Here is a 56,609-nt window from a genome sequence, read left to right on the forward strand (position 1 = left end):
CGGCTTCACGCCGCGCGAGGGCGACAAGGTTGAAGTACGGGCGCTGGTGACGCTTTACGCGCAGCGGGGCGATTACCAGCTCAATGTGGAAGCCATCCGCCGGGCCGGCGTCGGCAATCTGTATGAAGCCTTCCTGCAGCTGCGCGACCGGCTCAATGCCGAGGGGTTGTTCGACCCGGCACGCAAGCGGCCGCTCCCGGTTTTCGCCCGCACCATCGGCATCGTCACCAGCCCGCAGGCGGCCGCCCTGCGCGACATTCTCACCACCCTGCGCCGGCGCGCGCCACACGTGCGGGTGATCCTCTACCCCACCCCCGTGCAGGGCGAAGGAGCGGCGGACAAGGTGGCGCGCAGCATTGCCTTCGCTTCCGGTCGGGCTGAATGCGATGTGCTGCTGGTCTGCCGCGGCGGGGGCAGCATCGAGGATCTCTGGTCCTTCAACGACGAAGCGGTGGCGCGTGCCATCGTCGCCTGCGCGATGCCGGTGATCGTCGGCGTCGGCCATGAAACCGACTTCACCATCGCGGACTTTGCCGCCGACCTGCGGGCGCCGACGCCCACTGCGGCGGCGGAGATGGCGGCCACGCCCTTGGCCGATTGGCTTGCCACGCTCCACTCCCATGGCTATCTGCTGCGCCGGGGGATGGAGCGGCGCCTGTCGGATGCCAACCAGAGTCTGGACTGGCTGTCGCGGCGACTGGTCAGCCCCCGCGCCTACATCGCCCGCGAGCGGCTGCGGCTGCGCGAACTGCAGCACCGCCTCGGCCATGCCACCTGCATGCCGCTGGCGGAGGCACGGCATCTGTTGCAGCGGCTCAACGGCCGTCTGACTTGCCAGAAGCCGAACCTGGAACCGCACAAGACCCGGCTGGAATCGCTCGGACGGCGCATGGCCACCGAGGCCGGCCATCAGGCCAGCCTGCGGCGGCAGGCGCTGGACGGGCTGACGGCGCAGCTGGAACTGCTGAATCCGCAGCGCACGGTGGAACGCGGCTACGCGATCATCACCGACGCCAAGGGCAGGCTGGTGCGGGCACCGAAACAGCTCAAGCCGCGCGGCACCGTGACCGTGCGCTTGGCCGGCGGCAGCGCCGACGTTGGCATCGCCAGCGTGCAGGACAAGCTCGATTAGCGCAGATCAAGCCGCGCTGCACGCATCCCGTAGACGTCTTACAATGATGCTCCTTTAAAAAGAACATCCGATAACACCCGCCCTACAGAAAGGAAAGCCATGGAACATACCCTTCCGCCCCTGCCGTACCCGATGGACGCGCTGCAGCCGCACATCTCCAAGGAGACGCTCGAGTTCCATTACGGTAAGCATCATCAGGCTTACGTCACCAACCTGAACAATCTGATCAAGGGCACCGAATACGAAAACGCTTCCCTGGAAGACATCATCCGCAAGTCTTCCGGCGGCGTGTTCAACAACTCCGCCCAGGTGTGGAACCACACCTTCTTCTGGAACTGCATGAAGCCGAACGGCGGCGGCGCTCCAGCCGGCGCGCTGGCCGATGCCATCAACGCCAAGTGGGGTTCCTTCGACAAGTTCAAGGAAGAGTTCACCAAGTCCTGCGTCGGCAACTTCGGTTCCGGCTGGACCTGGCTGGTGAAGAAGGGCGACGGCTCGGTCGACATCGTCAACACGTCCAACGCCGGCACCCCGCTGACCAGCGCCGACAAGCCGCTGCTGACCTGCGACGTGTGGGAGCACGCCTACTACATCGACTACCGCAACGCCCGTCCGAAGTTCGTCGAAGCCTTCTGGAACGTGGTGAACTGGGACTTCGTGGCCAAGAACTTCGCCTGATCTTCCTGCATTGCCGGCACCAAGCAAAACGCCTCGCTCAGCGAGGCGTTTTTCATTGGGAAGTCCTAAACGATGCTTGGGCTCGGAGCAGCTTCAGGCTTATTGTTTTCCTGTTTGCGGCCACGCGGGCGGCCGCTTCTCGATGAAAGCTTGCACGCCTTCCAGCGCGGCCTCGTCCATCATGTTGCAGGCCATGGTCTGGCCGGCCAGCTGATAGGCAGCGGCCATGCCCATTTCCAGCTGCTGATAGAACACCGCCTTGCCCATCGCCACCGCAACCGCCGGCTTGGCACGTATGCTGTCGCATAGCTTGCCCACTTCCGCATCCAGCCTGTCGGCCGGCACCACGCGATTGACGAGGCCGCGCTCGCGCGCCACCTCGGCGTCGATGAAATCGCCGGTCAGCAGCATTTCCAGCGCCTGCTTGCGCGGCACATTGCGTGACAAGCCCACGGCTGGCGTCGAGCAGAACAGCCCGACATTGATGCCGGACACCGCGAACCGGGCATCCTGCGCAGCCACCGCCAGATCGCACATCGACACCAGCTGGCAGCCGGCGGCGGTGGCGATACCCTGAACGCGGGCAATCACCGGCTGCGGCAATTTCTGAATCGCCAGCATCAGCTTGCTGCACTGGTCGAACAGGCGCTTGTAGTACTGCTGCGAAGGCTGGGCCCGCATCTGCTTGAGGTCGTGGCCGGCGCAGAAAGCCTTGCCCTGCGCGGCCAGCACCACCACCCGCACCGACTCGTCTGCGGCGATGGCGCGCAGATGCGCCGCCAGCGCCGCCATCATTTCCTCGGACAGGGGGTTGAAGCGCTCCGGCCGATTCAGCGTCAGCGTGGCCACGCCGTCGTCATCGCTGCGCAGCACGCAGGGAGACCCGCTCCCTTCGGCGTCATTGCTCATCTTCCTCCTCGCTTTCCTCGATGGCCTCGGCTTGCGCCCTGGCGCGTTCATCGGCCAGCATCCGCTCCCGGCTCTGCGGTGTCTCCAGGCTGATGCGCCCCAGCGCGCCGCTGCGAAAATCCTGCAGCAGGGTGTGGGCCGCCTTCTCGAAATCCACGTCGCCGCCCTTCAGGCGATAGCCGCGCCGCTTGGCGACTTCCTCAATGACGCCGACCGGATCCAGCCCTTCGGTGACGAAACCATAGCGCGCCTTGAGCAGCGGCGCATAGCGCTGCAGCAGGATATCGGCGAGGAAAGCGGCGATCTCCTCCTCCACCAGCGCATTCACGCCAACCGCATGACCGACAGCGAGCATCATGCCGTCGCTCTCATGCTCGATCTTCGGCCACAGCATGCCGGGGGTATCGATCAGCACCATGTTGTTGTTGAGGTAGAGGCGCTGCTGGGTCTTGGTCACCGCCGGTTCGTCGCCGACCGCCGCCACCCGCTTCTTCAGCAGGGCATTCATCAGCGTTGACTTGCCGACGTTGGGGATGCCCATGATCATCATCCGCAACGGCTTCAGGGCCGTGCCGCGATGCGGCGCCAGCTTCAGGCACAAGCTGGGAACCTTGGCCACGTCGGCCGGCTTCTTGCAACTGAGGGCGACCGCCTGCACGTCCTTCTGCCGGTTGTAATACGCCAGCCAGGCCTGGGTGGCTGCCGGGTCGGCCAGGTCGGCCTTGTTCAGGATTTTCAGGCAGGGCCGCTGGCGCTGGCGGCGCAGGCCCTCGATCATGGGATTGCGGCTGGCTTCAGGCAGGCGGGCGTCGAGAACCTCGATCACGAGGTCGGTCTTTTCCATGGATTCCGCCGCTTTCTTGCGGGCGGCGTTCATGTGACCGGGGAACCATTGAATGGACATGCTGGGATTACACTGGCGGCGACAGGCATGCCGGCGCCAGTGAACAAGAGGTGAAAGGAATGCCGCTATTGTACCCGCACCGGGTGTTTACCCGGTCGCACGGCAGGCAATGCGGCAGCGCCTCACTCCAGATCGGCCAGCACCTTCAGATGGGCGACGACGCTGCGGCCGAGCGCCGAGAGGTTGTAGCCGCCTTCCAGGCAGCTGACGATGCGGCCCTGCGCATGCTGCTTCGCCACGTCCTTCAGCTGCTGGGTGATCCAGGCATAGTCCGCTTCAACCAGGCCCATTTGCCCAAGCTCATCCTCGCGGTGGGCATCGAAGCCGGCCGAGACGAAGATCAGCTGCGGCCGGTGTGCATGCAGCGCCGGCAGCCATCTTTCGGTCACCAGACGGCGCACTTCGTCACCCTTGGTGTAGGCGGGCACCGGCACGTTCAGCATGTTGCTCGCCATCGGCGGCTCGCCGCTGTATGGGTAGAAAGGATGCTGGAAGAAACTGACCATGAGGATGCGTGCGTCGCCGGCCAGGGCTTCCTCGGTGCCGTTGCCGTGATGTACGTCGAAGTCCACCACCGCCACTCTTTCCAGCCCATGCACCTCGATCGCATGCCGCGCCGCGATGGCGACATTGCTGAACAGGCAGAAGCCCATGGCCGTCGATGGCCGGGCATGGTGCCCGGGAGGACGGATGGCGCAGAACGCGTTTTCCAGTTCGCCCGCGATCACCGCATCGGTCGCCGCGATCGCCGCGCCGGCGGCGCGTAGCGCGGCGTTCCAGCTGTGGCGGTTGAGCAAGGTGTCGGGATCCAGCGGGAAGTAGGGATCGCTGCTTTCCTCCGTCGGCACGCTGGCGCGGATCGCCTCGATCATCCGCATGTCATGCACGCGGGCGATGTCGGTCAGGCTGGCTTCCGGCGCCTCGCGCCGCTCCAGCAGGCCGTCGATGCGGCTGGCGATGAGCTGGTCTTCGATGGCTTGCAGGCGCTCGGGACATTCCGGATGCCAAGACCCCATTTCATGACGCTTGCAGTCGGGGTGGCTGAAAATGGCAGTGGTCATTTGGCGACGCCTGTTGTGGTTTCTTGACTGGAATCATTGTAGTCCAGTGGGGGAATGGACGCGAGGGTGGCATACTGACACCCGGCTGAATCCCTCATCAACGCGCTTCCCCAACTGATCCCGCTCATGTTCGACAAACTTCATGCCGTCGCCCGCCAGGTTGGACACGTCATCGTCGGCAAGGACTTGCAGATACGCCAGGCGCTGGCCTGCCTGCTGGCCGGCGGCCACCTGCTGATCGAGGATGTGCCCGGCGTCGGCAAGACCACGCTGGCGCATGCGCTGGCGATTTCGCTCGGCCTGAAATTCAACCGCCTGCAATTCACCAGCGACCTTCTGCCGGCGGATGTGATCGGCATCTCCATCTTCAACCGGGAAAAGAACGATTTCGTGTTCCATCCCGGCCCCGTCTTCACCCAGGTGCTGCTGGCGGACGAGATCAACCGCGCCACGCCCAAGACCCAGTCGGCCCTGCTGGAGGCGATGGAGGAGCGTCAGGTGACGGTGGAAGGCGTGACCCGCGACCTGCCGCAACCCTACTTCGTCATCGCCACCCAAAACCCGGCCAACCAGATCGGCACCTTCCAGCTGCCCGAGTCGCAACTCGACCGCTTCATGATGTGCGTGGCCATCGGCTACCCGGACGCCGCCGCCGAACGCGCGCTGCTGATGGGCGAAGACAGGCGCGCCATGTTGAGAAGCCTGCCGGTGGCGATGCACCCCGAGCAGCTGCTGCAGGCGCAGCAGGCGCTGCGCGAGATTCACGTCTCGGCGCCGCTGGTGAATTATGTGCAGGCGCTGGCCCAGGCCACGCGCCAAGGCGGTCTGTTCGCCGAAGGCATGAGCCCGCGCGCCGCCATCGCCCTGCTGCAGGCTGCACGTGCGTGGGCCGCGCTGGAAGGACGCAACCATGTGATTCCGGAAGATGTGCAGGACGTGCTGGTGCCGACCGTCGCCCACCGGCTGCGGCCGCTGAAATCGACCGGTTCTTCGGCGCTGGCCAGCCGCGACCTGGTGCAGCAGATCCTGAAGTCGGTGCCGGTGTAGGACACGCCATGCTGGGGCGCATCGAGCACAGGCTGCGCAGGTTTGCCAACCGCTGGCTGCAACGCTCGCGCGCGCCCGAGCCGGGCGAAGTGTTCCTGCACCAGCGCCGGGTCTACATCGTGCCGACCCATCCCGGGCTGTTCTTCAGCGTGGTGCTGATCGCCCTGTTCATCGGTTCCATGAACTACAACCTCAGCCTGGGCTTCGCCTTCACGTTTCTGGTCGCCGCCTGCGCGCTGATCGACATGCATCTCACCTTCCGCAACCTGGCGCATCTGCATCTTGCCGCCGGTCGTGCCGGCGACGTCTTCGCCGGCGAGGAAGCCCGCTTCGAACTGCATCTGATCAACCGGCGGCGGCATATGCGCTATGCCATCTGGATCGACTTCGTCGGCGAAGGCATGGAAACCGTGGCGCAGGTCGCCAATGTGCCGGGCAAGGGCAGCAGCAGCGTGATCCTGAGCGCGCCGGCGCGGGAGCGCGGCTGGATGCAGTCGCCGCGGGTGCGCCTGCAAACCCGTTTTCCGCTCGGCCTGCTGCGCGCCTGGAGCTATTGGCAGCCGGACGTGAGAGCCCTGGTTTATCCGCGGCCGGAAGAGCAGGCGCCGCCCCTGCCGCTGGCAGCCAGTCGCGATGGCGACGGCATGGCGCAGGCCGGCAGCGACGACTTCGCCGGCATCCGCAACTACCAGGCCGGCGACTCGCTGCGCCGCCTTGCCTGGCGCCAGATCGCCCGCCTCGATGCCGACCTGGGCGGTGAATTGGTGACCAAGCATTTCGAGGGCACGGCCGCGGCAGAAGTGATGCTCGACCTGCAGACCCTGCCCGCCGGCATGGATCTGGAAGCGCGCTTGTCGCGCCTGACGCGCTGGGTGCTGGATGCCGAAGCGGCCGGGCTGCCCTATGCGCTGCGCCTCGGGCCGGTCTGCTTCGATGCCGCATTCGGACCGGGCCACCAGCAGTCCTGCCTGCAGGCGCTCGCCCTGTACGGCAAGGGGGAGGCATGAAACGCCTGTTCGCTACCTTGAAGGATTCGGCCGGCATGGCGGGTCGGCCGCTGTCCGACGACAAGACCAATACCTTGCTGCTCATGCTGAGCTGCCTGCTGGTGCTGGCGCCGCATGCCAGCCATCAGCCCGGATGGATCATCGGCACCTGCAGCTTCATCCTGCTGTGGCGAGGCTGGATCGTGGTGCGCGGCAATCGGCTGCCGCCGCCCTGGCTGGTGTTCCCGATCTGCCTGCTCGCCATGGCGGGCGTATACCTCACCTACCGCACCTTCCTCGGCCGCGACGCCGGCGTCTCCATGCTGGTGCTGCTGCTGACCCTGAAGCTGCTGGAAATGCGCGCCCGGCGCGATCTGTTCGTCGTCATCTTCCTTTGCTTCTTCCTGCTGCTTACCGGCTTTTTCTACTCCCAGACCCTGGCCACTGCACTGGCAGTCATAGCCGCTGTCGCCGCCATTCTCACCACCCAGGTCTCCTTTCAGTATGCCGGGCTGATGCCGACACTGAGGGAAAGGCTGCGCCTGGGCACCAGCATCCTGCTGCTAGCCGCGCCGTTGACGGTGGTGCTGTTCCTGCTGTTCCCGCGCATCCAGGGGCCGCTCTGGGGCATGCCGGTGGACACGCCGGGCGGGCGCACCGGCATGTCCGATTTCATGAGCCCGGGCAATATTGCCAACCTGGCGCTTTCTGAAGCCGTCGCCTTCCGCGTGAAGTTTGACGGACCGCCACCGCCGAACGCTGCCCTTTACTGGCGCGGCCCGGTGCTATCCGCCTTCGACGGCCGCACCTGGACACCCCTGCCCGCTGCCTCGACGCGGCGCGCGCCTTCATTGCAGCTGCAGGGCAAGCCGGTGCGCTATCAGCTGACGCTCGAGCCGCATGGCGGCCATTGGCTGTTCGCGCTCGACATGCCGGACAAGCCGCCGCTCCTCGTCGACAGCGCCACGCGCTTCGGCCCGGAGATGGAAGTGCAGTCGCTGGCGCCGGTCACCAACCGGCTGCGCTACGATCAATCGTCCTACCTGCGCTACAGCCTGCAGCCCCATGCCGACCCGATGTCGCTGGAGCCTTGGCTGGAACTGCCCCAGCGCGTCAATCCGCGCACGCATGCGTTGGCGCAGGAAATCCATGGCCGCTGGACCAGCGATGCGCAGCGGGTGAATGCGGTGCTGCGCCATTTCCGCGAACAGCCGTTCCGCTATACCTTGCAGCCGCCGACGCTTGGGCACCACAGCGTCGATGAATTCCTTTTCGACACCCGGGCCGGATTCTGCGAGCACTATTCGAGCGCCTTCGTGGTGCTGATGCGCGGCATGGGCATCCCGGCGCGCGTGGTTACCGGTTATCAGGGCGGAGAAATCAATCCGGCCGATGGCTACATGACGATTCGTCAATCGGATGCGCATGCCTGGGCCGAAGTGTGGCTCAATGGTCGCGGCTGGGTGCGTGTCGACCCCACGGCGGCAGTGGCGCCGGAACGCGTGGAGCGCAATCTCTCCAGCATCCTGCCGCGACCGGTGCTGGGCGGCCTGTTCATGCTGGAGCCGGGCAAGGGCAGCATGCTGGAGCGCCTGCGCGCGATGCGCCAAACGCTGGACGCCATGAGCAATGCCTGGAATCAGTGGGTATTGAACTACACGCCGGAAAAGCAGAAAAATTTCATCGAGTCGCTTGGCTTTGCCGACGCGGATTGGCGTACATTAACGCTTCTGCTGCTGGCCGCCGGCAGTGTCGCGCTCGGCATTGTCGTTGTGCCATTGCTGATGACCCGGCCCCGGCTCGATCCGCTGGAAGCGCTCTACGCCCGGTTCTGCCGGCGCTTGGCGCGCCAGGGTTTCTCCCGGCTGCCGCATGAAGGACCGCGCGCATTTGCGCAACGTCTGGCAGCAGAATCGCCTTATGCGCCCGAGAAAAAGGCTGCGCTGGCCCGTTTCCTGGCATGCTATGAAGCTGCCCGCTACGGTCCGCCCAGCGCCGTTCCGGGCGCGGCGTCGCAACTCAAGTCCCTGCTTCTGGAATGCCGATGATCCCTGCCAAGCTTCACCGTACCGCCCTGCTGCTGCTCCCTCTGCTTCTCTCCCTGCCCGCCGGCGCCGCGCCCAAAAACGCCGGCCTGCGCAAGGTAGCCATGGAAGACCCCAGCGAATTCGCCAATTTCGTGCAATGGAAGGAAGTCAGCGACTTCATCGACCAGATGGTCAGCCGCCACGGCTTCACCCGCAGCGAACTCGAAGCCACCTTCGGCAAGATCCGCTATATCGACAGCGCCATCCAGCTGATGAAGCCGGCGCCTCCCGGCAAGCCGAAGAACTGGCGCGCGTATCGCGCCCGTTTCGTCGAGCCGGTGCGCATCAACGCCGGCGTCGCCTTCTGGGATACGCATGCCGAGGCGCTGGCGCGCGCCGAGCAGACCTACGGCGTGCCGGCGGAGATCATCGTCGGCATCATCGGCGTGGAAACGGTCTACGGCCGCAACACCGGCAATTTCCGGGTGCTCGACGCCATCACGACGCTGGCCTTCGATTATCCCAATACCCCGACGCGCGCGGCGCGCATGAGTTTCTTCCGCGGCGAACTCGAAAACACCCTGCTGCTGTCGCGGGATACCGGCATCGATCCTTTCAGTCTGCTCGGCTCCTACGCCGGCGCCATTGGCTGGCCGCAGTTCATGCCTGGCAGCGTGCGCAAGTTCGCGGTGGACTTCGACGGCGACGGCAAGGTGGATCTGCGCGGCTCGCCGGTCGACGCCATCGGCAGCGTCGCCAACTTCCTCGCCGAGCATGGATGGAAACGCGGCCAGCCGGTCGCCTTTCCGACGACGCTGAACGAGACGCCGGGGTCGCGCAATTGGGAAATGTTCATTGCCCAGGGACTCGAAGCCAAATTCACCCTGGCGGAACTGCGGGCGGCCGGCGTCAATCCAAGCATGCCGGTGCCGGAAGACCTGCCCTACGGCTTGGTGGACCTGCAGAACGGCGGCGAGCAGACCGACTACTGGCTGGCGACCGACAATTTCTTTGCCATCACCCAGTACAATCGCAGCTTTTTCTACGCCATGTCGGTGCTTGAGCTGGGACGCGCGGTGCGCACTGCACGCAATCGCTGACACGCGCAAGCGCTAAGGATTTCATCATGCAGCAGCCGGCCGACGCCAGCGAAGATGCCATCATTGCCGCCACTCGGAATTGGCTGGAAAAAGCGGTCATCGGCTTGAACCTGTGTCCCTTCGCCAAGGCGGTACATGTCAAGGACCAGATACGCTATCGGGTAACCCACGCGCAGGATCTACAGCAGCTGTCGCGGGACTTGCAGGAAGAACTGTCCCTCCTCGCTCAGAGCGACCCTGCCAAAATCGAGACGACGCTGCTCATCCATCCGGCCGTGCTGAACGACTTCCTGGATTTCAACGACTTTCTGGACGAGGCGGATGCCATGCTGGACGCGCTCGGCTTGAGCGGGGAAATCCAGGTTGCCAGCTTTCACCCCGACTACCAGTTCGCCGGCACCGCGAGAGACGACATCAGCAACTACACCAACCGCTCGCCCTACCCCACGCTCCATTTGCTGCGTGAAGCCAGCATCGACCGGGCAGTCGATGCCTATCCGGAAGCCTCGGCCATCTTCGAGCGAAATATGGATGTTCTGGAAAGCTTGGGCAAAGCCGGTTGGGATGCGCTTTTCGGACACAAGTAAAGTCCTTTCAAATCACCTTGCCGACGCGGTCATGGTGATTCCCTCATCGGTGACCCGCTCGGCTCCCCCGCGCTCTCGCCGCCTGACTCATTTCAGCCCGCTAGGTTGAACTGTCTTCCGTTCGCAACGCGCGGCTTCAAATTGTTACCTATACAAAACAAGTTCAAGAGTACACTTGCGTTATAGCAATTGAAGTGTGTGCAAACATCTTTCTTGAAAGCCAAATTTATTTCCTGCGCACAAATCGTTGCTCCTGTGACACGGCTTTTTGTCAAATTTGGCAATCCTGCATTTATTGATAGCAAGACAATGGAATGCGATTTATTTTGTCATTCAGATAGTATTTTTTCTGTACAATAATCTTGCAATATGGAATTATTAATACTATGACCACTCAGCCAGATAACGCCATGACCGGTACCCGACTTGCGGATCAAGTCAACTATGATCCGAATAACCTGCTCGATGCGCTTATCGAGAAGCTCAATCTCAAGAACGATGCCGCGCTGTCGCGCGCACTTGAGGTCGCACCGCCGGTGATCAGCAAGATTCGCCACCGCCGTCTGCCGGTCGGCGCTTCACTGCTGATTCGCATGCATGAAGTCAGCGATCTCAGCATCAAGGAACTGCGCACCTTGATGGGAGACCGCCGTGACAAGTTCCGGATCAGCGATAAGCAGTTCAAGCCGAAAGAGACCGGCATCACCGAAGAAGCGTGATCCGAATCGGCGTCAGGCCGGGAAGACTCCTGTCGACAGATAGCGGTCGCCCCGGTCGCAGACGATAAAGACGATCGTCGCATTTTCGACCTGGCGTGAAATCCGCAACGCCACTTCGCAGGCGCCCGCCGCGGAAATACCGCAAAAGATCCCCTCCTCCATCGCCATGCGGCGCGCCATCTGCTCCGCTGCAGCCTGGCTCACCGACTCCGTCTGATCCACCGTCGTTTTATCGAAAATCTTCGGCAGGTAGGCTTCCGGCCACTTGCGGATGCCCGGAATCTGGGACCCTTCCTCCGGCTGAGCACCGACGATGCGAATTTCCGGATTTTGCTCCTTGAGATAGCGCGACACGCCAACGATGGTGCCGGTTGTGCCCATGGCGCTGACAAAATGGGTGATGCGTCCTTCGGTATCGCGCCAAATTTCCGGTCCAGTAGTTTCGTAGTGGGCGCGCGGATTGTCGGGGTTGGCGAACTGGTCGAGGATGATGCCCTTGCCTTCCTTCTGCATCTGCTCGGCGAGATCGCGCGCATATTCCATGCCGCCGCTCTTGGGCGTCAGCACGATCTTGGCGCCATAAGCAGCCATGCTCTGGCGGCGTTCCTCGCTCAAGTTTTCCGGCATCAGCAACACCATCTTGTAGCCGCGCATGGCGGCAGCCATTGCCAGTGCAATGCCGGTATTGCCGCTGGTGGCCTCGATCAGCGTATCGCCCGGCTTGATATCGCCACGCTCCTCGGCATGCCGGATCATGGACAAGGCGGGGCGGTCCTTCACGGACCCGGCCGGATTATTGCCTTCAAGCTTGCCCAGAATGACGTTATTGCGACGCTGCGCATCCTCTCCGGGAATCCGCTTCAATTGCACGAGAGGAGTATTGCCGATGGTGTCTTCGATGGTTAGGTAAGGCATGATGGCTTTCAAAGAACTGCGAATGAAAACAGCATTTTAATCGCAGTCGCTGCTAGACGCCTTGAACGCTCAATCAGCCTCGGCCTGAAATGAAAAAGCCCCGTCAGCATGGACGAGGCTTTCACTACGCTTACTTCTTGGCGTCGCCTTTTTTGGCTTCCTTGGCATCCGCGGAAGCAGGTTTCATATCCTTGGCATCGACCGTCTTGCCGTCTTGCGCTGCCATGTCTGCCGACTTGCTCCGCTTGCCTTCACCCTTGGCCGATTTCTTGTGCTCCTTCGCCGAGGCGGAGGCGCCCGACTTGGCTTGCCCGTTTACGTTCAGGCCGGCGGCGGACAGCTTGGCTGCGTTCTTTTCGCCGATCCCTTTTACGCGAGTCTGCAGGTCATCCCAGTCCTTGAAGTCGCCGCCCTTCTTGCGTTCGTCGAGGATGCGCTTCGACATGGCAGGGCCGATGCCCCTGATGCCGTCCAACGCGGCTTGGTCCGCCTTGTTGACATCCACCTGCGCGAAGGCGAAGGACATGGTCGCGATGAAGGTAGCCAAGGTCAGCAGCAGTTTTTTGATCATAGTGCTCTCTCAATGTGAAGTTCATCAAAGGTCGGGACGTGCAGAAGCAAGCCCCGCGCCCCTTAACGAAACGACAAGAGCGTGGTTGACCTTACTGCCATGACAAATTCATATGGCTTTTTGCTCAGGGAAGAGCTCATCGATGGTGACGGTAGCGGTACCCAACTTGCCGACCACGATGCCGCCTGCCTGATTGGCGATGCTGACCGCCTCTTCGAGAGGCAATCCCGCGCCCAGCATGACCGCGACGGTGGCAATCACGGTATCGCCGGCGCCGGAAACGTCGTAGACCTCGCGCGCCATCGCCGGGAAATGCGCCACCTTGCCTTCGGTGTAGAGGCTCATTCCCTCTTCCGAGCGCGTCAGCAGCAAGGCGTCGAGGTCGAGTTCCTGGCGCATGCGCTGCGCCTTGCCGGTCAGCTCTTCCTCATCCTTCCAACCGCCGATGACCTGCTTCAATTCCGATTTGTTTGGAGTGATCATGGTGGCGCCGCGATAGCGGGTGAAGTCGTCTCCCTTGGGATCGACGAGCACCGGCTTGCCGGCCTGTCGGGCTGCGGCGATCATGGTGGCCACGTTTACCAGGCTGCCCTTGGCATAATCGGAAAGAATGACGACGTCGAAATTCGGCATCATCGCGTTGAACTGGCTGAGCTTGTTGCGCAGCACCGTGTCGGCCGGCGGGCTTTCGAAGTCGATGCGCAGCAGCTGCTGCTGCCGACCGATCACGCGCAGCTTGATGATGGTGGGATTGCCGGGATCGCGATTGAGATGGCTGTCGATGCGCAGCTCGGTCAGCAGGCGCTGCACGGCATCGCCCGCTTCATCTTGTCCGACCACGCCGAGCAGGCCGGCTCGGGCGCCGAGCGAGACGGCATTGCGCGCGACGTTGGCCGCGCCGCCGAGCCGCTCCTCGCATCGTTCGATACGCACCACCGGCACTGGCGCCTCCGGCGAGATGCGGCTGACATCCCCGAACCAGTAGCGATCGAGCATGACATCGCCGACCACCAGCAGGCGCGGCATGGCTGAGGCGGGAGGACGGACGCTCATTCCTGACGCGCCTTCACGGAACGGCCGATGCCGTAATACTCGAAGCCGGCGTCGGCCATGATCTCGGGCTCGAACAGGTTTCGGCCATCAAACACCACCGGCTGGCGCAGCATCGACTTCAGACGATCGAAGTCCGGGCTGCGGAACGTCTTCCATTCCGTCACGATGGCCAGCGCATCGGCTGCTTCCAGTGCATTGACCGGCGTATCGACGAAGCGGATCCGCTGCAGCAGTTCCGGCCGGCTTTCGAAATCCAGCGTCAGCACCCGCCTGGCTTCCTCCATGGCTACCGGGTCGTACACGGCCACGGTGGCGCCCCGGCTGACCAGCTGCTCGATCAGCACCCGCGACGGCGCTTCTCGCATGTCGTCGGTATTGGGCTTGAATGCCAGGCCCCAGATGGCGAAATGGCGACCGGACAAATCCTGGCCGAAGCGCTCGATGATCTTGGCGCCGAGGATGCGCTTCTGACGGTCGTTGACTGCCTCCACCGCCTGCAGGACGAGCAGGTTCTGGTCATACTCGCGTGCGGTGCGCTCCAGCGCCTGCACGTCCTTGGGGAAGCAGGAACCGCCGTAGCCGCAGCCGGCATACAGGAAGTTGTAGCCGATGCGCGGGTCGGAGCCGATGCCGTGGCGTACCGCCTCGATGTCGGCGCCAACCTTGTCCGCCAGGTTGGCGAGCTCGTTCATGAAGGAGATGCGGGTGGCGAGCATGGCGTTGGCCGCATACTTGGTAAACTCGGCCGAGCGCACGTCCATCCAGAAGGTGCGTTCATGGTTGCGGTTGAACGGCAGGTAGAGCTTCTTCATCAGCGCATGGGCGCGCTGGCCGTCCGGCGTATGCTCGTCGATGCCGATGACGATGCGGTCGGGCCGCATGAAGTCCTCGACCGCGGCGCCCTCCTTCAGGAACTCGGGATTGGAAACGACCGCGAAGCCGGAATTATGGTCGCGCTTCTTGAGTTCTTCCGCGATGGCGGCACGCACCTTGTCAGCGGTGCCGACCGGGACGGTGGACTTGTCGACAATGACGCGGAAGCCGTTCATGTGGCGTCCGATGTTGCGGGCGGCGGCCAGCACATACTGCAGATCGGCGGAGCCGTCCTCGTCCGGCGGCGTGCCGACAGCGATGAACTGCACTTCGCCGTGCGCCACGCTGGCGGCGACGTCGGTGCTGAACTTGAGTCGGCCGGCGGCGATATTGCGGGCGACGATATCGCTCAAGCCCGGCTCGTGGATCGGGATGCCGCCGCTGTTCAGGATATCGATCTTGCGCTGATCGACATCGAGACAGAAGACGTCGTTGCCTACTTCCGCCAGACAGGCGCCGGTGACCAGACCGACATAGCCGGTACCGATGATGGTTATCTTCATCAGGATTTCCTCTAAAGTGAGAGCAGGCGCCCGAGGCGCGCCGGCATCAGGACATTACGTTCAATTCTTCGGTGCGTCGCGGCGGGTAGGACTCCCACTGGCTGCAGCCAGGGCACTGCCAGTAGAACTGGCGCGCCTTGAAGCCGCAATGGCTGCACTGGTAGCGCGACAGCTTTTGAGTGTAGCCATGCACCAGGTTTTTCACCATTGACAGTTCTTCCCAGATTTCAGGCGGCGCATCCATCATCCGCGCTTCAAGCAGCTTGTCGAGGCCGAGCAGCGTGGGCGTGCGCTTGAGCTCATCGACGATGAGCTGCTTGGCCGCATCGACGCCGTCGAGTTCAAGCACCGCCTTGAACACGACATCGAGCAATTCGATGGACGAGGCTTCGTTCAGATAATTCTTGAGCAGGTTGACCCCTTCCTGCTGCCGGCCGACGGCACGGTAGCCATCCATCAACCGCTGCGCCACCAGGGCCACGTGCGGCACGCTCTGCTGCTCGACCCGGCGCCACGCCAGCAGCGCCTGCTCCACCTCGCCCTTGGCAAGATGGGCATCGCCGATCAGCATGGTGGCGCGCACGTTCTTCCGGTCCGCCGCCAGCGCCTGCTCCAGCAGCGCCAACGCCGCGTCCGGATGGGTATGCACCAGTTCATCCTGAGCCAGTTCGCAGTAGAACTGCGCGATCTCGCGCTGACGCGCGCCGGCGCCCGCCTCCTGCAGCGCTTTCGCGGCTTCGATGGCGCGCGGCCACTCTTTCTCCCGCTGGTAGATTTCGAGAAGCGCCCGGCGCGCCTGGCCGCTGAACTGGGTATCGACCAGCTGGTTGAAGGTTTCCTCGGCGCGGTCGAGCAAGCCGGCCTTCAGGTAATCCTGGCCGAGTTCGTACTGCGACTGCACGCGGGTGTCCAGCGGCAGATCAGGGCGGGCCAGCAGATTCTGGTGCACGCGGATCGCGCGCTCGATTTCGCCGCGGCGGCGGAACAGGTTGCCGAGAGCGAAATGCAGGTCGATGGTTTCCGGATCGAGCTTGACGATCTCGATGAAGGCATCGATGGCCTTGTCCGGCTGTTCATTGAGGAGAAAATTCAAGCCCTTGAAATAGCCGCGCGGCAGGCTGCGGGATTCGGAGACGAGGTGCTTGATGTCGACGCGGGCGGCGATCCAGCCAAGTCCAAAAAATATCGGGATGCCGAGCAGCCACCAGGTTTCAAATTCCATGCGGGTTGTTCTTGTGTTGTTATGTCAGAGGTTGGTTACGCTGTCCGGCTGCGGCGGCTGGGTGCGCGCCTGCTTCAGCGCTTCCTGCTCCTTTTGCATCACATCGATGGTCTTCTTGTGGCGGGTGATCTCGCGCCGGTGGCGCAGCACCGACGGCAGCATGGCGAACACGCCCAGTACCGCGCCGGCAGCGAAGAAGCCGAGCAGGATCAGGACCAACGGTCCGTAGATCCGGTAATCAAAGAAGAATTGCAAGGCCACTTCCTGCGTATTCTTCAAGGCGAAACCAAAGAAAACGATGAAGAGGAGCACCGCGACAATGCGATTGACGATTTTCATGACGCAGCTTTCTCGAGCACGGATTTTTGATCGCGGGAAATAATTTTGGTTTCCGTAAAGAGGCTTTTCGGAAAGGTGAAATTGTACGTGAAAAAAAACGGCATCCTGGGATGCCGTTTTTGATTTCCTTGCGAATAACTAGTCTTCCTTGATCGGTTGCCCGACCATGGCGTCCACCCGTTCCCGCAGCTCCTTGCCCGGCTTGAAGTGAGGCACCCGCTTCTCGGGCACCATCACCTTGTCGCCGGATTTGGGATTGCGGCCGATACGCGGCGGCCGGCTGTTCAGCGCGAAGCTGCCGAAACCGCGTATCTCGATGCGCTGGCCGCTCGCCAAGGCGTCGGCCATGGCATCGAGAATGGTTTTGACGGCGTAGTCCGCATCCTTTGCAACCAGCTGCGGATAACGCTCAGCCAGACGTGCGATCAATTCCGACTTTGTCATCTAGCAATTCAACCTGTAGTCAAACGATTACTGCTTGTTGTCCAGCTTGGCCTTGAGCAGCGCGCCCAGGCTGGTGGTGCCGGAAGCGGCGCTCGAGTCGGCAGACATCTTCTGCATGGCTTCCTGGGTCTCGGCGTTTTCCTTCGCCTTGATCGACAGCTGGATGCCGCGCGACTTGCGATCGATGTTGATGATCATCGTCTCGACCTTGTCGCCCACTTTCAGGTGGGTGCCGGCGTCTTCCACGCGATCGCGGGAGATCTCGGAAGCGCGCAGATAGCCTTCGACTTCCTCGTTCAGCTGAATCACGGCGCCCTTAGGCTCGACCGACTTGACGGTACCGTAGACGATTGCACCCTTGTCGTTCATGGCAACGAAGTTGTTGAACGGGTCGCCCTCGAGCTGCTTGACGCCGAGGGAAACGCGCTCGCGCTCCACGTCGATGGCCAGCACCACGGCTTCCAGCTCGTCGCCCTTCTTGAACTTGCGCACGGCTTCTTCGCCGGCTTCGGTCCAGGACAGGTCGGACAGGTGAACCAGACCGTCGATGTTGCCAGGCAGGCCGATAAACACGCCGAAGTCGGTGATCGACTTGATGGCGCCGCGGACCTTGTCGCCCTTCTTGTGGCTCATCGCGAAATCTTCCCACGGATTCGGCTTGCACTGCTTCATGCCGAGGGAGATGCGGCGACGCTCTTCGTCGATCTCGAGAACCATGACTTCGACTTCGTCGCCCAGCTGAACGACCTTGCTCGGCGCCACGTTCTTGTTGGTCCAGTCCATTTCGGAGACGTGCACCAGGCCTTCGATGCCCTGCTCGACTTCAACGAACGCGCCGTAGTCGGTCAGGTTGGTGACCTTGCCGAACAGGCGGGTGCCCGGCGGGTAGCGACGGGACAGGCCGGTCCAGGGGTCGTCGCCCAGCTGCTTGACGCCCAGCGAGACGCGGTTCTTTTCCTGATCGTACTTGAGGACCTTGGCGGTGATTTCCTGGCCGACGGACAGGACTTCCGACGGGTGACGCACGCGGCGCCATGCCAGGTCGGTGATGTGCAGCAGGCCGTCGATGCCGCCGAGGTCGACGAACGCGCCGTAGTCGGTGATGTTCTTGACGATACCGGTGACGATGGTGCCTTCCTTCAGGGTTTCCATCAGCTTGGCGCGCTCTTCGCCCATCGATGCTTCGATGACGGCGCGGCGGGACAGCACGACGTTATTGCGCTTGCGGTCCAGCTTGATGACCTTGAATTCCAGGGTCTTGCCTTCGTACGGGGTGGTGTCCTTGACCGGACGGGTGTCGACCAGCGAACCCGGCAGGAAGGCGCGGATGCCGTTGGTCAAAACGGTCAGGCCGCCCTTGACCTTGCCGTTGACGGTGCCGGTGACCAGCTCGCCGGATTCCATCGCCTTTTCCAGGGCCAGCCAGGAAGCCAGGCGCTTGGCCTTGTCGCGCGACAGGATGGTGTCGCCGAAGCCGTTTTCCAGCGATTCGATGGCGACGGTGATGAAGTCGCCTACCTGAACGTCAACTTCGCCGTTGTCGTTCTTGAATTCTTCGATGGGGATGAAGGCTTCGGATTTCAGGCCGGCGTTGACGATCACGAAATTGTGGTCGATGCGCACGACTTCCGCCGAGATCACCTCACCGGAGCGCATGTCCTGACGCGACAGCGATTCTTCGAACAGGGCGGCAAAGCTTTCGGCGCCGGAGGATGCGGGGGAATTGGAAACAGTAGACATAAAGTTTGAGAGTTGGCCAGCAGCGATTGCTTGTCTTGGATGCAGTCGATACTGGGTTAAGTTAATCAACGTCCGCCAGGGCCTTGCGCCGTGACGGACACCAATCGGTTACTAGAGTGCTGCGATTATTGCGCCAGTTTCCCGGCTTCGGCATACCAGCCGAGGACCTGTTCGACCGCCCGATCGGCGGTCATTTCAGAGGTATCCAGGAGATATGCACCCTCTGCCGGCTTCAAAGGCGCAACCGCGCGATTGGAATCGCGCGCATCCCGTTCTTTCAAATCCTTCAGAAGATCGTCCATACTAGCAGAAATACCCTTGTCAATCAATTGCTTATATCGACGCTGGGCACGCGCCTCGACGCTGGCGGTGAGAAACACTTTCAGGTCGGCGTCGGGGAAGATCACCGTGCCCATGTCGCGGCCGTCGGCCACCAGGCCGGGCGCCTGCCGAAAGCTCAACTGCAGGCCGACCAGCGCCCGCCGCAGCGCCGGCAGCACCGCGATGCGCGAGGCGGCATTGCCTACCTGCTCGGCCCGGATCGCTTCGCTCACATCCCGCCCCGCCAGCAGCACCGATTGCGCCTGGAAGCGGCAGGGCAGCCCGCGCGCCAGTTCTGCCAGGGCATGTTCATCGTCGAGTGCGATGCCCTGCTCGAGGGCGGCCAAAGCCGTCAGCCGGTACAGGGCGCCGGAATCGAGATAATGGAAGGAAAGACGGTCGGCCACGCGGTGCGCGACCGTGCCCTTGCCGGACGCGGTGGGACCGTCGATGGTGATCACCGGAATGGGTTTGGCAGTCATTGTGCGGAAACCTAGCGTGAAGAGTCAGGACCGGCCGATGATGCCGGCGAAGGCATCGAAATAGTCCGGGAAAGTCTTGGCCACGCATTTCGGATCGTTGATGCGCACCGTGGTTCCGGCGCGGATGGCGCCGTCCAGGCTGGCGAGCGAGAAGCACATCGCCATGCGGTGGTCGTCATAGGTATCGATGGCTGCCGGCTGCAGGCGTTCCGGCGGCGTTACCCGGAGATAGTCGGCGCCCTCTTCCACCGCCGCGCCGAGCTTGCGCAGCTCGGTCGCCATGGCGGCGATGCGGTCGGTCTCCTTCACGCGCCAGCTGCCGATATTGCGCAGGGTACTGGTGCCGTCGGCATACAGGGCGGCGACGGCGACGGTCATGGCCGCGTCCGGGATGTGGTTGAAGTCGGCATCGATGGCCTTGAGCGCGCCGGTCGAGCGCGCCTCGATCCAGTTGTCGCCCAGGCTGATGTCGGCGCCCATCTGGCGCAGGGCATCGACGAAGCGCACGTCGCCCTGGATGCTGTCGCGGCCGACGCCCTCCACCCGCACCGGTCCGCCGGCAATGGCGCCGGCGGCAAGAAAATACGACGCAGACGATGCATCGCCCTCGACATGGATCGCGCCCGGGCTGGCGTAGCGGCTGCCGGCCGGCACCGTGAATGCCGACCAGCCGTCTCGCACCACCTCGACGCCGAAGCGCTGCATCAGATTGAGGGTGATCTCGATGTAAGGCTTGGAAATCAGCTCGCCGATGACTTCGATCGTCACCGCCTGCTCCTTGGCCATCAGCGGCGCCGCCATCAGCAGCGCTGTCAAATACTGGCTGGAAACGTTGCCGCGTACTTTCAGGCGGCGATCGGCGATATGGCCGCGCTGGATGTGCAGGGGCGGGAAGCCCGGCTCGCCGGTATAGTCGATACGGCAGCCGATGCCGTTCAGCGCATCGACCAGGTCGCCGATCGGGCGCTCGTGCATGCGCGCCACGCCATGCAGGGTGTAGTCTCCGCCCATGACCGCCAGCGCCGCCGTCAGCGGCCGGATGGCGGTGCCGGCATTGCCCATGAACAGATCGGCGCTGTGTACCGGCAGCGTGCCGCCGGCGCCATGCACCAGGTAATCCTGGCTTGCGCCCTTCTGCTCCCAGCGCACGCCAAGCTTTTGCAGGGCCATCAGCATCACATGGGTATCGTCGGACGCCAGCAGCTCCCGGATATCGGTATCGCCTTGCGCCAGCGCCGCCAGCAGCAGAGTGCGGTTGGAGATGCTCTTCGAACCTGGAAGGCGTACCGCGCCCTGCACCCGGCGCGCCGGCTGGAGATCAAGATAATGGGGGTATTTTTTCATCAGTCGCCACCTTCGCGGCTTTGCTTTTCCGCGGCTTCAATGGTTTTGATCCAGTCATGACGGGCGCGCTGGGCGTTGGCATAAATCGCTTCCAGGCCGGCGGCGTCACCGGCTGCCAGCAGTTCCCGCATCTCGCTCAATCGCTGCGTGTAAATATCCAGTTCCGTCAACAGCGCCGCCTGGTTGGCCAGGGAGATGTCGCGCCACATCTCCGGCGAGGAGCCGGCGATGCGGGTGAAATCGCGGAAGCCGCTCGCCGCGTATTGGAACAGCAGGTCGGCATGCGGCTTGCGCGCAATGTCGTCCACCAGCGCGAAAGCCAACAGGTGAGGCAGGTGGCTGACCGAGGCGAACACCTTGTCATGTTCTTCGGCGGAGAGACGGTGAATGATGGCGCCACACAGGCGCCAGGCAGCTGCCACCCGGTCAACGTCGGCAGACGCATTCTCCGGCAACGGCGCCAGCACGACTTTCTTGCCGATATAGAGGTCGGGAATGGCCGCATCCGGCCCGTTCTGTTCCCGACCGGCGATCGGATGTCCCGGCACGAACTGGGCAATCTTGCCGCCCAGAGCGCGGCGCGCGGCGGCGACCACGTCGGTCTTGGTGCTGCCGGCATCGGTGACGACCGTACCGCTGCGCAGATGCGGCGCGATGGCGGCCAGGATGGCTTCGGTCTGCGCCACCGGAGCGGCGACCAGGATCAGGTCCGCGCCGGCAACCGCCTGCTCGATTGAGTCGGCGACGGCATCGATGATGCCCAGCTGGCGCGCCCGCTCCAGGGACGTCCGGCTGCGGCCGACGCCGACCACTTCGCCGACCGCGCCCGCCTGCTTCAGGGCGAGCGCAAAGGAACCGCCGATGAGGCCGGCGCCGAAGATGACGACTTTGTTCAGCATGCCGTGCGCTCCCCTGGTGTGCTCAACCCAGCGTGCGCTTGAGCGCCGCCAGGAAGGCTTCGTTCTCTTCCGGCAGGCCGATCGAGATTCGGAGCCATTGCGGCAGGCCGTAGGCGCCGACCGGACGCACGATGATTCCCTGCTTGAGCAGCGCCAGGTTGACGCGGGCGCCGGCGCCGTCATCCTGCCCTACCCTCACCAGCACGAAATTGCCGAAGGACGGCACGTATTCCAGTCCCATTACCTCGAAGGCCCGCGTCAACTGGCGATAGCCGGACCTATTCAGCTCGGCGCTCTTGCGCAGGAAGGCGGTATCGTTCAGGGCGGCGACGGCGGCCGCCTGCGCCAGGGAGTTCACGTTGAAAGGCTGGCGGATGCGGTTCAGCAGATCGGTCAGCTGGGGCTGGGCGATGCCAAAGCCGACGCGCAGGCCGGCCAGGCCATAGGCCTTGGACATGGTGCGCGACACCAGCAGGTTGGGATACTGCCTCACCCAGGCGATGGAGTCGTATTGCAGCGACGGGTCGAGATACTCGTTGTAGGCCTCGTCCAGCACCACCACCACATTCGGCGGCACCTGCTTGAGAAAGGCTTCGAGTTCTGCCGCCGGCAGGAAGGTGCCGGTCGGATTGTTCGGATTGGCGATGAACACCAGGCGCGTGTCCGGCTGGATTGCCTTTGTCATCGCCTGCAGGTCGTGGCCGAAGTCCTTCGCCGGCACCACGATGGCCCGGGCGCCGACCGCCTGGGTAGCGAGCGCATAGACGGCAAACGAATACTCCGCATACACCACCGACTGGTTCGGCTGGACGAAGGCATGGGCGGCGATCTCGAGGATGTCGTTGCTGCCGTTACCCAGCGTGATCCAGTCCTGCGGCACGCCGTATTTTTCGCTGACGGCCGCTTTCAGCTGGAAGCCATTGGCGTCGGGATAGCGGCCGATCTCCTTCATTTCGGCCAGCATCGCTTGCTTGGCCGATTCAGGCATGCCGAGCGGATTCTCGTTGGACGCCAGCTTGACGATGGATGCCTCGTCCAGGCCGAACTCGCGCGCGACTTCGGAGATGGGCTTGCCGGCCTGGTAAGGGGCGATGGCGCGGACATATTCGGGGCCGAATTGGATGGACATGGTGTGGACGCTTTGAAACGGTTGAGAGAATCCCGGCGGACAGGCCGGCCCGGCAAGGGGCCGGGCGCCGCGCCGGTAAGGCAATACTATCGAGGCATGCGGCGCGCTTACAGGGTGAACGGGTAGGAGCCGAGCAGCTTGTAGAAGGCGGCGTTCTCCTTCAGCGCGGCCAGGGCGGGCGCAACTTTGTCATCCAGCGCGTGTCCCTCGATGTCGACGTAGAAGTAGTACTCCCAGGTGCCGAGACGCGCCGGACGGGACTCGAATCGGGTCATCGACACGCCATGCTGGGCCAGCGGCGCCAGCAGGCTATGGACGGCGCCGGCGCGGTTGGGTACCGCCAGGATGAGTGAAGTCTGGTCCTTGCCACTCGGCCCGGGCTGCAGACGGCCGACGACGGCGAAACGGGTGCGGTTGTGCGGATCGTCCTGCACATGGCCCTGCACCACCCGCAGGCCGTAGCGCTGGCCGGCAAATTCGCCGGCAATGGCGGCGACCGATGGATCCTGGCTCGCCATGCGCGCCGCCTCGCCATTGGACGCGACCGCCAGCCGATCTATGTTCGGATAATGCTGGTTGAGCCAGCCCTGGCACTGGGCCAGTGCCTGTGAGTGGGCGCAGATGCGCTGTACGCCATCCATGGCGCCGCTGGCGGTCATCAGGCTGTGATGCACCGGGATCGACAGCTCGCCGCTGATCGAGAGCGTGGTTTGCAGCAGCAGATCGAGCGTGCGGTTGACGGCGCCTTCGTTGGAGTTTTCCATCGGCACCACGCCGAAGTCGGCGCTGCCGGCCTCGGTGGCGCGGAACACTTCATCGATCGAAGCGCAAGCCAAGGCTTCCACCGCATGACCGAATTGCTGGAACACGGCCTGTTCGCTGAAGGTTCCCTGTGGGCCGAGAAACGCGACAGTGACGCGGCGCTCGAGCGCGCGACAGGACGACATCACCTCGCGGAAGATGGTCTGCACATCGGCGGCGAGCAGCGGGCCGGGATTGCGCTCGGCGACGCTGCGCAGCACCTGGGCCTCGCGTTCGGGCCGGAATACCGGCGCGTTGGTTTCCGCCTTCACATGGCCGACTTCCTGCGCGATGCGGGCGCGGCGGTTGAGGAGGTCCAGGATCTGCGCGTCGATGGCATCGATCTGCTCGCGCAGCGGTTTCAGTTTGTCGTCCGTCATTATCGTTATGACGGTTGCAGGCCCCGCGCCGCGCCGCATGCGCCCGGCGCAAGATCCTCAACCGTGCTTCTTTTCAAAGTCTTTGAGATAGTCGATCAGTGCCGTCACGCCTTCGATCGGCATGGCGTTGTAGATCGAGGCGCGCATGCCGCCGACCGACTTGTGGCCCTTCAGCTGCAGCAGGCGGCGTTCCTTGGCACCCGCCAGGAAGGCCTCATTCAAGCTTTCGTCGCGCAGGTAGAACGGCACGTTCATGCGCGAGCGGCAGGAATTGTCGACCCGGTTGATGTAGAACTCGGTCGAATCCAAATAGCCGTAGAGCAGATTGGCTTTCTCGATGTTGCGCTGCTCCATCGCCGCCACGCCGCCATTGCGCTTGAGCCACTGGAACACCAGGCCGGCGATGTAGATGCCGTAAGTAGGCGGCGTGTTGTACATGGAGTCCGCCTCCGCCACCAGCTTCCAGTTGAAGGCCGAGGGGCAGATCGGCAGCGCATGGCCAAGCAGGTCTTCGCGCACGATCACCACCGTCACGCCGGCCGGGCCGATGTTCTTCTGCGCGCCGCCAAAGATCACGCCGTATTTCGAGACATCCACGGCGCGCGACAGGATGTGGGACGACATGTCGGCCACGATGGGAGCGCCGCCGGTATCGGCCGCCACGTCCGGGGCGTCCTGAAATTCAATGCCGTCGATGGTTTCGTTGGTGCAGATGTGGACGTATGCCGCATCCTTCGACAGGCGCCAGCTATCGCGTGCCGGGATGGCGGTGAACTTGCTATCCTCGGCGGTGGCGGCCAGGTTGGCGTTGCAGTACTTCTTCGCTTCCTTGAAGGACTTGCCGGACCAGGAACCGGTAAGAATGAAATCCACCGTGGCCGGCTGCGTCTTCAGGCCGACGAGGTTCATCGGGATGATGGCGTTCTGGCCGATGCCGCCGCCCTGCATGAACAGGATCTTGTAGTTGGCAGGCACCGCCAGCAGTTCGCGCAGGTCGCGCACGGCCGCTTCGTAGATGGAGATGAATTCCTTGCCGCGGTGGCTCATCTCCATCACCGACATGCCGCTGCCGTGCCAGTCGAGCATTTCCTCGGCCGCCTGCTGCAGCACTTCCTTCGGCAGGACCGCCGGACCGGCGGAGAAGTTGTATACCTGGCTCATCACTCCTCCACGCCGCCAGCCTCGTCATCCGCATCGGCATCGGCATCGGTTTCGAGGATGCGCTGCAAGCCCGACAGGCGGGTGCCGTCCTCCACGGCGATCAGCGTCACGCCCTGGGTGGCGCGGCCCATCTCGCGGATTTCGGCCACGCGGGTGCGGATCAGCACGCCTCCGGTGGTGATCATCATGATCTCGTCGTTCGGCTCCACCAGCGTCGCGGCGACGACCTTGCCGTTGCGCTCGCTGGTCTGGATGGCGATCATACCCTTGGTGCCGCGGCCATGGCGGGTGTACTCGGTGATCGGAGTGCGCTTGCCGTAGCCGTTCTCGGTGGCGGTCAGCACCGACTGTTGCTCGTTCTCGGCCACCAGCAGCGCGATCACCTGCTGTCCGTCTTCCAGGTTCATGCCGCGCACGCCGCGGGCGTTGCGACCCATCGGGCGCACATCGTTTTCGTCGAAGCGCACCGCCTTGCCGGAATCGGAGAACAGCATCACGTCATGCTTGCCGTCGGTGAGGGCGGCGCCGATCAGGTAGTCGCCTTCATCGAGGTCGACGGCGATGATGCCGGCCTTGCGCGGATTGCTGAACTCGGTCAGCGGGGTCTTCTTCACGGTGCCGAGCGCGGTCGACATGAAGATGTAGCGATCTTCCGGGAATGTGCGGTTTTCGCCCGACAGCGGCAGCACCACCGTGATCTTCTCGCCATCCTGCAGCGGGAACATGTTGACGATGGGCTTGCCGCGCGAGGCACGCGAGCCCTGCGGCACTTCCCACACCTTCAGCCAGTACATGCGGCCGCGGTTGGAGAAGCAGAGGATGTAATCATGGGTATTGGCGATGAAGAGCTGGTCGATCCAGTCGTCTTCCTTGGTCGCCATCGCCTGCTTGCCGCGTCCGCCGCGCTTCTGCGCGCGGTACTCGGATACCGGCTGCGACTTCATGTAGCCGGAATGCGAGAGCGTGACCACCATGTCTTGCGGCGCGATCAGGTCTTCGGTGCCGAGGTCGGTCGGGTTCAGCTCGATCTGCGAACGGCGCTCGTCCTTGGCGCCGATGCCATAGTCGTTCCTGGCGGAGTTCAGCTCGTCGCTGATGATGGCCGTGACGCGCTCCGGCTTGGCCAGAATGTCGAGCAGATCGGCGATCTGCGCCATCACGTCCTTGTACTCGTTGACGATTTTGTCCTGTTCCAGGCCGGTGAGGCGCTGCAGGCGCATCTGCAGGATTTCCTGCGCCTGGTCGTCGGACAATTTGTACAGGCCATCGGCCTGCATGCCGTAGTGCTTGGGCAGGTTTTCCGGGCGGAAGGCATCGATGCCGCCAATATTCTCACCGGCGGTGCGGGCCAGCATTTCGCGCACCACGGAGGAATCCCAGGCGCGCGCCATCAGCTCGGCCTTCGCGACCGGCGGCGTAGGCGCGGCCTTGATGATGGCGATGAAGTCGTCGATGTTGGCAAGCGCCACGGCCAGGCCTTCCAGCACGTGGCCGCGTTCGCGCGCCTTGCGCAGCTCGAATACGGTGCGGCGGGTGACCACCTCGCGCCGATGCGACAGGAAGCACTCCAGCATCTGCTTCAGGTTCAGCAGCTTCGGCTGGCCGTCGACCAGCGCCACCATGTTCATGCCGAAGGTATCCTGCAGCTGGGTCTGCTTGTAGAGGTTGTTCAGCACCACCTCGGCCACTTCGCCGCGCTTGAGCTCGATCACCACGCGCATGCCGGACTTGTCGGACTCGTCGCGGATGTCGGAGATGCCTTCCAGCTTCTTGTCACGCACCAGCTCGGCGATGCGCTCCAGCAGCGACTTCTTGTTGACCTGGTAAGGCAGCTCATCGACGATGATGGCGGTGCGGCCCTCGCGGCCGAACTCTTCGAAATGGGTCTTGGCCCGCATCACCACCCGACCGCGCCCGGTGCGATAGCCGTCGCGCACGCCGGAAACGCCGTAGATGATGCCGGCGGTCGGGAAGTCGGGTGCAGGAATGATCTCGATCAGTTCATCGACCGTGCAGTCCGGCGTGCCGAGCACATGCAGCGCGCCGTTGATCACTTCGGTGATGTTGTGCGGCGGGATGTTGGTGGCCATGCCGACCGCGATGCCGGAAGAGCCGTTGATCAGCAGGTTCGGGATGCGGGTCGGCAGCACCGACGGCTCCTTCTCCTTGCCGTCGTAGTTGGGCACGAAGTCGACCGTGTCCTTCTCGATATCCGCCAGCAGCTCGCCGGCGATCTTGTCGAGCCGGCACTCGGTGTAGCGCATCGCCGCGGCATTGTCGCCGTCGATGGAGCCGAAGTTGCCCTGGCCATCGACCAGCGTGTAGCGCAGCGAGAAATCCTGCGCCATGCGCACCAAGGTGTCGTAAATGGCCTGGTCGCCGTGCGGGTGATACTTACCCATCACTTCGCCGACGACGCGCGCGCACTTCACATAGGGCCGGTTCCATACATTGTTCGTCTCGTGCATGGCATACAGCACGCGGCGATGCACCGGCTTCAAGCCATCCCGCACATCGGGCAAGGCGCGGCCCACGATTACGCTCATTGCGTAATCGAGGTAACTCTTGCGCATCTCTTCTTCGAGCGAAATCGGGATGGTTTCTTTAGCGAATTGATCCATTACGGGTCGACTTTGATGGGATTTGCGGAAAAACAAAGCTGAGGCCTAAATGCCACACTTTGCCGAACATTGAATTTTAGCATGGGAGCCAGCCAGCGTGCCGGCAGCCCAGCGGAATAAAAGTCTAAATTCCTCCAATAAATCAATAACTACCCGTTAAAACTCATCATTGGCTCTGAAGGTTTGGGCATGAAGATTTGAACTGAGGGATGAAGCTGGCAGTCGAGTCGATTTATTGAAAATGAAACAACAAGGCTCGGCGACAAAACTTTCCCATGATAAACTTTCCGCTACCGATGCTTTGCACGTTGCGGGAATAGGCGCCGTCGCCTAGCTTTTAGTAACTGCCATTTTTTCGGCATTTAGTGCCTAAATAGAATTTCGGAAAAAGCTACTTGTTTTTAATTTTCCGTTGCAAAGTCACAACAGAAGATTAAAAACAGGCTCAGCTCTTGCAGCTCGAATTCGTTCTAAATCAAGGCTATGGCAGAATGGTGTTAGTCAAACATCATTGCATCAGAACAACCTTATTCAAAGATGTTCTAATAGCATGTGGTAGTATCTATTTTTGAAGTTTGTTATTTGTTGCGCAGTTCATCTGCGGATCTCTCCAACCAAGAGGAAAAATATGAATAAATTAGCAAAACTCGTCTTTGCTGCGTCCGCAGTAGTGTCCTTCTCGGCATCGGCGCAACAGGCAGCGGCGAATCAGGACGTCATGGCCCGGACCCCGAACAGCACCTACCTGCAGGACGCTCGCGGCGTGGTAGCTCGTGATCCGTTCGGCCTCTGCTGGAGGACCGGCACCTGGACTCCGGCTGACGCCGTTCCTGGCTGCGACGGCGAGCTGGTTCGCGCCGCTGCTCCGGCCCCGGCTGCTGCTCCGGCACCCGCACCTGCTCCGGCACCCGCACCTGCTCCGGCTCCGGTTTCCGAGAAAGTCACCTTCGCTGCCGACACCTTCTTCGACTTCGATAAGGCCGTTCTGAAAGCCGACGGCAAAGCCAAGCTGGACGACTTGGTCTCCAAGCTGCAGGGCATGAACCTCGAAGTCATCATCGCCGTTGGCCACACCGACTCCGTCGGCACCGACGCCTACAACCAGAAGCTGTCCGTGCGTCGCGCCGAGGCAGTGAAGTCCTACCTGGTTTCCAAGGGCATCGAAGCCAACCGCGTCTACACCGAAGGCAAGGGCGAGAAGCAGCCGGTTGCTGACAACAAGACCGCCGCTGGCCGCGCCAAGAACCGCCGCGTTGAAATCGAAGTCGTCGGTACCCGCAACAAGTAATCGACGCATTCGAAATGAACCCCGCTTCGGCGGGGTTTTTTTTCGCCTGCCGTACCGCTTTTGTCCCAATGCGGCGGGAGCAAAACCCGCACAGACCCGCTATCATTCTGGCCATGAATGCCGATCCCAACGAACTCAAGAAATTCAGTGACCTCGCCCACCGTTGGTGGGACCCCAATTCCGAATTCCGGCCGCTGCATGAAATCAATCCGCTGCGGCTGGAGTGGATCAATGCCCGGGTACCGTTGGCTGGCAAGAAGGTGCTGGACGTGGGCTGCGGCGGCGGCATCCTGGCCGAATCCATGGCGCGCAAGGGTGCAACTGTCACTGGCATCGACCTGTCGGAAAAGGCGTTAAAGGTGGCCGACCTGCACAGCCTGGAGGCCGAGATCCCGATGCGCTATGAACTGGTTTCTGCGGAAGACCTGGCGGCGCGCGAGCCCGGCCAGTACGACGTCGTCACCTGCATGGAAATGCTGGAGCACGTGCCCGATCCGGCCAAGGTGGTCGCCGCCTGCGCCACCCTGGTCAAGCCCGGCGGCCATGTGTTCTTCTCCACCATCAACCGCAATCCCAAGTCCTACCTGCTCGCGGTGATCGGCGCCGAATACGTGCTGCGCCTGCTGCCGCGCGGCACGCACGACTACGCCAAGTTCATCAAGCCGGCCGAACTGGCACAGCATGTGCGCAACGCCGGTCTGGAACTCGCGGCCATCAAGGGCATGACCTACAATCCCCTGACCCGGGTCTATTCCCTGAACCAGGATACCGACGTCAACTACATGATCGCCTGCACCCGGCCCGCCTGACCGGATTGCATCCCGCCCACTCAACGATTGCCCAGCATGTCTTCTCAGCCGCTACCGGCGCCGCGCGCCATTCTGTTCGACCTCGACGGCACCCTGGCCGATACCGCGCCCGACCTCGCCGGCGCCATGAACCGGGTGCGCATCAAGCGCGGCCTGGAGCCGGCGCCGTATGACATCCTGCGCCCGGTGGCATCGGCCGGCGCCCGCGGCCTGATCGGCGCCGCATTCGGGCTGGCGCCCGGGGACGAAGGCTTCGAGGAATTGAAGGTCGACTTCCTCGATACCTATGCCGGTGCCCTGGCGGTGGATACCCGCCTGTTCGACGGCGTGGGCGAACTGCTCGCGGCGCTCGACGGCCATGGCCTGGCCTGGGGCATCGTCACCAACAAGGCATCCCGCTTCACCGATCCGCTGGTGCCGCTGATCGGCCTGCTGCATGCCGGCTGCGTGGTATCGGGCGACACCACGCCGCATTCCAAGCCGCACCCGGAGCCGTTGCTCGAAGCGGCGCGCCGCCTCGGCCTGGCGCCGGAACACTGCTGGTACGTCGGCGACGACCTGCGCGACATCCAGGCCGGCCGCGCCGCCGGCATGCCGACCGTCGCCGCCGCCTGGGGTTATTGCGGCAAGTCGGAGCCGGTGACCTGGGAAGCCGACGCGATCGCGAAAACTCCGCTCGACATCCTTGGTCTGATCAGAAGCAGCCTGTAAATCCATCCAACCGGCGCCGGCCGGAGGCAGGCATGAGAGCCGGCGCCCTCATCGAGAGCGCATGAAAGATCTGATCGTCGCCCGCCGCGAAGGCCTGTATTGCGTGCCAGGGGATTTCTACATCGACCCCTGGCGTCCGGTCGAACGTGCGGTGATCACGCACGCCCATGCCGACCATGCCCGCGTCGGCCACGGCCGCTATCTCGCCTCGGCGGAGGGCGAAGGCGTGCTGCGGGCACGCCTGGGCCACATCCATCTCGACACCCTTCCCTACGGCGAGCGCATCGTGCACAACGGCGTGACCATCTCGCTGCACCCCGCCGGCCATGTGCTGGGCTCGGCCCAGGTGCGGGTCGAGCACCAGGGCGTGGTGTGGGTCGCGTCCGGCGACTACAAGACCGGCCCCGATCCGACCTGCACCGCCTTCGAACCGGTGCGCTGCCATGCCTTCATCAGCGAATCGACCTTCGGCCTGCCGATCTACCGCTGGCAGCCGCAGGAAACGCTGTACACCGACATCAACGACTGGTGGCGCGCCAATGCGGAGGAAGGCCGCGCCAGCGTCATGTTCTGCTACGCGTTCGGCAAGGCCCAGCGTATCCTGGCGGGCGTTGATCCCAGCATCGGCCCCATCCTCTGCCACGGGGCGGTGGAGCCGCTCAACCGCGCCTACCGGGCTTCCGGCGTCGCCTTGCCGCCGACCCGCCTCGTCACTGAAATCAAGGACAAGGCCGAGCTGAAGCGGGCGCTGGTGATCGCCCCGCCCTCGGCCGCCGGATCGCCCTGGATGAAGCGCTTCGGCGACTACAGCGATGCCTTCGCCAGCGGCTGGATGCAGCTGCGCGGCGCGCGCCGGCGTCGTGCGGTGGACCGCGGCTTCGTGCTCTCCGACCATGCCGACTGGCCCGGCCTGATGGCGGCGATCAAAGCCACCGGGGCGGAGCGGGTCGTCGTCACCCATGGCCAGGTCGGCGTGATGGTGCGCTGGCTGTGCCAGAACGGCCTGGATGCCGGCGCCTTCGACACCGAATACGGCGATGAGGACGACGCAGCGCCGGAAGCAGGCGCGGCGCAGGAGACCACGCAGGAAGCCGGAGCGGACGATGCGTGAATTCGCCCGCCTCTACGCCGAGCTGGACGCCACCACCGCCACCAACCGCAAGCTGCAGGCGCTGAAGCGCTATTTCGGCGCGGCGGCGCCGGAGAATGCCGCCTGGGCGGTCTACTTCCTCGCCGGCGGCAAGCCGCGCCAGCTAGTGCCGACCAAGCTGCTGCGCCAGTACGCGATCGAGTTCGCCGCCATCGACGAATGGCTGTTCGACGAATGCTACGACGCCGTCGGCGACTTCGCCGAGACCATTGCCCATATCCTGCCGCCGCCCAGCCACCAGAGCGACATCGGCCTGGCCGAATGGATGGAGCAGCGCATCGCGCCGCTGCGCGGCAGCGCGCCGGAAGCCATCCGCGCCGCCCTCTTCAACTACTGGAACGAGCTGGAACCGCAGGAACGCTACCTCTTCCTCAAGCTGATCAGCGGCGCCTTCCGCGTCGGCGTCTCGCGCCTGTTGGTGACGCGGGCGCTGAGCGAGCTGGCCGGCGTCGATGCCAAGCTGGTGGCGCAGCGGCTGATGGGCTGGACCGACGGCCGGGTGCATCCGACCGGCGAGCGCTATCTCCAGCTGATCGCGCCGCTTTCGCATCAGGAGCAGGCGCAGCGCGGCGGCCAGCCCTATCCTTTCTTCCTGGCCCATGCGCTGCAGGCCGACCCGCAGACGCTGGGCGACATCGCCGGCTGGCAGGCGGAATGGAAGTACGACGGCATTCGCGCCCAATTGGTGCGGCGCGAGGGCGGCACCTGGCTGTGGTCGCGCGGCGAAGACCTGATCACCGAGCGCTTCCCGGAGATCGCCGCCATCCCGGCCGTCGACGGCACGGTGATCGACGGCGAGATCCTGGTCTGGCAGGACGGCATGCCGGCGCCCTTCTCCGCCCTGCAGCAGCGCATCGGCCGCAAGACGCTGTCGGCCAAGCTGCTGGCCGAACTGCCGGCGGTGCTGGTGGCCTACGACCTGCTGGAGCTGGAGGGCGAGGACATCCGCCGCAAGACCCAGGCCGAGCGCCGGCTGCTGCTGGAGGAAGTGGTGGCGGCAATCGATCATCCGGCGCTGAAGCTGTCGCCGCTGGTGCGGACGACGCGTTGGGACGAGCTGGCGCAGCTGCGCGAAAGCTCGCGCTCGCGCTCGGTGGAAGGCTTGATGCTGAAGGCCATGGAGGCGGAATACGGCGTCGGCCGCACCAAGGATGTCGGCACCTGGTGGAAATGGAAGATCGATCCGTATTCGGTGGATGCGGTGCTGATCTACGCGCAGAGCGGCAGCGGCCGCCGCGCCTCGCTCTATACCGACTACACCTTCGCCGTCTGGGACGAGCAGGCCGGCGAGCGCCGGCTGGTGCCCTTCGCCAAGGCGTACTCCGGCCTCACCGACGAGGAAATCCGCCGCATCGATAACTGGATACGCCGCAACACGGTGGAGAAGTTCGGCCCGGTGCGCAGCGTCAAGCCAAGCATGGTGTTCGAGATCGGCTTCGAAGGCATCGCCGCCTCGCCGCGCCACAAGGCCGGCATCGCGGTGCGCTTTCCGCGCATCCTGCGCATCCGCGACGACAAGCCGATCGAGGAAGCCGATACCCTGGACACGCTCAAGGGCATGCTGAACGCATGAGCACGTTGCCGCATTCCGCCACGCCGCATCCGGAAGATCCGGCCGGACTGCTCGTCGCCTGGTTCGCCACGCGCGGCTGGGCGCCCTTTCCCTTCCAGCGCGAGGTCTGGGACGCGGCCCGCGCCGGCCGCTCCGGCCTGCTGCATGCCGGCACCGGCTCCGGGAAGACTTACGCCCTCTGGTTCGCCGCCCTCGCCCGGGCGCTCGACAAGCCGCCCGGCAAGCGCAAGTCGCTGCAGGTGCTGTGGCTCACGCCGATGCGGGCGCTCGCCGCCGATACCGCCCGGGCGCTGCAGGCACCGCTGCCCGACCTGATCCCGGACTGGCGGGTCGGCCAGCGCACCGGCGATACCTCGTCTTCCGAACGGGCGCGCCAGGCGAAGACTCTGCCGCCGGCGCTGGTGACGACGCCGGAGAGCCTGTCATTGATGTTGGCCCGTGCCGACGCCGAGCAGCAGCTGCGCTCGCTCGACATGGTGATCGTCGACGAATGGCATGAGCTGATCGGCAGCAAGCGCGGCGTGCAGGTGCAGCTGGCGCTGGCGCGGCTGCGGCGCTGGAACCCGGAACTGGTGGTGTGGGGACTGTCGGCCACGCTCGGCAACCTGGCATTGGCGCGCAATGCCCTGATCGGCCCGGAAGGCCTGCTGGTGCAGGGCGAAACCCGCAAGGCGATCGAGATCGACACCCTGATCCCGCCGCAGCCTTCGCGCTTCCCCTGGACCGGCCATCTCGGCATGCAGATGCTGCCGCAGGTGATCGCCGAGATCGAGCGCCATGCCAGTACCCTGGTGTTCACCAATACCCGCGCCCAGGCCGAACAGTGGTACCAGAGCCTGCTCGACGCCCGTCCCGACTGGGCCGGCCTGATCGCCCTGCACCATGGCTCGCTCGACCGCGCAGTCCGCAACTGGGTGGAGCAAAACATCGGCAGCGGCGCGCTGAAGGCGGTGGTATGCACCTCCAGCCTCGACCTCGGCGTGGATTTCGCGCCGGTGGAGCGGGTGCTGCAGATCGGCAGCGCCAAGGGCGTGGCGCGACTGCTGCAGCGGGCCGGCCGCAGCGGCCATGCGCCTGGGCAGGTGTCGCGCGTCAGCCTGGTGCCGACCAACAGCCTGGAACTGCTGGAAGCCGCCGCAGCGCGCGATGCCGTCGCCCGGCGCGAGGTGGAGTCGCGCCAGCCGCCGGCCAAGCCGCTGGACGTGCTGGCGCAGCATCTGGTGACGATCGCCCTCGGCGGCGGCTTCCTGGCCGATGCGCTCCATGAGGAAGTGCGCGGCGCCTGGTCCTACCGCGACCTGACTGCGCAGGAGTGGCAATGGGCGCTGGATTTCGTCGCGCGCGGCGGCGCCAGCCTCACCGCCTACCCCGAATACCATCGCGTGCAGCCCGACGAGCAGGGTGTCTGGCGCGTGCCCAATGCGGCCATCGCCCGCCGCCATCGGCTCAACATCGGCACCATCGTCGCCGACGCCTCGATCCAGGTGAAATTTCTCGGCGGGCAGCGGCTCGGCTCGGTGGAGGAATCCTTCATCTCGCGCCTGAAGCCGGGCGACCACTTCCTGTTCGCCGGGCGGGTGCTGGAATTCGTGCGCATCCATGAGATGAGCGCCTACGTCCGGCTCGCCAACCGCTCGACGGCGGCGGTGCCGCGCTGGCAGGGCGGCCGCCTGCCGCTGTCCTCGCAGCTGGCAGAGGCGATGCTGGACAGGCTGCAGCAGGCGGCGCAGGGACGCTTCGACGGCGCCGAGATGCAGGCGGCGCGGCCGCTGCTGGAGCTGCAGTCCAAATGGTCGGCCCTGCCCACGCGCGACACGCTGGTGGCGGAGCTGATGGCCAGCCGCGAAGGCCATCATCTTTTCCTCTATCCCTTCGCCGGCCGCTCGGTGCATGTCGGGCTGGCGGCGCTGATCGCCTGGCGCGTCGCCCGCCTGCAGCCGGCCACCTTCTCCATCGCCGTCAACGACTACGGCCTGGAACTGCTCTGCGCCGAGGACCTGCCCTGGCGCCATCTGCTGGAGGAAGGCGCCCTGCTCTCCGAGGACGATCTGCTGGCGCATGTGCTGGCCAGCCTCAACGCCACCGAACTGGCGCAGCGCCGCTTTCGCGAGATCGCCCGCATCGCCGGCCTGGTCTTCCAGGGCCCGCCCGGCCAGGCCAAGAACGCGCGCCAGCTGCAGGCATCGTCCAGCCTGTTCTTCCAGGTGTTCCGCCAGCACGACGCCGGCAACTTGCTGCTCGACCAGGCGCAGCGCGAGGTGCTGGAGCAGGAACTGGAAATCGGCCGGCTGCGCGACACCCTGCGCGAACTGCGCCGGCGCCGGCTCGACGTGCATGCCATCGCCCGCGCCACGCCCTTCGCCTTTCCGCTGCTGATCGACAGGCTGCGCGAAAAGCTGTCCACCGAGAAGCTGTCGGGCCGGGTGGCGCGCATGCTGCGCGAACTCGAAAAGGCGGCCGAGGTCGGACCCATGAAGCGCGCTGCGAGGACGCGCTGAGAAGGAAGCCGCCATGCCCGCGCCTGCGCTCACGCCCCATGCCGAACTCGCCGTCGCCGGCGAAACGCTGCAGTTGCTGCCGCAGCGGGCGGCTTTATGGCCGGCACGGCGCATGCTGCTGGTGGCCGACATTCACATCGGCAAGGCGGCCGCCTTCCGCGCCGGCGGCGTGCCGGTGCCGGCCGGCACCACGCTGCAGAACCTGGAGGCGCTCGACCGCTTGCTGCGCACGCATGACATCGACGAAGTGATGTTCCTCGGCGATTTCCTGCACGCGCGCGCCGGCCGGGCGCCGGCCACGCTGGCCGCCCTGCAGGCCTGGCGCGAGCGGCATGCGCGGCTGGCGCTGACCCTGGTGCGCGGCAACCATGACAGCCATGCGGGCGATCCGCCAGCCTCGCTCGACATCGAGGTGGTGGACGAGCCGCATCGCGTCGGCCCGTTCCTGTTCTGCCACCATCCCGAAGAGCGCGAGGAGGCGTATGTGATCGCCGGCCATGTGCATCCGGTGTTCCGGCTCGCCGCCGGCGGCGATTCGCTGCGCCTGCCCTGCTTCCTGTTCGGGCCGAAGCGCGGCATGCTGCCTTCCTTCGGCGCCTTCACCGGCGGCCATGCGGTGACGCCGCTGCCGGGCGAGCGCCTGTTCCTGGCCGCCGAGGACCGGGTATTTGCGCTACCATCGCCGACGCCCATCGACTGAAGGAACCGCCATGCCCATCGTCCGCAGCCTGCTCGAAACCGACCTCTACAAGTTCACCATGTGGCAGGCGCTGCTGCACGGCCATCCCGGCGCGCAGGCCGAGTATGAGTTCGCCTGCCGCAACACCCCGTCCTATCCGCTCGCCGAGCTGGTGGATGACATCGACCGCGAGCTGGACCATCTCTGCTCGCTCGGCTTCGGCGAAGACGAGCTGGCCTACCTGCGCGGCCTGCGCTTCATGAAGAGCGACTTCGTCGACTTCCTCACCGTGTTCCGCTTTCAGCGCAAGTTCATCCGGGTCCATGCCGAAGGCGAGAAGCTGGTGATCCGCGCCATCGGTCCGCAGGTGCATGTGATGGGCTTCGAGATCTACGTGCTGTACATCGTCAACGAGCTCTACTTCCGGCGCTTCGACCATCAAGCGGCGATGGAAGAAGGCCGCAAGCGCCTGCAGGAGAAGATCGCGCTGCTGCGGGAGTTCGAGCGGGAGCCGCAGCGGCGGCACAGCTTCTCCTTTTTCGACTTCGGGCTGCGCCGGCGCTTCTCCGGCGAATGGCATGACGAGGTGGTGGAAACGCTGGCGCGCGAGGTGCCCCAGCATTTCAAGGGCACATCCAACGTCTGGCTGGCGAAGAAGCACGGCATCGTGCCGATCGGCACCATGGCGCATGAATACCTGCAATCCTTCCAGGCTTTCGGCGTGCGCCTGCGCGACTTCCAGAAGGCAGCCCTGGAAGACTGGGTGCAGGAGTACCGCGGCGACCTCGGCACCGCGCTCACCGACGTGGTCGGCATGGATGCCTTCCTGCGCGACTTCGATCTCTACTTCGCCAAGCTGTTCGACGGCCTGCGCCACGATTCCGGCGATCCGGTGGAATGGGGCGAGAAGGCGCTGACGCATTACGCGAAGCTGCGCATCGACGCCCATACAAAACGCCTGGTGTTTTCCGATGCGCTGACGCTGCCGAAGGCGTTCTCACTGTACCGGCATTTCGCCGACCGCATCCAGACCGGCTTCGGCATCGGCACCAACCTCACCAACGACATGGGCATCCCGGCGCTCAACATCGTGATGAAGCTTCTGTCCTGCAATGGCCAGACGGTGGCCAAGCTGTCCGATTCGCCCGGCAAGACCATCACCCGCGACGAAACCTTCCTCGCCTACCTGCGCCAGGTGTTCAATCACCCGGCGCCGGCTGCCTGACGATCCGAAGGCTTTTATCCGAGCAATGCCGGACGCCGGCGACCGGCGCCATTGGCCTGCTCGAAGGCATGCGCAATCTGCAGCAGCGCCAGCTCGCCCTGGTGGCGGCCGACGATCTGCAACCCGACCGGCAGGCCGTCATCGGTAAAGCCGCAGGGCACCGAGATCGCCGGATGGCTGGTGGCGGTGATGTAGTAGCAGGAGCGCATCCAGTCGATGTAGCTTTCCATCGCCACGCCGTCGATCTCGGTGACGTAGGCCTGCTCCACCGGGAAGGGCGGCACCTGGTTCACCGGCAGCACGAGGAAGTCGACATCCTGCATGAAGCGGTGCATGCGTTCGAACAGCGCGGTGCGCAGCTTCTCCGCCCGGCCGACGTCCGGGCCGCTGAGCTTGCGTCCTTCGAGGATGTTCCACGCCAGGGTGTCCTTCAGCACGCCGGGATGCTGGTCCAGCACCGCGCCGAGCTGCTGCTCGAAGGCATGGGCGCGCAGCGTCATGAATACCTCGTGCGCGCCGTGGAAGTTCGGGCTGGCTTCCTCGACGCGGCAGCCGATCTGCTCGAACACGCCGCGCTGGGCGTCGATCACCGATCTGACGCCTCCGTCCACCGGCATGCCGTCGATGTTCAGGCCCCAGGCGATGCGCGCACCCTTGAAGTCCCGCTCCAGCGGCGCGCGGAACTGGGTGCCGTCCTGGGCGATGGCCATGGGGTCTCGTGCATCGTGCCCGGCGATCACCGAGAGATAGAGCGCCAGGTCCTGCACCGTGCGCGCCATCGGGCCCGACACGGAAAGATTGGCCCACCCGTTCTGCGCCGGCACCTGCGGCACCCGGCCGACCGAGGGCCGCAGCCCCACCACGTTGCAGAAGTTGGCCGGGCAGCGCAGGGAGCCGCCCATGTCGGTGCCGTCGGCCAGCGCGGCCATGCCGGTGGCCAGCGCGACCGCCGCGCCGCCGCTGGAGCCGCCGCAGGTCTTGCCGAGGTCGTAGGGATTGCGGGTGGCGCCGAAGACGGCGTTGAAGGTTTGCGAGCCGGCGCCGAATTCCGGCGTGTTGGTCTTGCCGATGCTGATGGCGCCGGCCTGCTGCTGGCGTTCCACCATCAGGGCGCTGCGGGTCGGCACGAAATGCTCATGCACCTTGGAGCCGAAGGTGGTGCGCATGCCCTTGGTCAGGATCAAGTCCTTGTGCGCCACCGGCAGGCCGTGCAGCGGACCGAGCGGCTCGCCGCGCGCCTGCGCCTCGTCGGCCGCCAGCGCCTCCTGCAGCGCCTGCTCCGCATGCAGGGTGACGATGGCATTGACCTGGGGATTGATGCGCGCTATCTGCGCCAGGTGGGCGTTCATGACTTCGCGCGCGGAGAGCTGGCCGGCGCGGATTTGCGCCGCCATGTCGCTGGCGCTCATCAGGCAGATTTCCTGGTTCACAGTAGGTGCCTCCTTCTTGTTGTTGAGAATGCCCATGACATTTCGTTCCGCCGCCGACGCCGAATCTTGGGGCTAACGAACATCATAACCGCGGGGCAAGAAACCGGCATCGCAAGCCGAATGCCATGATGGCGGAAAAGAACTATCCCGCCGCCTTGCCATCTTAGCGATATGTCCACAAGGCACCCGTGCCGCAAGGAGACCCGCATGGCAGAAGACAGAAAGCATTTCATCGATGAAGCAGATATCGGCAGCGGCGAACGTTCGCCGGCGCAGCAGGATATCGATAGGGAAACCCAGAAAGTCAACGTGCCGCTACCGCACGTCGGCCGGCCGCAGGATGGCAGCCAGTTCGGCCACGAGGTGATCGAGGAGCAGGACTACGCCAACCAGCGTCCGCGGCCGGAAGAGGAAAGGCCGATCATGGGCGCCGGCGAGTCGGACGCGCCGGGCAAGGTGCTGCAGAGCGGCACCCACATCGCCCGCATCGCCGCGCCGCAGCTGCCGGACGGCACCTACGAGGCGCAGGTCTTCGTGCGCCTGACGCGCGAGCCGGAACTGGCCGAGACCTATATTCCGGTGGGCACCCATCCGACCGCCGAAGCAGCGCTGAAGGCGGCGGAAGAGCGGGCCCAGCGCGCCTTCAAGGAGCATGAGTTCTGACGCTTGCTCCAGGCGCAGGCGTTTCATGCCGTCGCGCATGGAACGCCTGTACCATTTTGGCTCCCAAGAGCGTGTCATCAACCCCAACAGGGGTCGCGTTCCAGTCTCGCGAGGAGCCCATGCCAATCATCATCTCATCCATGCCGTTGCGCCTTTCCGCCTTCCTGTTCGCCGCAGCCCTGCTTGCTGGCTGCGTCGCCCCGCCGCAGCGCCAGGCGGGAGTGCTGCCAGGCAGCGGCGTGACGGTCTACGCCGCCGGCGACATCGCCGACTGCCGCTATCGCCTGCCTCACCTGAGCGGCGCCTACGAGACGTCGGAACTGGTCCTGCGTCACCTGCGCCAGGATCCGCAGGCGGTGGTGCTTACGCTGGGCGACAACACCTATCCGGTCGGCACGCTGGCGGAATTCCGCGATTGCTATGAGCCGACCTGGGGCCGATTCAAGGCCCGCACCTATCCCTCGCCCGGCAACCATGAGTACTACACCGCCGGCGCGCCCGGCTACTACGGCTATTTCGGCGCCGCCGCCGGGCCGGACCGGCGCGGCTATTACAGCTTCCGCCTCGGCGGCTGGCATGTGGTCTCGCTCAACAGCGAACTCAAGGGGGAAGCCATGCAGGCGCAGCTGGCGTGGCTGAAGGAAGACCTGGCGCAGCATCCGATGCATTGCACCCTCGCCTTCCTCCACCACCCCCGCTTCAGTTCCGGCGGCCACAGCGACAATCCGCGCATGGAGGCGATCTGGCGCACGCTGCACGCAGCCGGCGTGGATGTGGTGCTGGCCGGGCACGATCATCATTACGAGCGCTTCGCGCCGCTGGACGCGGATGGCCGCCGCGACGACCGGCGCGGGATGCGGCAGTTCGTGGTCGGCACCGGCGGCGCCCAGTTCAGCCCGCTGCGCCTGCCGCAGGACGGCACCGAAGAACGCAACAACAACACCCATGGCGTGCTGCGCCTGGTGCTGAAGGATACCGGCTATGAATGGACTTTCCTGCCGGCGCGTCACGAGGGCTATAGCGACGAGGGCGTCGGCCTTTGTCATTGAACGACAGGCACATCAATGCGAGGTAAACCATGCCAGGACAAGCCGGCGAGTCACTGCGCCTTTTCTACGCCCTGTGGCCGGACGATAACGTCCGCGCGTCGCTGATGGGATTGCAGACCCTGCTTCAGGGCCGCATCGTGCCGCAGCAGAACCTGCACATCACCCTGGCCTTCCTCGGCCAGCAGCCGGCCGGCGCGCTGCCGGCGCTGAAGGACATCCTGCGGCGGCTGCCGAAAACTCGGCTCGGCCTGACCGTCGACCGCATGGCCTACTTCAACGGCAACCGCATCGCCTGGGCCGGCATGCATCAGACGCCGGAGGCGCTGTTCGGCCTGCAGCGGGAACTGGCGCGCCTGCTGAAGGAGCAAGGCATCGCCTGCGACGACAAGGGAAAGTTCAAGCCGCATGTGACCCTGGCGCGGGATGCGGCGCCGCCGCCCGACACCTTCTTCACGCCGTTCACCTGGGAAGCGAACCGGGTGGCGCTGGTGCAATCGCTGACCAAGGCGGGCGGCCCGGTCTACACCGTGCTGGCGGAGCGGGCCATCGACCAGGACGTGACGGTTCAGGATGCGGCCGGCGCAGCGGCGCGGGAAAGCTGAGGGAGGCGGCAACCGCCGGCCGCATGCCGGCGTCTCGCCTGGATCAGAGCGCGACGCCGGCCGGCTCGGGAAGCGAATCCGGCTGGGCCGACGCTTCCGCCGCCAGCTTGCGCAGCACATGCGAGGCCGCCACCAGGCCGAAGGAGGCGGTCACCACCACGGAAGAGCCGAAGCCGGCGCAGTTCAGCCCGGTGACCGAATTGCCGATGTCGCAGGCCTCGGCGCTTTCCGGAAACAGCAGCGGCTCGGTGGAGAACACCGCGTCGATGCCGTACTTCGGCTTCTCGCCGCGCGGAAAGCCGTGGTGGGCGCGCAGGCGCTTGCGTACCTTGGCCAGCAGCGGTTCGTGCTCGGTCCGGTTGAGGTCGCGGATCTCGATGCGGGTCGGGTCGGTCTGGCCGCCGGCGCCGCCGATGGTGATCAGGCGTATGCCCTGCTCGCGGCAATAGGCGATCAGCGCCGTCTTGGCGCGCACGTCGTCGATCGCATCGACCACGTAATCGAAGTTGCCGCTGCCTATCATTCCGGCAATGTTGTCGGCGGTGATGAAGTCCTCGATCTCGGTGACGCGGCAATACGGGTTGATCTGCGCGATGCGCTCGGTCAGCGCCGTGACCTTGGCCTTGCCGAGGGTATCGGTCAGGGCGTGGATCTGGCGGTTGATGTTGGACTCGGCGACGTTGTCGAGATCGATCATGGTGATGTTGCCGACGGCGCTGCGGGCCAGGGCTTCCACCACCCAGGAGCCGACGCCGCCGACGCCGATCACGCACACCCTGGCGCGCTGGAAATGATCGAGGGCCGGCTTGCCGTACAGGCGGGCGATGCCGCCGAAGCGGCGGTCGAAATCGATGTCTTCCCCGGCTTGCGAAAGCGTCAAGGAAGCGTCGTTGGAGCGGAGCGGGATTACGGTCGTCATCCCGTTATTTTAACGGAGAGTAAGGGAAGTTTTCAGCGGGAATGTCGATTGATATCAATCAAATCAAGACCTTGCCGCATTTGCCATCAACCTGTATCGTGTCGCCGTGCCTGTTTCCCCTACCCTGCTGCAACTCATTCTTCTCGCCATCGCCGCGCACATCGCGCTCGCCGGCGCCCGCATCACGACCTCGCTGTATGCCATCTCGCTGCATGCGTCGGAACTGACCATCGGCAGCCTGGTGGCGCTGTTCGCCCTGCTGCCGGCCGCCTTCGCGGTGGCGGCGGGGCGCTGGATGGACCGCATCGGCTTCGTCAAGCCGGTCACCCTGGGCTGCGTCGTCATGATGATCGGCTGCGTGCTGCCGGCCGCCTTTCCGTCGCTCGCCTCGGGCTATGCCTGCGCGGTGCTGACCGGCAGCGGCTTCATGGTGACCCAGGTCGCGGCCCAGCATACCGTCGGCACGATGAGCAGCCTGCAGAACCGCTCGCTCAACTACAGCTGGCTGGCGCTCGGCTATTCGATCTCCGGCTTCACCGGGCCGGTGACGGCGGGCTTCGTCATCGACCATCTCGGCCATCGCGCGTCCTATCTCGTGTTTCTCGGCTTCGCCGCCGTAACGCTGCTGCTGATCGTGATCGGGCCGCTGCGCCGGCTGCAAATCCATCGCGGCGAGCGTTCCGCCGATGCGGTCCGGCGCGGCATGTTCGACCTGCTGCGCGAGCCGCGCATGCGCGGCATCTATTTCGTCAGCACCCTGCTCTCCGCCGCCTGGGACCTGTTCACCTTCGTGCTGCCCATCCATGCCTCGCGCCTCGGCTTTTCCGCCTCCACCATCGGCCTCATTCTCGGCTGCTTCTCCATCGCCACTTTCAGCGTGCGCCTGGCCATGCCGTGGATTTCGCGCCGCCATGGCGAATGGCAGGTGCTGGTGGCGGCGCTGCTGCTGTCGGTGCTCTGCTATGCTGTATTTCCGCTGATGCGGCATGTCGCGACCATCACCGCCGTCGCCACCCTGCTCGGCCTGGCGGTCGGCGCCAGCCAGCCCAACATGCTGGCCCTGCTGCATCATGCCGCTCCCTCGGGGCGGGCGGCGGAAGCGGTGGGCGTGCGCGTGACCATCGGCAATGCCTGCCAGGTGCTGCTGCCGCTGATCTTCGGCGGCGCCGGCGCATCGCTCGGCCTGTCGCCGGTTTTCTGGACCATGGGCGCATTGATCGGCGCGGGCGTGCCCATCGCCTGGCGCAATGCAGCCCAGCAACGCAAGGACGCACCATGACTGCCCTATTCGATTCCGCGCCCGGCTTCGACCAGCCGATCGCCGTGCTGAAGCATTGCCACGATCGCATCCGCAAGCAGCTCTCCACGCTGGACAAGCTGCTGCAGCACCTGCCGCAGCACGGCGCCGATGCCGATGCATGCCAGGCCGCCGCGGCGGTGCTGAAATACTTCGATACCGCCGCCCACAACCATCATGCCGACGAGGAAGAAGACCTGCTGCCGATGCTAGAATCCACCGCGGTTGCAGAGGATGCGGCGCTGCTGAAGCAGCTGATGCCGCGCCTGCTGGACGAGCACCGCGAGATGGAAACGGCGTGGACCGTGCTGCGGCCGCAACTGCAGGCGATTGCCGATGGCAGCGGCAGCGAGCTGTCCGCAGACGCGGTGCGCAGCTTCGCCGCCATGTACGCCGGCCACATGGAAACCGAGGAAGGCCATATCGCGCCGATGGCCAAGCGCCTCTTCAGCGAACGGCAGATGGCCGCACTGGGCCAGGCGATGCAGGCCCGGCGCGGCATCAACTCATCACAGGGATAACGGGAACAAGCGATGTCGATAGCGGATCTGCGCAAGGATTACAGTCGGGCCAGCCTCAGCGAAACGGACGTGCTGGACGACCCGATCGCCCAGTTCAGCAAATGGTTCGGCGAAGCGCTCGCCGCCGAACTGCCGGAGCCGAACGCGATGGGCTTGTCCACCGTAAACGCGGACGGCCGGCCCTCGTCGCGCATCGTGTTGATCAAGGACGTGGATGCGCGCGGCTTCACCTGGTACACCAACTACGACAGCCGCAAGGGAGAGGAACTGGCGGCGCGGCCCTACGCCGCCCTGCTGTTCCACTGGATCGAGCTGGAACGCCAAGTACGCATCGAAGGGCGGGTGGAAAAGGTGGCGGCAGAGGAAAGCGAGCGCTATTACCGGAGCCGCCCGCTGGGAAGCCGCCTCGGCGCGATCGCCTCGGCGCAGAGCCGCCCCATCGCCAGCCGGGAAGCCCTGGAGCAGCGCTTCGCCGAGGTCGAGCAGCAGTATGGCGAGCAGCCGGCGCGGCCGGCGCACTGGGGCGGTTACCGCCTGGTGCCCGACTACCTCGAATTCTGGCAGGGCCGGCCCTCGCGCCTGCATGACCGCATCGCCTACCTGCGCCAAGGCGACGGCCACTGGGTCAGGCAGCGCCTGCAGCCCTGAGCGCCTGATCAGTATCCAAGGCAACGGATCATCAAGCCGTCGTCAGCCTATCCTTGAAGGTCTTGCGGAATTTCTGCACCTTCGGCGCCACCACGAAGGCACAGTAGCCTTGCAGCGGATGCTGGCGGAAGTAATTCTGGTGGTAATCCTCCGCCTTGTAGTAATCGCCCAGCGGCTCCAGCTCGGTCACAAGCGGCGCATCCCACACATGCGCCATCTCGGCCATCACCTGCTTCGCCGTTTCCTGCTGCTGCGGCGTGTGATAGTAGATCGCCGAGCGGTACTGGGTGCCGACATCGTTGCCCTGCCGGTTCGGCGTGGTCGGGTCGTGGATGGTGAAGAAGATTTCGAGGATCTCGCGGTAGCTGATCACATCCGGATCGAACACGACCTGCACCACCTCCGCATGGCCGGTGTTGCCGTTGCACACCTGCTCGTAGGTCGGGTTGGGCACTTGGCCGCCGGTGTAGCCGTTCTCCACATGCTGCACGCCCTTCGCTTCCTGATAGACCGCTTCTAGGCACCAGAAGCATCCGCCGCCCAGGGTTGCCGTTTCGCTTGCCATGATCGCTGCACTCCGTAGAAGTTGAGTCAACCGCCGACTGTAGCGCAATCGAAGCAAGCGCGCCGCGGCGGACCGTCTTGATGCTTGGACAATGGCGCGGCGCGCCGGTTTCCTGGCGTTATCGCGCCGCATGCCTCTTGGCATGAGAGGGCCGGCGCGCCGCCATGCCCGGCGCTTTTTCGGCATAATGACCGAAATTTCCTGGATGCTCGATGTCTACACGTTCACCCCAGGCGCTGCCGCCTGAATTCGATACCGCCCACTTCCGCCAAGCGCTGTCCCAGTTCGCCACCGGCGTCACCGTGATCACCACCATCACCGCGGACGGCAGTTTCCTTGGCATCACCGCCAGTTCCTTCAATTCGGTATCGCTCGACCCGCCGTTGGTGCTGTGGAGCCTCTCCACCCGGGCCAGCAGCCTGCCGGTGTTCACCAGCAATTCCCACTACGTGATCAACATTCTGGCCGGCGACCAGGCGGCGCTGGCGGAGCGCTTCGCCATGCGCATCGAGAACCGCTTCGAAGGCGTGGATTTCGTGCTCTCCCCGACCGGCCTGCCCATCCTCACCGGCGTCAGCGCCTGGTTCGAATGCCACAACCGCAGCCGCTACCCGGAAGGCGACCATGTGATCTTCGTCGGCGAGGTGGAACGCTGCGAGGTCGAACCGCGGCCGGCGCTGGTGTTTCATGGCGGGCGCTTTTCGGCCACCGTGCCGCGGCCGGGTGATTGACCTTTCGCTTCGCAACGCAACCTTTCACCGCGCCTGCCGGCCCGGCAGCACGCTGATGCTGATGCGATCATGCTGCCCCGCTGCCCCGATGGCGGTGATGTCGTAACGGCCCGGCTCCCGGAAATCCAGCACCGGACCACTTGCTCCTTTCGTGACGGCAATCTGCCTGCCGTTCAGCAGCCAGGTCACCTCCTCGTTCGTTCCCCTCACTTCCGCCCGCGCGCTCAGGCTGCGCTCCGCATTCGGCTTGACCATCACCTCGCCGTCGGTAAGACCGACGATTCTGATGCTGCCTTCGGCCGATCGTTCGTATGCGCATTCCGGCGCCAAGGCCGGCGGCAATCGCCGGCGCATCGACTCATCCAGCCACGGCTCCAGCGCTGCCGGCCAGCGCGCCGCCTCGATCCGCTCCACCGCATGCCGCGCGCAGCCAGGCTGCACCCGCAAGCCCGTCTGCCTGTCGACGTAATAGGCGAGCGTCGGCGCGCCGCTGCGGATGCGATCGGGAAAGGTGGGCGGCGCCGCGCCGTTGAGCAGCCAGGCGGTTCTTTGCAGCGGGCAGAGACGAATGTCCTGTTCCGAAGCGCGCTGGCCGAGCGGCCAGCAGATCTTTTCCTGGCTCACGCTGGCCGGGATGACGCGCCCGGCAGGCGCTTCGGGGAGGATGTTGAAGATGTCGACCAGCAGCGGTGCCGCCACGTTGGCGCCGAAGAAGCCGGGATTGGGCGTGCCGTCCGGCCGGCCGACCCAGACGCCGACGGTGTAGCGGTCGCTCACGCCGACCGACCAGGCATCGCGGAAGCCGAAGCTGGTGCCGGTCTTCCAGGCGATGCCGCGGCGCCTGCCTTGGCCTTCCGCCGCATCGGCGATGGTACCGCCGCCCTCCAGGATTTCGCGGACGATGAAGGCGGCGCCTTCGCTCATCATGCGCCGCTCCGCAACCGGCGAGCGCGGCGTGAAGCGCGGCACTGCCGCCATGCCCCTGCGTGCGAAGGCCGCATAGGCGCCGACCATGTCTTCCAGCCGCGCCCCGGCGCCGCCGAGGATCACGCTCAGGTTGGGCTCGGCGCCGCGCGGGAAATCCAGCTTCAGGCCGCCCTGCCGCAGCATGGCGACGAAGCGGGTCGGGCCCAGCCGGTCGAGCACTTCCACCGCCGGCACGTTGAGCGATTTCACCAAAGCTTCCGACACGCTGACCGGGCCATGGAAGGATTGCTGGAAATTGCCGGGCTGGTAGCCGGCGAAGGACTGGGGCGTATCGGCCAGCAGCGATTCGGAATGAATCAGGCCCTCGTCCAGCGCGAAGGCATACAGGAAGGGCTTGAGGGTGGAACCGGGCGAGCGCGACGCGCGCACCATGTCCACATGGCTGAAGCGGTCGCGATCGGTGAAGTCGGCGGAGCCGGCATAGGCCAGCACCTCGAGCGTGGCATTGTCCATCACCAGCGCCGCCAGCGAGACGCGCGGCGGCAGTACATGGGTGCGGCTCTGCAGCAGGCTTTCGACATGGGTCTGCAGTGCGGCATCGAGGGTGCTGTCGATGCGGGTACGGCCGCCGGCGCCCGCCTTCAGGCGCTGCGCCAGCAGCGGCGCCAGCAAGGGTTCGCGCAGGTTCTGCACGATCACCGGTTCGGTGCGGGCATCCTGTATCTCGGCCGCACGCCATGTGCCCTCCATGCGCGACAGTACCTTGTCGCGGGCAGCGCGGGCGCGCTCGGGGTTGCGGTCGGGACGCAGTATCGACGGCATCTGCGGCAGCACCGTGAGCAGCGCCGCTTCCGCATGGGTAAGGCGGCTGGACGGCTTGGCCAGATAGGCCCGGCTGGCGGCTTCCACGCCCTCCAGCACGCCGCCCATCGGTGCGTAGTTGAGGTAGAGCCCGAGGATCTCGCGCTTCGAATAGTGCCATTCGAGTTGGAAGGCACGCAGCATCTGGCGCAGCTTGCCGGTCGGGGTGCGCGGCATCGGATCGATCATGCGCGCCACCTGCATGGTGAGCGTGGATCCGCCTGACACGATGCGCCCGCTGGCCAGCCGCTGCCATGCGGCCCGCGCCAGTGCGAATGGATTGACGCCGGGATGCCACCAGAACGCCCTGTCTTCGTAATTGATCAGCGCCTGCAGGTAGAGCGGCGACACCTCGTCGAGCAGGACGGGATGGCGCCAGATGTGGTCCTTGTCGGGAAAGGCGCGCAGCGGCGTGCCGTCGCGCGCCAGCACCACCAGGGCATAGGGTGAATCGCGCCCCGGCGTGGGCAGCGGGCAGAGGCGGTCCCAGGCGAGCAGCGCGAGCGCGGCGGCAGCCAGGCCGGCGGCCACTCGCCTGACCCTCCCCGGCATCGATAGCCTGCGCCGCCAGTCGCTCATCATGCCGCCGATCGCAATCGCCTTAGTCCGCCTTCGCTTTGGCGGCCGGCTTGGCGGCAGGCGCGCGCGCCAGCAACGGGTTCGTCACCGTGAGGAAGTCCCCGCCGCCTGCCAGCCCATACAGCTCCGGGCGATACATGTCTTCGGCATAGACCGGCGGCACGACGAAGCGGCCCGGCGTCACCACGCGGGCGCGGTAGAACAGGTGCAGCGGCTGATCCGTCAGCTTGACGGCGGCGACGAAGCGGTCGTCCCGGTACTCGACATGCTTGATCCGGTCGCTGCTCATCGCCTCGGCCGGATTCTGGCCGGCGATGGTGACGACGCCGTTGCGCTCGCCCTGCACGATGTTCAGGTTCTCGATTTCCAGGCCGGCCGGTATCGAGTCGACGATCATGCCGGTGCCGATCGGTGTGCGCGAGCTTGCCATCACGTGCACGAACACGGTCTCGCCCGTCTTCAGCGCCCGTCCCGAGATGTCCCTGCCTTCCGGGTCATGCAGCGTGCGCGTCAGCGAGATCACATCCGACTTGGCCGCGGGCGGCTTGAGCGCGTTGCCGGACAGCGCCAGTTCGACATACAGCTTGCCGGCATGGGTGTTGTTCAGGCTGATGCCCTCGGCAAGCTCGGGCGCAGGCATTTCGCGCATGACGCTGCCCTTGGCGCTCAGGCGCTCCGCCTTGCCGGCCTTCGGTGCCACTTCGGCCGACCAGGCCTCCCCTTTCGCGCTGTCATAGGATTGCCCGACCATGAACAGCGCCATTTTTTCCTGGGTGCTGTAGTAGCGGCGCTTCTCCATGTCGGTCAGCATCGCGGTCAGCAGCGCATCCCGGCTGGCGTCCGCGATCTTGTGCCGGTCCAGCAGCGCATGCGAGAGCGCCGCGTCGCGCAGCGGGCTGCCATAGTCCCACCACCAGTAGCCTTCCAGCCTGGGCTTGCGCACCCCTTCGGCGATGGCGACGTCGCCCCGCGCCGGATCGCCCATCAGGCGCAGGGCGATGCCGAGCTGCACCAGCGGCAGGTTGGAGTGCGCATGGAAGCGAAGATCATGCATCTGCCGCAGCGTGGCGAGCGGCGCCTTTCTTTCCCTGGCCAGTACATAAGCACCATAGGCCAGGGCGCCGAAACGCTGGTTGGAGGCGCCATTGCCGTCGGCGAACATGCCTTTCGCATTCTCCGGCGCCGGCTTTTGGGGCAGAGACGCGGCGCCATCCTGCAGGCCGCGCAGCAGGAAATCCATGGCCTTGGACAGCATGGCTTCCGGGACGGCGAAGCCCTGGTCGCGCGCATCCTGGAGGAAGGCGGTGACGTAGGCGCTCAGCCAGTACTCATGCTCCGCGATGTTGCCCCAGAGGCTGAAGCCGCCGTTCGGCGCCTGCATGGAGCCCAGCCGGCTGACCGCCTTGTCCAGGAAGTCGACGCGCTGTTCCCGGCTGTAAGGCTTGAGGCCGAAGCGCCGCGCCATCGCCTCGTCGATGAAGACATGCGGATAGGCGGTGCTGGTGGTCTGCTCGGCGCAGCCGTAGGGATAGGTCAGCAGCCCCTGCACGGCGGAGCGGACGTCGATCGGGGGCTTGTCGGACACGACCATGTGCGCTGCCACCGTATCGCGATGGAAGCCGGACAATTCCGCATCCTTCAGTTCCAGCGTCTTCCCCGGCTCGACGGTATACCGCCGCACCAGCGCCTGGCGCGGCGTCGGCGCCTGCACGGTGAGCGGAAAGCTGCGCTCCAGCTTGATCTGGTCGCCTGAGACCTGCAGCGTGATATTGTGCAGTCCGGGCACGGCGCGCGCATCGACATTGAACTGCAGCGTTCGCTTTTCCTGATCCTTCAGGGTCAGCGAGCGTTCGGCATCCTGGAAGGCAAGCGCGTTTCCGGCCCGTATCGCCACCTTCAGCGACTGGCTGGCGCCGGACAGGTTCTGCAGGTCCAGCGCCACCGTCGCCTGGTCGCCGAAGGACAAGAAGCGGGCGGCGGCCAGTTCGGCCACCAGCGGCGCGGCCACCGTCATCTCGGCATCGGCGGAACCGAAGCGCTCGGCGCCGGCCACCACCGCCATCAGCCTCAAGCTGCCGTTGAAGTCGGGCAAGGCCAGGGGAATCTCGGCCTCGCCCTGATCGTTGAGCTGGACCGGACCGCTGAACAGATCGACCAGCTTAACCTTTTTCGGCAGGCTGCGCGTCGGCTTCGGCGCGCTGTCGCCGCCGAACTTGAGCTTGCCTTTCTGCCCCTGCATTTTTTCGATGAGCCTGCCGTAGACGTCGTTCTGGTCGGCGCCATAGCGCAGCTTGCCGAAGAAGAAGCCATGCGGATCGGGTGAAGCAAAGCGGGTGATGTTGAGGATGCCGACATCCACCGCCGACAAGGTCACCACCGCCTTCTGTCCCTTCATGTCCGGTGCCTTGACGCGGACCTTGACGGTGGTCTCCGGCCTCACCTTCTGCGGCGCGGCGAGGCTCACCGCCACCTTGCGGTCGCCGCGCTCAAGCGGCAGGTGAACGACGCCCAGCGCCCGCGCCGGCGTGACGCGGTCGCCTTCGTTGCCGGGCCGAAGCACCAGCACGTTCACATACAGGTCATGCCGTTTCCACTCCGCCTGCAGCGGAATGTCGATGGTCGTTCCGGAGGCCGACACGCTGGCGCGTTTGGTCCATATCACCTTGTCGCCATCCACGGTGATGAGGGCTTCCCCTTTGTGCGGCGGCGTGATGGTCAGGCGCGCCGTCTCGCCATCGCGATAGGCTGCCTTGTCCAGCTTGAGGGAGACGCGGTCCGGACGCACGCCTTGCGCTTCATCGTCGCGGGCGCTCCAGCCGGCGTAGAAGCGGTAGGCCGTCTTCAGGCCGGTGTCGGGATCGCTGATTTCGAGCCGGTAGCGGCCGTAGCGCACCGGCAGCCGCAGCTTGCCGCGCCCGCCGGCGGGCACGGTGACGGCGGCGGTCTCGACCAGTTCATCGCTTTCGGTGAAACCAGAATGCCAGCCGCGCTGGTCGTCGAAACGCCAGTAGTAGTTGCGATCCTCCCGAAACAGGCTGACCGGCATGCCGGCCAGCGGCTTCATGTTACCGCTGCTGTCCGCTCGGATGACCTCGAACTCGACCGGACTGTTTTCCGGCGTATAGGCGCCGGTGAACAGCGGCCGCACGCCGACCAGCGCCGGCGCCGGCCACAGGGTCCGTTCCAGGCTGCGCACCACCGGCCTGCCGCCGGATTCGAGCAGGCTGAGCGTGGCCCGCACCAGCACCGGCGACTCCCGGCCCTTGGCCTCATCCAGGTCGATGCTGACCTGTGCATCGCCCTTGTCGTCCAGGGTCGTTTCATCCAGCTCCCTGCGCGACTTGAGCGCATCGTCGGCAAAGTTGCCAAACTCGAAGCCCGGGAATTGCTTGGCCAGCGGATTGCGGTCGCGCTCGAATTGCGCCACGCCCAGCAGGCGGTTGCCGGCGGCGGGCGCACCGTACAGATAGACGCCCTTTACATCGATGTCGAATGGCGCGTCGGTCGACAGGCTGGCCTGGCGGCTGACCAGGTCCAGCTTCATGCGCTCCGGCAGAAATTCCTCGACCCCGAAGCGGAACACGGTGGCCGGCACCTTGTCGCCCGGATCGCCGCGCAGTTCCAGCGTCCAGAAGCCGGTCTGGGCATCGGCCGGAATGTCGAGGCGGCGCGTGTAATAGCCGGGGAAGCGCGCATCCGGCCGCCACATGGCGGTGAACACGCTCTTGCCATCCGGCCGGCGCAGGATGGCCTGCACCGGCTGCGCCGGCACCGCGCGGCCATCCGCATCGCGCGCCAGCACCGACAGATCGAAGCTCTCGCCCGGCCGGTACAGATTGCGGCCGGAGTAGGCAAACAGCCGCACCGGCTTGTACGGCATGCCGGCGATGTCGTACTCCGACAGGTCGAGCGCCGGCTCCTTCAGCGCGATCAGCGACGTCATCTTGTCCTTGCGCGCCACCACCACCTTCGCGTCCCGCGGGCGTTCGGCGAAGACCGCATGGCCCTCGCCGTCGGTCTCGGCGCTGCCGACCACCTTGCCCTGGGCGTCGAGCCAGTCCACCTCCACGCCCTTCACCGCCTTGCCGTCGGCCAGCGAGCTGACGAAGGCGTCGGCGCTCTTGCCGAAGCGGCGCACATGCAGGCCGAGGTCGCTGACATAGAAATACGTCGTCTGGTATTCGTAGCGGAAACGCCCCGGCTGGCTCATCACCGCTACATAGATGCCCGGCTCCTTGAGTTCCTTGATGTCTTCCACCGAGATGTAGGTCACGCTGCGCCGGTTGGCCTTCTGCTCGGTCAGGAAGCGGCCGAGGTAGACGCTCTCGGCCATGTTGCGCAACTCATCGAGCCGGTACAGGCTGACGGCGCCGCGCAGCGAGGCGCGGTCCCAGTAGCCACGCTCTTCGTTCTCCTCGCCGTCGCCATCGTCATCATCCCGTTCCGTGCTCGGCTTGTTGCGCGGCCCGGCGATCACCTTGTCCAGGAAGTGGGGCATCTGCTCGTTCTTCACCCGCAGGAACTGGATATCGACTTCCGGCACGTTCACCGTGACGACCGGTAGTCCGCCGTTCTGGCGCGCCGGCAGCACCATGCCGTTGCTGGCGAAATAATAGGCCGGCGAGACCGGCGCGGACAGGATGGAGTAGCGCGCTTCCTCGTTCAGCTTCTTGCCGCCGGCGCCCGGCAAGCCGGCTTGAACGGTCACCACATAACGGGTTCTTGGCTTGATATGGGGGAAGTACAGCAGCCGCGGGTTCTCGCCCACCACCCAGGCGCCGGAGACCGCCTTGCCATTCTCGGAATTGGTGTCCTCCGGCTTGGTGCTGACGCGGGCGCCGGCATTGTCCGCCTGGCGCTCAGCATCGTCTTCATCGTTTTGTGGCTTGGTGATCACGGCGCCGGGCATTTCGAATACCCGGATGTACTTGTCGTAGGCAGTCTTGGGGTCGAGCGGCTGGCTGAAGGTCAGCGCGATGGCGGGGGAACCGTCGAAGCTGCGGTCGGAAGCATCCACCAAAGCAAGCGGCGCGTTCGGATCGGCGCTTCGATTTCCATCGCCGCCTTTGCCGGAAACATAGAAGTAGGCACCAGCAATCAGCGCGACAAACAGTGCCGCAGCCGCAATGACCTTCGCGCGCATCGAACCCCCGGAAAGTGATGTGGATCGCGAAGCAGGCGATCCTTTGATGAACGGATATTTCCGCTCGACATTATGTCACGGGGGTTGGGCTGACTTGTCTGAATTGAAATGAAATGGTGCGTGGAAACGACGCTCGGCTTCCTGGACGACGTTTCAAGAATGCGGTGGCAGCAGGCGGTCGAGCACGCCCTGCGAATCATGCGCGGCGCGGCGCAGGCGATCGTTCACGCCCTGCCACTCGCCGCCGCCTGGCGTGGCTTCGACCAGGATGATCGCCGCCTGATGCTGGTCCATGTCGCGCAGGGCGGCATACAGGCCATGGGCATAGCCGGCGGCGTCGGCGGGGAGCAGCACATGATCGGCTACCAATGATGCCAATTCGGCGGAGTGGAGAATGAGCGCGGCGCGATGTCCCGCCGCTTCCAGTTTGCGCAAGGTAGCCGCGATCTGCTCGGGCGCGATCAAGGCCACCGGCGTGCCCGGCGCGTAGTGCGCCTCCAGCGTGCCCGAAGCGCGCGGCGCCTGCTTGTCCGGCTGGCCGAGCGGCTGGCCGATCACTCGCTCGATCTCTTCGACGCTGATGCGGCCGGGCCGCAGCAGCACCGCGCCATGCGTATCGAAGCGGGACAGGTCGACGATGGTGGATTCGATGCCGACCTCGCTCGGACCGCCGTCGAGGATGGCGGCGAGCGAACTGCCCTCGCCTTCGCCGAACTCGTCGCGCACATGCTGTGCCGTGGTCGGACTGACATGCCCGAACTTGTTGGCCGAGGGCGCGGCCACGCCGCCGCGTCCGCCCTTGAAGGCGCGCAGCAGCGCCTGCGCCACCGGATGCGACGGGCAGCGCAGGCCGATCGAATCCTGGCCGCCGGAAACGGCGTCGGGAATGTGCGGCGCGCGCTTCAGGATCAGCGTCAGCGGGCCAGGCCAATAAGTCTGGATCAGCTTCTGCGCCGCCTCGGGCACGGCGCCAGCCCAGTGCCGGATGTCGGCTTCCGGCGCCAGGTGCACGATCACCGGGTGGTTGGCGGGCCGGCCCTTGGCTTCGTAGATGCGCGCCACCGCCGCCGGATTCTCGGCATCGGCGCCGAGGCCGTACACCGTCTCCGTCGGAAAGGCCACCAGCTCGCCCTGCTCCAGCAGGCGCGCGCTGGCGTCGATGTCGGCGGTGTCGGCGGTGTCGGCAGTGTCGATGCGGCTGTCCTGCATGAGCTGTCTGTCCCTATCGCTCAGGGCTGGATGCCGAGGATGGCGCAGGCCGCCTGCAGGTTGGCCTGGGCTTCGGCCAGGGTCGGCGCGATGAAGGTGACATGGCCCATCTTGCGGCCGCGGCGCGGATCGTCCTTGCCGTACAGGTGCAGGTTGGCGCCCGGCATGGCCAGGATGCGGTCCCAGGCCGGCTCGCGCGGTTCGTCGCCGTCGTCCTCGAACCAGATGTCGCCGAGGATGTTGAGCATGACCGCCGGCGAGTGCTGGCGCACGTCGCCCAGCGGCAGGCCGGCCATGGCGCGCACCTGCTGCGCGAACTGGCTGGTGACGCAGGCATCGATGGTGTAGTGGCCGCTGTTGTGCGGCCGCGGGGCCATTTCATTGACCACCAGCGAACCGTCCTGCAATACGAAGAATTCAATGCACAGCACGCCGACATAGTCGAGCGCGGCGATGATGGCCAGAGCCGCGTCCTGCGCCTTGTGCGCGCAATCGGCGGAGACGTTCGGGCCCGGCACGGTGGTGGTGAACAGGATGCCGTGGCGATGCACGTTCTCGGCGATCGGGTACACCACCGAGGCGCCATCGGCGCCGCGCGCCGCCAGCACCGAAATTTCATACGCCAGGGGCAGCATCTTCTCCAGCACGCACTCGACGCCGTTCATGCCGGCGAAAGCGGCCTGCGCTTCTTCGCGCGTCTTGACCCTGACCTGGCCCTTGCCGTCGTAGCCGAGACGCACCGTCTTCAGGATGCCGGGCAGCAGTTCATCAGGAATGGCGTCGATGTCGGCCGCGCTGCCGATGATCTTGTGCGGCGCGGGCAGCACGCCGGACTGGCCGGCGCAGGCGGTGAAGAAGCGTTTCTCGGCGATGCGGTCCTGAGCCACCGAGACGGCGGCGGCGGACGGCGCCACCACGCAGCGCTCGGCCAGGAAGGCGAGACTCTGCGCCGGCACGTTTTCGAATTCGGTCGTCACCGCGCGGCATTGCAGGGCCATCTCGTCCAGGGCGGCCTCGTCGGTGTAGCCGGCGGAGAGGAGATGGTCGGCGGCATGGCCGGCCGGGCAGTCGCGTGCCGGCTCCAGAACCGTCACCTTGTAGCCCATGGCTTGCGCCGCATGGGCGAACATGCGGCCGAGCTGGCCGCCGCCCATCACGCCGAGCCAGGTGGCCGGCGTGGCGGAAGGCAGGAAGGGAAACGGCTTGTCGTTCATAGCGGCAGGGTCATGGCTTGCGCCGCCTGGGTCTGCTTCAGGCGGAACTGCTCCAGCTTCTGCGCCAGCGAATCGTCGGTGGCGGCCAGCATGGCGATGGCGGTGAGCGCGGCATTGGCGGCGCCGGCCTCGCCGATGGCGAAGGTGGATACCGGCACGCCCTTGGGCATCTGCACGATGGACAGCAGCGAATCCTCGCCGCGCAGGTACTTGGACGGCACCGGCACGCCGAGCACCGGCACGATGGTCTTGGCGGCGATCATGCCCGGCAGGTGGGCAGCACCCCCGGCGCCGGCGATGATGGCGCGCAGGCCGCGGCCGCGCGCGGCTTCGGCATAGGCGAACATCTGGTCCGGCATGCGATGCGCGG

49 protein-coding genes (2 of these 49 only partly in view) are annotated in these 56,609 nt (G+C 65.1%); 23 read left to right on the top strand and 26 right to left on the bottom strand.

Annotation, left to right across the window (positions count from 1 at the left end; translation table 11 throughout):
• Both xseA and CHB88_RS05440 read left to right on the top strand, forming a co-directional pair.
• On the top strand, positions 1-1,132 hold the 3' portion of the coding sequence (gene xseA / locus CHB88_RS05435; RefSeq protein WP_089398263.1) for an exodeoxyribonuclease VII large subunit. It extends 290 nt beyond the left edge of the window; 1,132 of the gene's 1,422 nt are visible here — the last part of the coding sequence; the start codon falls outside the window, past its left edge; it ends in the stop codon at positions 1,130-1,132.
• Between the two features lie 99 nt (positions 1,133-1,231).
• Complete coding sequence (locus tag CHB88_RS05440) at positions 1,232-1,810, top strand: superoxide dismutase (protein WP_089398264.1); 579 nt, start codon at positions 1,232-1,234, stop codon at positions 1,808-1,810.
• A gap of 99 nt (positions 1,811-1,909) precedes the next feature.
• On the opposite strand, the gene CHB88_RS05445 is transcribed toward CHB88_RS05440, so the two are convergent.
• From CHB88_RS05445 to CHB88_RS05455, 3 genes are all read right to left on the bottom strand, one after another.
• Positions 1,910-2,719, bottom strand: a complete 810-nt coding sequence (locus CHB88_RS05445) for an enoyl-CoA hydratase (protein WP_089398265.1) — start codon at positions 2,717-2,719, stop codon at positions 1,910-1,912.
• Positions 2,709-3,623 carry a ribosome biogenesis GTPase YlqF gene (gene ylqF, locus CHB88_RS05450; protein ID WP_089398266.1) on the bottom strand — a complete coding sequence of 305 codons (915 nt, stop codon included), beginning with the start codon at positions 3,621-3,623 and terminating at the stop codon, positions 2,709-2,711. The genes CHB88_RS05445 and ylqF overlap by 11 nt, the downstream gene beginning before the upstream one ends.
• 122 nt (positions 3,624-3,745) lie before the next feature.
• Positions 3,746-4,684: a histone deacetylase family protein gene (locus tag CHB88_RS05455; protein WP_089398267.1), complete on the bottom strand. Its 939-nt coding sequence runs from the start codon at positions 4,682-4,684 to the stop codon at positions 3,746-3,748.
• Between the two features lie 126 nt (positions 4,685-4,810).
• Between CHB88_RS05455 and CHB88_RS05460 the strand changes: the two genes are divergently transcribed.
• The 6 genes from CHB88_RS05460 (at position 4,811) to CHB88_RS05485 (ending at position 11,150) form a co-directional block, all read left to right on the top strand.
• Positions 4,811-5,731 (top strand): AAA family ATPase, encoded by a 921-nt coding sequence (locus CHB88_RS05460; protein WP_089398268.1) that lies wholly within the window; start codon positions 4,811-4,813, stop codon positions 5,729-5,731.
• 8 nt (positions 5,732-5,739) lie between these two features.
• Entirely contained in the window at positions 5,740-6,738 is a 999-nt protein-coding gene (locus CHB88_RS05465; RefSeq protein WP_089398269.1) for a DUF58 domain-containing protein, read from the top strand.
• Positions 6,735-8,765: a transglutaminase TgpA family protein gene (locus CHB88_RS05470; RefSeq protein WP_089398270.1), complete on the top strand. Its 2,031-nt coding sequence runs from the start codon at positions 6,735-6,737 to the stop codon at positions 8,763-8,765. The genes CHB88_RS05465 and CHB88_RS05470 overlap by 4 nt, the downstream gene beginning before the upstream one ends.
• On the top strand, positions 8,762-9,844 hold the full coding sequence (gene mltB / locus CHB88_RS05475; RefSeq protein ID WP_176442326.1) for a lytic murein transglycosylase B: 1,083 nt from the start codon (positions 8,762-8,764) through the stop codon (positions 9,842-9,844). The genes CHB88_RS05470 and mltB overlap by 4 nt, the downstream gene beginning before the upstream one ends.
• A gap of 26 nt (positions 9,845-9,870) precedes the next feature.
• Positions 9,871-10,431 (top strand): DUF1415 domain-containing protein, encoded by a 561-nt coding sequence (locus tag CHB88_RS05480; RefSeq protein ID WP_089398272.1) that lies wholly within the window; start codon positions 9,871-9,873, stop codon positions 10,429-10,431.
• Between the two features lie 386 nt (positions 10,432-10,817).
• Positions 10,818-11,150 (top strand): hypothetical protein, encoded by a 333-nt coding sequence (locus CHB88_RS05485; RefSeq protein WP_245844753.1) that lies wholly within the window; start codon positions 10,818-10,820, stop codon positions 11,148-11,150.
• A gap of 12 nt (positions 11,151-11,162) precedes the next feature.
• Here CHB88_RS05485 and cysM read toward each other — a convergent pair whose 3' ends face one another.
• The 15 genes from cysM to gyrA all read right to left on the bottom strand — a co-directional run bounded on the left by cysM (position 11,163) and on the right by gyrA (position 27,948).
• Positions 11,163-12,065 carry a cysteine synthase CysM gene (cysM, locus tag CHB88_RS05490; protein WP_089398274.1) on the bottom strand — a complete coding sequence of 301 codons (903 nt, stop codon included), beginning with the start codon at positions 12,063-12,065 and terminating at the stop codon, positions 11,163-11,165.
• 130 nt (positions 12,066-12,195) lie between these two features.
• Complete coding sequence (locus CHB88_RS05495) at positions 12,196-12,636, bottom strand: ComEA family DNA-binding protein (protein WP_089398275.1); 441 nt, start codon at positions 12,634-12,636, stop codon at positions 12,196-12,198.
• 108 nt (positions 12,637-12,744) lie between these two features.
• The gene (gene rfaE1, locus CHB88_RS05500; RefSeq protein ID WP_089398276.1) at positions 12,745-13,689 is read right to left on the bottom strand and encodes a D-glycero-beta-D-manno-heptose-7-phosphate kinase; all 945 of its coding nucleotides are present in this window, start codon (positions 13,687-13,689) and stop codon (positions 12,745-12,747) included.
• Positions 13,686-15,065 carry a UDP-glucose dehydrogenase family protein gene (locus CHB88_RS05505; RefSeq protein WP_089398277.1) on the bottom strand — a complete coding sequence of 460 codons (1,380 nt, stop codon included), beginning with the start codon at positions 15,063-15,065 and terminating at the stop codon, positions 13,686-13,688. Before CHB88_RS05505 ends, rfaE1 begins: the two co-directional genes overlap by 4 nt.
• Positions 15,066-15,111: 46 nt before the next feature.
• Positions 15,112-16,287, bottom strand: a complete 1,176-nt coding sequence (gene lapB, locus CHB88_RS05510) for a lipopolysaccharide assembly protein LapB (protein WP_089398278.1) — start codon at positions 16,285-16,287, stop codon at positions 15,112-15,114.
• 24 nt (positions 16,288-16,311) lie between these two features.
• Positions 16,312-16,626 carry a LapA family protein gene (locus tag CHB88_RS05515; RefSeq protein WP_089398279.1) on the bottom strand — a complete coding sequence of 105 codons (315 nt, stop codon included), beginning with the start codon at positions 16,624-16,626 and terminating at the stop codon, positions 16,312-16,314.
• A gap of 138 nt (positions 16,627-16,764) precedes the next feature.
• A complete protein-coding gene (locus tag CHB88_RS05520) occupies positions 16,765-17,070 on the bottom strand; it encodes an integration host factor subunit beta (protein WP_019141733.1) in 306 nt (101 codons plus the stop codon).
• Between the two features lie 27 nt (positions 17,071-17,097).
• Positions 17,098-18,810 (bottom strand): 30S ribosomal protein S1, encoded by a 1,713-nt coding sequence (gene rpsA / locus CHB88_RS05525; RefSeq protein WP_089398280.1) that lies wholly within the window; start codon positions 18,808-18,810, stop codon positions 17,098-17,100.
• A 125-nt stretch (positions 18,811-18,935) separates the two neighbouring features.
• Positions 18,936-19,613, bottom strand: coding sequence for a (d)CMP kinase (gene cmk / locus CHB88_RS05530; RefSeq protein WP_089398281.1), 678 nt, complete (start codon positions 19,611-19,613; stop codon positions 18,936-18,938).
• Between the two features lie 24 nt (positions 19,614-19,637).
• On the bottom strand, positions 19,638-20,957 hold the full coding sequence (aroA, locus tag CHB88_RS05535) for a 3-phosphoshikimate 1-carboxyvinyltransferase (RefSeq protein WP_089398282.1): 1,320 nt from the start codon (positions 20,955-20,957) through the stop codon (positions 19,638-19,640).
• Positions 20,957-21,856 (bottom strand): prephenate dehydrogenase, encoded by a 900-nt coding sequence (locus CHB88_RS05540; protein ID WP_176442327.1) that lies wholly within the window; start codon positions 21,854-21,856, stop codon positions 20,957-20,959. Before CHB88_RS05540 ends, aroA begins: the two co-directional genes overlap by 1 nt.
• A gap of 22 nt (positions 21,857-21,878) precedes the next feature.
• On the bottom strand, positions 21,879-22,985 hold the full coding sequence (gene hisC, locus CHB88_RS05545) for a histidinol-phosphate transaminase (RefSeq protein WP_089398283.1): 1,107 nt from the start codon (positions 22,983-22,985) through the stop codon (positions 21,879-21,881).
• A 107-nt stretch (positions 22,986-23,092) separates the two neighbouring features.
• On the bottom strand, positions 23,093-24,166 hold the full coding sequence (pheA, locus tag CHB88_RS05550) for a prephenate dehydratase (RefSeq protein WP_089398284.1): 1,074 nt from the start codon (positions 24,164-24,166) through the stop codon (positions 23,093-23,095).
• 57 nt (positions 24,167-24,223) lie between these two features.
• Positions 24,224-25,327, bottom strand: coding sequence for a 3-phosphoserine/phosphohydroxythreonine transaminase (gene serC, locus CHB88_RS05555; protein WP_089398285.1), 1,104 nt, complete (start codon positions 25,325-25,327; stop codon positions 24,224-24,226).
• Complete coding sequence (gyrA, locus tag CHB88_RS05560; protein WP_089398286.1) at positions 25,327-27,948, bottom strand: DNA gyrase subunit A; 2,622 nt, start codon at positions 27,946-27,948, stop codon at positions 25,327-25,329. The genes serC and gyrA overlap by 1 nt, the downstream gene beginning before the upstream one ends.
• Before the next feature lie 628 nt (positions 27,949-28,576).
• Between gyrA and ompA the strand changes: the two genes are divergently transcribed.
• From ompA to pncB, 8 genes are all read left to right on the top strand, one after another.
• Complete coding sequence (ompA, locus tag CHB88_RS05565) at positions 28,577-29,236, top strand: outer membrane protein OmpA (protein WP_089398287.1); 660 nt, start codon at positions 28,577-28,579, stop codon at positions 29,234-29,236.
• A gap of 113 nt (positions 29,237-29,349) precedes the next feature.
• Positions 29,350-30,045, top strand: a complete 696-nt coding sequence (ubiG, locus tag CHB88_RS05570) for a bifunctional 2-polyprenyl-6-hydroxyphenol methylase/3-demethylubiquinol 3-O-methyltransferase UbiG (RefSeq protein ID WP_089398288.1) — start codon at positions 29,350-29,352, stop codon at positions 30,043-30,045.
• A gap of 36 nt (positions 30,046-30,081) precedes the next feature.
• Complete coding sequence (locus tag CHB88_RS05575; protein ID WP_089398289.1) at positions 30,082-30,756, top strand: HAD family hydrolase; 675 nt, start codon at positions 30,082-30,084, stop codon at positions 30,754-30,756.
• 61 nt (positions 30,757-30,817) lie between these two features.
• Positions 30,818-31,867, top strand: a complete 1,050-nt coding sequence (locus CHB88_RS05580) for a ligase-associated DNA damage response exonuclease (RefSeq protein WP_089398290.1) — start codon at positions 30,818-30,820, stop codon at positions 31,865-31,867.
• A complete protein-coding gene (locus CHB88_RS05585) occupies positions 31,860-33,479 on the top strand; it encodes an ATP-dependent DNA ligase (RefSeq protein ID WP_089398291.1) in 1,620 nt (539 codons plus the stop codon). Before CHB88_RS05580 ends, CHB88_RS05585 begins: the two co-directional genes overlap by 8 nt.
• Positions 33,476-35,977, top strand: a complete 2,502-nt coding sequence (locus CHB88_RS05590; protein WP_089398292.1) for a ligase-associated DNA damage response DEXH box helicase — start codon at positions 33,476-33,478, stop codon at positions 35,975-35,977. Before CHB88_RS05585 ends, CHB88_RS05590 begins: the two co-directional genes overlap by 4 nt.
• A 13-nt stretch (positions 35,978-35,990) precedes the next feature.
• Entirely contained in the window at positions 35,991-36,677 is a 687-nt protein-coding gene (pdeM, locus tag CHB88_RS05595; protein WP_089398293.1) for a ligase-associated DNA damage response endonuclease PdeM, read from the top strand.
• Between the two features lie 10 nt (positions 36,678-36,687).
• On the top strand, positions 36,688-37,881 hold the full coding sequence (pncB, locus tag CHB88_RS05600; RefSeq protein ID WP_089398294.1) for a nicotinate phosphoribosyltransferase: 1,194 nt from the start codon (positions 36,688-36,690) through the stop codon (positions 37,879-37,881).
• A gap of 14 nt (positions 37,882-37,895) precedes the next feature.
• Here pncB and CHB88_RS05605 read toward each other — a convergent pair whose 3' ends face one another.
• A complete protein-coding gene (locus CHB88_RS05605) occupies positions 37,896-39,347 on the bottom strand; it encodes an amidase (RefSeq protein ID WP_176442328.1) in 1,452 nt (483 codons plus the stop codon).
• Positions 39,348-39,518: 171 nt separating this feature from the next.
• Here CHB88_RS05605 and CHB88_RS25510 point away from each other — a divergent pair, with 171 nt between their 5' ends.
• The 3 genes from CHB88_RS25510 (at position 39,519) to thpR (ending at position 41,625) form a co-directional block, all read left to right on the top strand.
• Positions 39,519-39,974, top strand: a complete 456-nt coding sequence (locus CHB88_RS25510) for a hypothetical protein (RefSeq protein ID WP_245844754.1) — start codon at positions 39,519-39,521, stop codon at positions 39,972-39,974.
• Between the two features lie 119 nt (positions 39,975-40,093).
• Entirely contained in the window at positions 40,094-41,023 is a 930-nt protein-coding gene (locus tag CHB88_RS05615; RefSeq protein WP_245844755.1) for a metallophosphoesterase family protein, read from the top strand.
• Positions 41,024-41,052: 29 nt separating this feature from the next.
• Positions 41,053-41,625, top strand: coding sequence for an RNA 2',3'-cyclic phosphodiesterase (gene thpR / locus CHB88_RS05620; protein ID WP_089398295.1), 573 nt, complete (start codon positions 41,053-41,055; stop codon positions 41,623-41,625).
• 43 nt (positions 41,626-41,668) lie between these two features.
• Here the strand turns inward: thpR and tcdA are convergent, their stop codons facing one another.
• A complete protein-coding gene (gene tcdA, locus CHB88_RS05625) occupies positions 41,669-42,544 on the bottom strand; it encodes a tRNA cyclic N6-threonylcarbamoyladenosine(37) synthase TcdA (protein WP_089398296.1) in 876 nt (291 codons plus the stop codon).
• Between the two features lie 106 nt (positions 42,545-42,650).
• Between tcdA and CHB88_RS05630 the strand changes: the two genes are divergently transcribed.
• The 3 genes from CHB88_RS05630 to pdxH are packed head-to-tail and all read left to right on the top strand — an operon-like array spanning position 42,651 to position 45,010.
• A complete protein-coding gene (locus tag CHB88_RS05630) occupies positions 42,651-43,823 on the top strand; it encodes an MFS transporter (protein WP_176442329.1) in 1,173 nt (390 codons plus the stop codon).
• Positions 43,820-44,362 (top strand): hemerythrin domain-containing protein, encoded by a 543-nt coding sequence (locus CHB88_RS05635; RefSeq protein WP_089398298.1) that lies wholly within the window; start codon positions 43,820-43,822, stop codon positions 44,360-44,362. The genes CHB88_RS05630 and CHB88_RS05635 overlap by 4 nt, the downstream gene beginning before the upstream one ends.
• 12 nt (positions 44,363-44,374) lie before the next feature.
• A complete protein-coding gene (pdxH, locus tag CHB88_RS05640) occupies positions 44,375-45,010 on the top strand; it encodes a pyridoxamine 5'-phosphate oxidase (protein ID WP_089398299.1) in 636 nt (211 codons plus the stop codon).
• 31 nt (positions 45,011-45,041) lie between these two features.
• Here pdxH and msrA read toward each other — a convergent pair whose 3' ends face one another.
• Positions 45,042-45,575, bottom strand: coding sequence for a peptide-methionine (S)-S-oxide reductase MsrA (msrA, locus tag CHB88_RS05645; protein WP_089398300.1), 534 nt, complete (start codon positions 45,573-45,575; stop codon positions 45,042-45,044).
• Positions 45,576-45,787: 212 nt separating this feature from the next.
• On the opposite strand from msrA, the gene CHB88_RS05650 reads away from it, so the two are divergent.
• Positions 45,788-46,306: a flavin reductase family protein gene (locus CHB88_RS05650; protein ID WP_089398301.1), complete on the top strand. Its 519-nt coding sequence runs from the start codon at positions 45,788-45,790 to the stop codon at positions 46,304-46,306.
• Positions 46,307-46,330: 24 nt separating this feature from the next.
• On the opposite strand, the gene pbpC is transcribed toward CHB88_RS05650, so the two are convergent.
• The 5 genes from pbpC to purE form a co-directional block, all read right to left on the bottom strand.
• Positions 46,331-48,676, bottom strand: a complete 2,346-nt coding sequence (gene pbpC, locus CHB88_RS05655) for a penicillin-binding protein 1C (protein WP_425436065.1) — start codon at positions 48,674-48,676, stop codon at positions 46,331-46,333.
• Positions 48,677-48,695: 19 nt separating this feature from the next.
• Positions 48,696-53,816, bottom strand: a complete 5,121-nt coding sequence (locus tag CHB88_RS05660) for an alpha-2-macroglobulin family protein (RefSeq protein ID WP_089398302.1) — start codon at positions 53,814-53,816, stop codon at positions 48,696-48,698.
• Between the two features lie 153 nt (positions 53,817-53,969).
• Entirely contained in the window at positions 53,970-55,025 is a 1,056-nt protein-coding gene (locus CHB88_RS05665) for an L-threonylcarbamoyladenylate synthase (RefSeq protein WP_089398303.1), read from the bottom strand.
• Positions 55,026-55,045: 20 nt separating this feature from the next.
• Positions 55,046-56,239: a 5-(carboxyamino)imidazole ribonucleotide synthase gene (locus CHB88_RS05670; RefSeq protein ID WP_089398304.1), complete on the bottom strand. Its 1,194-nt coding sequence runs from the start codon at positions 56,237-56,239 to the stop codon at positions 55,046-55,048.
• Positions 56,236-56,609, bottom strand: the 3' portion of a protein-coding gene (gene purE / locus CHB88_RS05675; protein WP_089398305.1) for a 5-(carboxyamino)imidazole ribonucleotide mutase. Its footprint extends 136 nt past the window's final position; the window shows 374 of its 510 coding nt (coding positions 137-510); the start codon falls outside the window, past its right edge; it ends in the stop codon at positions 56,236-56,238. Before purE ends, CHB88_RS05670 begins: the two co-directional genes overlap by 4 nt.

The sequence above is a fragment of the Noviherbaspirillum humi genome (assembly GCF_900188095.1).
GTDB lineage: Bacteria > Pseudomonadota > Gammaproteobacteria > Burkholderiales > Burkholderiaceae_D > Noviherbaspirillum > Noviherbaspirillum humi.

What these genes read in the sequence shown, in the direction of transcription:
- CHB88_RS05440 (WP_089398264.1), top strand. Translation starts at nt 1,232, where the DNA reads ATGGAACATACCCTTCCGCCCCTGCCGTACCCGATGGACGCGCTGCAG.
- CHB88_RS05445 (WP_089398265.1), bottom strand. Translation starts at nt 2,719, where the DNA reads ATGAGCAATGACGCCGAAGGGAGCGGGTCTCCCTGCGTGCTGCGCAGC.
- ylqF (WP_089398266.1), bottom strand. Translation starts at nt 3,623, where the DNA reads ATGTCCATTCAATGGTTCCCCGGTCACATGAACGCCGCCCGCAAGAAA.
- CHB88_RS05455 (WP_089398267.1), bottom strand. Translation starts at nt 4,684, where the DNA reads ATGACCACTGCCATTTTCAGCCACCCCGACTGCAAGCGTCATGAAATG.
- CHB88_RS05460 (WP_089398268.1), top strand. Translation starts at nt 4,811, where the DNA reads ATGTTCGACAAACTTCATGCCGTCGCCCGCCAGGTTGGACACGTCATC.
- CHB88_RS05465 (WP_089398269.1), top strand. Translation starts at nt 5,740, where the DNA reads ATGCTGGGGCGCATCGAGCACAGGCTGCGCAGGTTTGCCAACCGCTGG.
- CHB88_RS05470 (WP_089398270.1), top strand. Translation starts at nt 6,735, where the DNA reads ATGAAACGCCTGTTCGCTACCTTGAAGGATTCGGCCGGCATGGCGGGT.
- mltB (WP_176442326.1), top strand. Translation starts at nt 8,762, where the DNA reads ATGATCCCTGCCAAGCTTCACCGTACCGCCCTGCTGCTGCTCCCTCTG.
- CHB88_RS05480 (WP_089398272.1), top strand. Translation starts at nt 9,871, where the DNA reads ATGCAGCAGCCGGCCGACGCCAGCGAAGATGCCATCATTGCCGCCACT.
- CHB88_RS05485 (WP_245844753.1), top strand. Translation starts at nt 10,818, where the DNA reads ATGACCACTCAGCCAGATAACGCCATGACCGGTACCCGACTTGCGGAT.
- cysM (WP_089398274.1), bottom strand. Translation starts at nt 12,065, where the DNA reads ATGCCTTACCTAACCATCGAAGACACCATCGGCAATACTCCTCTCGTG.
- CHB88_RS05495 (WP_089398275.1), bottom strand. Translation starts at nt 12,636, where the DNA reads ATGATCAAAAAACTGCTGCTGACCTTGGCTACCTTCATCGCGACCATG.
- rfaE1 (WP_089398276.1), bottom strand. Translation starts at nt 13,689, where the DNA reads ATGAGCGTCCGTCCTCCCGCCTCAGCCATGCCGCGCCTGCTGGTGGTC.
- CHB88_RS05505 (WP_089398277.1), bottom strand. Translation starts at nt 15,065, where the DNA reads ATGAAGATAACCATCATCGGTACCGGCTATGTCGGTCTGGTCACCGGC.
- lapB (WP_089398278.1), bottom strand. Translation starts at nt 16,287, where the DNA reads ATGGAATTTGAAACCTGGTGGCTGCTCGGCATCCCGATATTTTTTGGA.
- CHB88_RS05515 (WP_089398279.1), bottom strand. Translation starts at nt 16,626, where the DNA reads ATGAAAATCGTCAATCGCATTGTCGCGGTGCTCCTCTTCATCGTTTTC.
- CHB88_RS05520 (WP_019141733.1), bottom strand. Translation starts at nt 17,070, where the DNA reads ATGACAAAGTCGGAATTGATCGCACGTCTGGCTGAGCGTTATCCGCAG.
- rpsA (WP_089398280.1), bottom strand. Translation starts at nt 18,810, where the DNA reads ATGTCTACTGTTTCCAATTCCCCCGCATCCTCCGGCGCCGAAAGCTTT.
- cmk (WP_089398281.1), bottom strand. Translation starts at nt 19,613, where the DNA reads ATGACTGCCAAACCCATTCCGGTGATCACCATCGACGGTCCCACCGCG.
- aroA (WP_089398282.1), bottom strand. Translation starts at nt 20,957, where the DNA reads ATGAAAAAATACCCCCATTATCTTGATCTCCAGCCGGCGCGCCGGGTG.
- CHB88_RS05540 (WP_176442327.1), bottom strand. Translation starts at nt 21,856, where the DNA reads ATGCTGAACAAAGTCGTCATCTTCGGCGCCGGCCTCATCGGCGGTTCC.
- hisC (WP_089398283.1), bottom strand. Translation starts at nt 22,985, where the DNA reads ATGTCCATCCAATTCGGCCCCGAATATGTCCGCGCCATCGCCCCTTAC.
- pheA (WP_089398284.1), bottom strand. Translation starts at nt 24,166, where the DNA reads ATGACGGACGACAAACTGAAACCGCTGCGCGAGCAGATCGATGCCATC.
- serC (WP_089398285.1), bottom strand. Translation starts at nt 25,327, where the DNA reads ATGAGCCAGGTATACAACTTCTCCGCCGGTCCGGCGGTCCTGCCGAAG.
- gyrA (WP_089398286.1), bottom strand. Translation starts at nt 27,948, where the DNA reads ATGGATCAATTCGCTAAAGAAACCATCCCGATTTCGCTCGAAGAAGAG.
- ompA (WP_089398287.1), top strand. Translation starts at nt 28,577, where the DNA reads ATGAATAAATTAGCAAAACTCGTCTTTGCTGCGTCCGCAGTAGTGTCC.
- ubiG (WP_089398288.1), top strand. Translation starts at nt 29,350, where the DNA reads ATGAATGCCGATCCCAACGAACTCAAGAAATTCAGTGACCTCGCCCAC.
- CHB88_RS05575 (WP_089398289.1), top strand. Translation starts at nt 30,082, where the DNA reads ATGTCTTCTCAGCCGCTACCGGCGCCGCGCGCCATTCTGTTCGACCTC.
- CHB88_RS05580 (WP_089398290.1), top strand. Translation starts at nt 30,818, where the DNA reads ATGAAAGATCTGATCGTCGCCCGCCGCGAAGGCCTGTATTGCGTGCCA.
- CHB88_RS05585 (WP_089398291.1), top strand. Translation starts at nt 31,860, where the DNA reads ATGCGTGAATTCGCCCGCCTCTACGCCGAGCTGGACGCCACCACCGCC.
- CHB88_RS05590 (WP_089398292.1), top strand. Translation starts at nt 33,476, where the DNA reads ATGAGCACGTTGCCGCATTCCGCCACGCCGCATCCGGAAGATCCGGCC.
- pdeM (WP_089398293.1), top strand. Translation starts at nt 35,991, where the DNA reads ATGCCCGCGCCTGCGCTCACGCCCCATGCCGAACTCGCCGTCGCCGGC.
- pncB (WP_089398294.1), top strand. Translation starts at nt 36,688, where the DNA reads ATGCCCATCGTCCGCAGCCTGCTCGAAACCGACCTCTACAAGTTCACC.
- CHB88_RS05605 (WP_176442328.1), bottom strand. Translation starts at nt 39,347, where the DNA reads ATGGGCATTCTCAACAACAAGAAGGAGGCACCTACTGTGAACCAGGAA.
- CHB88_RS25510 (WP_245844754.1), top strand. Translation starts at nt 39,519, where the DNA reads ATGGCAGAAGACAGAAAGCATTTCATCGATGAAGCAGATATCGGCAGC.
- CHB88_RS05615 (WP_245844755.1), top strand. Translation starts at nt 40,094, where the DNA reads ATGCCAATCATCATCTCATCCATGCCGTTGCGCCTTTCCGCCTTCCTG.
- thpR (WP_089398295.1), top strand. Translation starts at nt 41,053, where the DNA reads ATGCCAGGACAAGCCGGCGAGTCACTGCGCCTTTTCTACGCCCTGTGG.
- tcdA (WP_089398296.1), bottom strand. Translation starts at nt 42,544, where the DNA reads ATGACGACCGTAATCCCGCTCCGCTCCAACGACGCTTCCTTGACGCTT.
- CHB88_RS05635 (WP_089398298.1), top strand. Translation starts at nt 43,820, where the DNA reads ATGACTGCCCTATTCGATTCCGCGCCCGGCTTCGACCAGCCGATCGCC.
- pdxH (WP_089398299.1), top strand. Translation starts at nt 44,375, where the DNA reads ATGTCGATAGCGGATCTGCGCAAGGATTACAGTCGGGCCAGCCTCAGC.
- msrA (WP_089398300.1), bottom strand. Translation starts at nt 45,575, where the DNA reads ATGGCAAGCGAAACGGCAACCCTGGGCGGCGGATGCTTCTGGTGCCTA.
- CHB88_RS05650 (WP_089398301.1), top strand. Translation starts at nt 45,788, where the DNA reads ATGTCTACACGTTCACCCCAGGCGCTGCCGCCTGAATTCGATACCGCC.
- pbpC (WP_425436065.1), bottom strand. Translation starts at nt 48,676, where the DNA reads ATGATGAGCGACTGGCGGCGCAGGCTATCGATGCCGGGGAGGGTCAGG.
- CHB88_RS05660 (WP_089398302.1), bottom strand. Translation starts at nt 53,816, where the DNA reads ATGCGCGCGAAGGTCATTGCGGCTGCGGCACTGTTTGTCGCGCTGATT.
- CHB88_RS05665 (WP_089398303.1), bottom strand. Translation starts at nt 55,025, where the DNA reads ATGCAGGACAGCCGCATCGACACTGCCGACACCGCCGACACCGCCGAC.
- CHB88_RS05670 (WP_089398304.1), bottom strand. Translation starts at nt 56,239, where the DNA reads ATGAACGACAAGCCGTTTCCCTTCCTGCCTTCCGCCACGCCGGCCACC.